This window comes from Allofournierella massiliensis (assembly GCF_964241245.1).
Lineage (GTDB): Bacteria > Bacillota > Clostridia > Oscillospirales > Ruminococcaceae > Allofournierella > Allofournierella massiliensis.
Genome location: NZ_CAXSWZ010000026.1, coordinates 1 through 45,001, shown reverse-complemented (window position 1 = coordinate 45,001; position 45,001 = coordinate 1). Strand labels below are relative to the sequence as shown.

General features: G+C 59.1%; 44 protein-coding genes and 1 pseudogene. 13 read left to right on the top strand and 32 right to left on the bottom strand.

Annotated features, from left to right (window positions below; genetic code table 11):
- The coding region (locus ACESYO_RS12810; RefSeq protein WP_373210267.1) for a hypothetical protein at positions 1 to 257 on the top strand (257 nt) is incomplete at its 5' end.
- A gap of 229 nt (positions 258 to 486) precedes the next feature.
- Here the strand turns inward: ACESYO_RS12810 and ACESYO_RS12805 are convergent.
- On the bottom strand, positions 487 to 792 hold the full coding sequence (locus tag ACESYO_RS12805; RefSeq protein WP_373210269.1) for a molecular chaperone: 306 nt from the start codon (positions 790 to 792) through the stop codon (positions 487 to 489).
- Positions 776 to 1,069: a hypothetical protein gene (locus ACESYO_RS12800; RefSeq protein ID WP_373210270.1), complete on the bottom strand. Its 294-nt coding sequence runs from the start codon at positions 1,067 to 1,069 to the stop codon at positions 776 to 778. Before ACESYO_RS12800 ends, ACESYO_RS12805 begins: the two co-directional genes overlap by 17 nt.
- Positions 1,070 to 1,415: 346 nt before the next feature.
- Here ACESYO_RS12800 and ACESYO_RS12795 point away from each other — a divergent pair, with 346 nt between their 5' ends.
- From ACESYO_RS12795 to ACESYO_RS12775, 5 genes are all read left to right on the top strand, one after another.
- On the top strand, positions 1,416 to 2,264 hold the full coding sequence (locus tag ACESYO_RS12795; RefSeq protein ID WP_373210272.1) for a helix-turn-helix domain-containing protein: 849 nt from the start codon (positions 1,416 to 1,418) through the stop codon (positions 2,262 to 2,264).
- A gap of 255 nt (positions 2,265 to 2,519) precedes the next feature.
- Positions 2,520 to 2,729, top strand: a complete 210-nt coding sequence (locus tag ACESYO_RS12790) for a helix-turn-helix domain-containing protein (protein ID WP_082382894.1) — start codon at positions 2,520 to 2,522, stop codon at positions 2,727 to 2,729.
- A 14-nt stretch (positions 2,730 to 2,743) separates the two neighbouring features.
- Entirely contained in the window at positions 2,744 to 3,940 is a 1,197-nt protein-coding gene (locus ACESYO_RS12785) for a DNA cytosine methyltransferase (RefSeq protein ID WP_373210273.1), read from the top strand.
- Positions 3,927 to 4,661 (top strand): PmeII family type II restriction endonuclease, encoded by a 735-nt coding sequence (locus ACESYO_RS12780; RefSeq protein WP_373210275.1) that lies wholly within the window; start codon positions 3,927 to 3,929, stop codon positions 4,659 to 4,661. Before ACESYO_RS12785 ends, ACESYO_RS12780 begins: the two co-directional genes overlap by 14 nt.
- A gap of 15 nt (positions 4,662 to 4,676) precedes the next feature.
- Complete coding sequence (locus ACESYO_RS12775) at positions 4,677 to 7,475, top strand: TrlF family AAA-like ATPase (protein WP_373210277.1); 2,799 nt, start codon at positions 4,677 to 4,679, stop codon at positions 7,473 to 7,475.
- 168 nt (positions 7,476 to 7,643) lie between these two features.
- Here the strand turns inward: ACESYO_RS12775 and ACESYO_RS12770 are convergent, their stop codons facing one another.
- The 14 genes and pseudogenes from ACESYO_RS12770 to ACESYO_RS12705 form a co-directional block, all read right to left on the bottom strand.
- Complete coding sequence (locus ACESYO_RS12770; RefSeq protein WP_373210279.1) at positions 7,644 to 7,928, bottom strand: DUF6809 family protein; 285 nt, start codon at positions 7,926 to 7,928, stop codon at positions 7,644 to 7,646.
- A 1-nt stretch (position 7,929) separates the two neighbouring features.
- Positions 7,930 to 8,322 carry a TnpV protein gene (locus ACESYO_RS12765; RefSeq protein ID WP_373210280.1) on the bottom strand — a complete coding sequence of 131 codons (393 nt, stop codon included), beginning with the start codon at positions 8,320 to 8,322 and terminating at the stop codon, positions 7,930 to 7,932.
- Between the two features lie 98 nt (positions 8,323 to 8,420).
- Positions 8,421 to 9,950, bottom strand: a pseudogene (locus tag ACESYO_RS12760) (VirD4-like conjugal transfer protein, CD1115 family); the annotation flags it as partial.
- Complete coding sequence (locus ACESYO_RS12755) at positions 9,947 to 10,429, bottom strand: PcfB family protein (protein ID WP_279201680.1); 483 nt, start codon at positions 10,427 to 10,429, stop codon at positions 9,947 to 9,949. The gene ACESYO_RS12755 and the pseudogene ACESYO_RS12760, both read right to left, overlap by 4 nt.
- 5 nt (positions 10,430 to 10,434) lie before the next feature.
- A complete protein-coding gene (locus ACESYO_RS12750) occupies positions 10,435 to 11,334 on the bottom strand; it encodes a DUF6017 domain-containing protein (protein ID WP_201309590.1) in 900 nt (299 codons plus the stop codon).
- 407 nt (positions 11,335 to 11,741) lie between these two features.
- Complete coding sequence (locus ACESYO_RS12745) at positions 11,742 to 14,972, bottom strand: M56 family metallopeptidase (RefSeq protein ID WP_373210282.1); 3,231 nt, start codon at positions 14,970 to 14,972, stop codon at positions 11,742 to 11,744.
- A 17-nt stretch (positions 14,973 to 14,989) separates the two neighbouring features.
- Positions 14,990 to 17,146, bottom strand: a complete 2,157-nt coding sequence (locus ACESYO_RS12740) for a M56 family metallopeptidase (protein WP_132587403.1) — start codon at positions 17,144 to 17,146, stop codon at positions 14,990 to 14,992.
- 4 nt (positions 17,147 to 17,150) lie between these two features.
- Positions 17,151 to 17,531 carry a BlaI/MecI/CopY family transcriptional regulator gene (locus ACESYO_RS12735; protein WP_373210284.1) on the bottom strand — a complete coding sequence of 127 codons (381 nt, stop codon included), beginning with the start codon at positions 17,529 to 17,531 and terminating at the stop codon, positions 17,151 to 17,153.
- Between the two features lie 195 nt (positions 17,532 to 17,726).
- The gene (locus ACESYO_RS12730; protein WP_132587404.1) at positions 17,727 to 18,611 is read right to left on the bottom strand and encodes a TPM domain-containing protein; all 885 of its coding nucleotides are present in this window, start codon (positions 18,609 to 18,611) and stop codon (positions 17,727 to 17,729) included.
- Positions 18,608 to 19,174: a LemA family protein gene (locus ACESYO_RS12725; RefSeq protein ID WP_058962700.1), complete on the bottom strand. Its 567-nt coding sequence runs from the start codon at positions 19,172 to 19,174 to the stop codon at positions 18,608 to 18,610. The genes ACESYO_RS12730 and ACESYO_RS12725 overlap by 4 nt, the downstream gene beginning before the upstream one ends.
- A gap of 3 nt (positions 19,175 to 19,177) precedes the next feature.
- The gene (locus ACESYO_RS12720; protein WP_373210285.1) at positions 19,178 to 20,347 is read right to left on the bottom strand and encodes a toxic anion resistance protein; all 1,170 of its coding nucleotides are present in this window, start codon (positions 20,345 to 20,347) and stop codon (positions 19,178 to 19,180) included.
- A gap of 197 nt (positions 20,348 to 20,544) precedes the next feature.
- Positions 20,545 to 21,174, bottom strand: a complete 630-nt coding sequence (locus ACESYO_RS12715) for a 5-bromo-4-chloroindolyl phosphate hydrolysis family protein (protein WP_058962702.1) — start codon at positions 21,172 to 21,174, stop codon at positions 20,545 to 20,547.
- A 313-nt stretch (positions 21,175 to 21,487) separates the two neighbouring features.
- Positions 21,488 to 21,967: a DNA-deoxyinosine glycosylase gene (locus ACESYO_RS12710; protein ID WP_058962703.1), complete on the bottom strand. Its 480-nt coding sequence runs from the start codon at positions 21,965 to 21,967 to the stop codon at positions 21,488 to 21,490.
- A 12-nt stretch (positions 21,968 to 21,979) separates the two neighbouring features.
- On the bottom strand, positions 21,980 to 22,777 hold the full coding sequence (locus tag ACESYO_RS12705; protein WP_346671924.1) for an HAD family hydrolase: 798 nt from the start codon (positions 22,775 to 22,777) through the stop codon (positions 21,980 to 21,982).
- 251 nt (positions 22,778 to 23,028) lie between these two features.
- Between ACESYO_RS12705 and ACESYO_RS12700 the strand changes: the two genes are divergently transcribed.
- The 4 genes from ACESYO_RS12700 to ACESYO_RS12685 all read left to right on the top strand — a co-directional run bounded on the left by ACESYO_RS12700 (position 23,029) and on the right by ACESYO_RS12685 (position 25,166).
- The gene (locus ACESYO_RS12700; protein WP_058962705.1) at positions 23,029 to 23,760 is read left to right on the top strand and encodes an AzlC family ABC transporter permease; all 732 of its coding nucleotides are present in this window, start codon (positions 23,029 to 23,031) and stop codon (positions 23,758 to 23,760) included.
- The gene (locus ACESYO_RS12695; RefSeq protein ID WP_058962706.1) at positions 23,757 to 24,065 is read left to right on the top strand and encodes an AzlD domain-containing protein; all 309 of its coding nucleotides are present in this window, start codon (positions 23,757 to 23,759) and stop codon (positions 24,063 to 24,065) included. The genes ACESYO_RS12700 and ACESYO_RS12695 overlap by 4 nt, the downstream gene beginning before the upstream one ends.
- A gap of 175 nt (positions 24,066 to 24,240) precedes the next feature.
- Positions 24,241 to 24,678, top strand: coding sequence for a LytTR family DNA-binding domain-containing protein (locus ACESYO_RS12690; RefSeq protein ID WP_373210288.1), 438 nt, complete (start codon positions 24,241 to 24,243; stop codon positions 24,676 to 24,678).
- Positions 24,679 to 24,701: 23 nt separating this feature from the next.
- The gene (locus ACESYO_RS12685; protein ID WP_373210289.1) at positions 24,702 to 25,166 is read left to right on the top strand and encodes a hypothetical protein; all 465 of its coding nucleotides are present in this window, start codon (positions 24,702 to 24,704) and stop codon (positions 25,164 to 25,166) included.
- A 62-nt stretch (positions 25,167 to 25,228) separates the two neighbouring features.
- Here the strand turns inward: ACESYO_RS12685 and ACESYO_RS12680 are convergent, their stop codons facing one another.
- Genes ACESYO_RS12680 through ACESYO_RS12670 form a run of 3 tightly spaced genes read right to left on the bottom strand, consistent with a single transcriptional unit; the run spans position 25,229 to position 26,694 of the window.
- Positions 25,229 to 25,579, bottom strand: a complete 351-nt coding sequence (locus ACESYO_RS12680; RefSeq protein WP_058962707.1) for an arsenate reductase family protein — start codon at positions 25,577 to 25,579, stop codon at positions 25,229 to 25,231.
- Between the two features lie 18 nt (positions 25,580 to 25,597).
- Entirely contained in the window at positions 25,598 to 26,452 is an 855-nt protein-coding gene (locus tag ACESYO_RS12675) for a Cof-type HAD-IIB family hydrolase (protein WP_373210291.1), read from the bottom strand.
- Complete coding sequence (locus ACESYO_RS12670) at positions 26,449 to 26,694, bottom strand: hypothetical protein (RefSeq protein WP_373211291.1); 246 nt, start codon at positions 26,692 to 26,694, stop codon at positions 26,449 to 26,451. The genes ACESYO_RS12675 and ACESYO_RS12670 overlap by 4 nt, the downstream gene beginning before the upstream one ends.
- A gap of 51 nt (positions 26,695 to 26,745) precedes the next feature.
- Here ACESYO_RS12670 and dsdA point away from each other — a divergent pair, with 51 nt between their 5' ends.
- Positions 26,746 to 28,086, top strand: coding sequence for a D-serine ammonia-lyase (gene dsdA / locus ACESYO_RS12665; protein WP_373210292.1), 1,341 nt, complete (start codon positions 26,746 to 26,748; stop codon positions 28,084 to 28,086).
- Positions 28,087 to 28,156: 70 nt separating this feature from the next.
- Positions 28,157 to 28,714, top strand: a complete 558-nt coding sequence (locus ACESYO_RS12660) for a cupin domain-containing protein (RefSeq protein WP_373210294.1) — start codon at positions 28,157 to 28,159, stop codon at positions 28,712 to 28,714.
- 131 nt (positions 28,715 to 28,845) lie between these two features.
- Here the strand turns inward: ACESYO_RS12660 and nagA are convergent, their stop codons facing one another.
- The 8 genes from nagA to ACESYO_RS12620 form a co-directional block, all read right to left on the bottom strand.
- Complete coding sequence (gene nagA, locus ACESYO_RS12655; RefSeq protein WP_373210296.1) at positions 28,846 to 29,976, bottom strand: N-acetylglucosamine-6-phosphate deacetylase; 1,131 nt, start codon at positions 29,974 to 29,976, stop codon at positions 28,846 to 28,848.
- Between the two features lie 287 nt (positions 29,977 to 30,263).
- A complete protein-coding gene (locus tag ACESYO_RS12650) occupies positions 30,264 to 31,133 on the bottom strand; it encodes a putative manganese transporter (RefSeq protein ID WP_373210297.1) in 870 nt (289 codons plus the stop codon).
- Positions 31,134 to 31,334: 201 nt separating this feature from the next.
- Positions 31,335 to 31,595, bottom strand: a complete 261-nt coding sequence (locus ACESYO_RS12645; RefSeq protein WP_373210299.1) for a hypothetical protein — start codon at positions 31,593 to 31,595, stop codon at positions 31,335 to 31,337.
- 54 nt (positions 31,596 to 31,649) lie between these two features.
- Positions 31,650 to 33,365, bottom strand: coding sequence for a CCA tRNA nucleotidyltransferase (locus tag ACESYO_RS12640; protein WP_373210301.1), 1,716 nt, complete (start codon positions 33,363 to 33,365; stop codon positions 31,650 to 31,652).
- On the bottom strand, positions 33,362 to 34,246 hold the full coding sequence (locus ACESYO_RS12635; RefSeq protein ID WP_276872066.1) for an SDR family oxidoreductase: 885 nt from the start codon (positions 34,244 to 34,246) through the stop codon (positions 33,362 to 33,364). The genes ACESYO_RS12640 and ACESYO_RS12635 overlap by 4 nt, the downstream gene beginning before the upstream one ends.
- A 12-nt stretch (positions 34,247 to 34,258) precedes the next feature.
- A complete protein-coding gene (locus ACESYO_RS12630) occupies positions 34,259 to 34,903 on the bottom strand; it encodes an NAD(P)H-hydrate epimerase (RefSeq protein WP_373210303.1) in 645 nt (214 codons plus the stop codon).
- A 167-nt stretch (positions 34,904 to 35,070) separates the two neighbouring features.
- Positions 35,071 to 36,042, bottom strand: coding sequence for a 2-keto-3-deoxygluconate permease (locus ACESYO_RS12625; RefSeq protein WP_370828237.1), 972 nt, complete (start codon positions 36,040 to 36,042; stop codon positions 35,071 to 35,073).
- Between the two features lie 28 nt (positions 36,043 to 36,070).
- Entirely contained in the window at positions 36,071 to 36,817 is a 747-nt protein-coding gene (locus ACESYO_RS12620; protein WP_058962717.1) for an SDR family NAD(P)-dependent oxidoreductase, read from the bottom strand.
- A 221-nt stretch (positions 36,818 to 37,038) separates the two neighbouring features.
- On the opposite strand from ACESYO_RS12620, the gene ACESYO_RS12615 reads away from it, so the two are divergent.
- Positions 37,039 to 38,256 (top strand): PucR family transcriptional regulator, encoded by a 1,218-nt coding sequence (locus ACESYO_RS12615; RefSeq protein WP_373210305.1) that lies wholly within the window; start codon positions 37,039 to 37,041, stop codon positions 38,254 to 38,256.
- Between the two features lie 83 nt (positions 38,257 to 38,339).
- Here the strand turns inward: ACESYO_RS12615 and ACESYO_RS12610 are convergent, their stop codons facing one another.
- From ACESYO_RS12610 to ACESYO_RS12590, 5 genes are all read right to left on the bottom strand, one after another.
- Positions 38,340 to 39,296 carry an ABC transporter permease gene (locus ACESYO_RS12610; protein ID WP_058962719.1) on the bottom strand — a complete coding sequence of 319 codons (957 nt, stop codon included), beginning with the start codon at positions 39,294 to 39,296 and terminating at the stop codon, positions 38,340 to 38,342.
- Positions 39,296 to 40,393 (bottom strand): ABC transporter permease, encoded by a 1,098-nt coding sequence (locus ACESYO_RS12605; protein ID WP_058962720.1) that lies wholly within the window; start codon positions 40,391 to 40,393, stop codon positions 39,296 to 39,298. The genes ACESYO_RS12610 and ACESYO_RS12605 overlap by 1 nt, the downstream gene beginning before the upstream one ends.
- Positions 40,390 to 41,928, bottom strand: a complete 1,539-nt coding sequence (locus tag ACESYO_RS12600; RefSeq protein ID WP_346671917.1) for an ABC transporter ATP-binding protein — start codon at positions 41,926 to 41,928, stop codon at positions 40,390 to 40,392. The genes ACESYO_RS12605 and ACESYO_RS12600 overlap by 4 nt, the downstream gene beginning before the upstream one ends.
- A 427-nt stretch (positions 41,929 to 42,355) precedes the next feature.
- The gene (locus ACESYO_RS12595) at positions 42,356 to 43,531 is read right to left on the bottom strand and encodes a BMP family ABC transporter substrate-binding protein (RefSeq protein ID WP_373210306.1); all 1,176 of its coding nucleotides are present in this window, start codon (positions 43,529 to 43,531) and stop codon (positions 42,356 to 42,358) included.
- Positions 43,532 to 43,824: 293 nt separating this feature from the next.
- A complete protein-coding gene (locus tag ACESYO_RS12590; protein WP_373210309.1) occupies positions 43,825 to 44,649 on the bottom strand; it encodes a YhfC family intramembrane metalloprotease in 825 nt (274 codons plus the stop codon).
- Positions 44,650 to 45,001 lie beyond the last annotated feature (352 nt).

The following is a 45,001-nucleotide window of genomic DNA, read 5'->3' as shown; positions in this document are numbered from 1 at the left end:
TTTTGTGCTGCTGTTTTTCTCCCTCCCTACATCTACAAATTTCGCTCAATTTTTGCTTGACTTTTTGTTTGCAGGCATTCTCCGTTGATTTTTCCAGAAGGGGAGTAGCGGCGAAGCCGCCAAACCTGCGGATTTCTGCGTCAGGTAATACCCAGTACGAATTGACGCAAGGCATCAACTCTCCCTGGGCAAGGCGTTTCACCCTTGACCCGATGGGGCTGGCTGCCCTCAACCCGCCAATGGGCCTTGCCCCTTGACCCCAACAGGGCGCTGCGCCCCTGTACCCAGCACAAAGGGCTTGCCGCCCTCTGTACTCCTGCCCGGAGAAGCTGACTTCCAACACTTGTGCGGTTTCTGTCAGCTCCTCCGGCTCTGAATGCTCCTTTTGTCGCATTTCCCGGCAGGGGGATGCAGGGGTATCCCATTACCAATTCACCGCAAAATACCGGGTGCAGACCCGCCATTTTCCTGTGAATTGACCCGGTTTCAGGCGCTCTTCTTGTCCGTTTGCAAGACCTGAAATCCGTGCTGTTTGGCGTATTCTCTGGCAGCCGCCAACCGCTCCTCACTGTACGGCGGCACCAGACGGATGGACAGTCGGGACTTGTCCATCACATAGGTCACGCTGCCCTCAGTGGTGCTATGCTCCAACCGGCACAGCTGGGGATACTTGCGGCTGAACTCGGCCAGCCTGCGCTTCAAATCGGCGTTGAAGGTATAGATGCTGGCGGTGTCCTCCGCTTCGTTCCAGTTGATGATGGTTTCTTTCTCATACTTAGACAGCTTCGTCATACAGATCCTCCTCATACTCGGTGTTTTCCTTTACCAAACGCAGGCGGCGCTTGGCACAGTAATACTCGTCCATCTCAGCACGGAGCTGATGATAAAAGCCGGTGTACCAGCTTTCTGCCATCTCCGTTTCCATCTTCCGGGCCAACTCCAGCATCCGGTGCTTGGCCTGCGGGTCAACAGTCAGGGCGGTCAGCCATTTCAGCCGTGTCACCGTGTTGTGGTGATTGGGACAGGCAAAGTCGTACAGCACTTTCTTTTCTCGGATACTCAATTTCATAAAATCAACCTCCTAAAATTCATTTGTGTTAGTTGCCGGGCTATTCTGGTGTCGTTCCTCTGCTGAATCTCACAGCAGCGTATTGTTCCCGTTGGTACGCTCGTTCCGGCCAGATGCCGGAAGTCTTGGCGCTACATCCCCAGGGAGCATATCCCACGCAGACCGGTCATTCAATTTTCAAGGTTCTGTGTCTCCTGACAAAACTCATTTTACCGAAAAAACAGACCCCCTCCCGTATGTCCAAAACGATGGAAAACGGCTTGAAACCGGCATATTTCCACGCTTATGGAATCATGGTATAATGGTCATAAACGGAAGGATTTTCCTGATGAGAGGGGGACTTTGGATGCACACAAAGCTGTCTATCCCGGAACGATTAAAAGACTTGCGGGTGGTGGATAAGCACCTAACCCTGGAGCAGCTGGCCGAGCAGACAGGGCTTTCCAAATCTGCTCTCAGCAAATATGAGAGCGACGATTATAAGGACATCAGCCCCTTTGCCATCGCTACGCTGGCGGAATTTTATGGGGTATCTACCGATTACCTGATGGGGTTGTCGGAAAATAAAAATCACCCAAACACAGAGCTTCAGGCCCTGCATTTGAGTGATGATATGGTTACATTATTGAGCAGTGGAAAAATCAACAACCGGCTGCTGTGTGAGATTGCCACACATGAGAATTTCCAGCGGCTGATGACGGATATTGAGATTTTCGTTGACCGGATTGCCGATATGCGGATTGCCCAGATGAATCTGGTGCTGGAGGCCACCCGGCAGGAAGTGATCCGCAGCCATGCGCCGGGGGAGAACGACCTTTATGTCCGCACGCTGGAGCTGGGCCAGGTGCAGGAGAGCGATTTTTTCAGCCACACAATTCATGATGATCTGGACAGCATCGTTCAGGATATTCGTCAGGCCCATGTTACCGACCGCACTACCGCCGATCCACAGCCGACTTTCACGGAGGTCAAAGAAAAATTTGACCATGCCATGCAGCTTGGCAGCAATGAGGAACGGGTAATTCATGAGTTCTGCGACCAGATGCAGATTCCCTTTGACAAGATTGCGTCCGAGGATTTCTCGGCGTTTATGCGGATACTGAGTCTATCTAAGCTGCTGAAGAATCCCAACAACATGAGGGGGAAAGCCCGGCCACAGACACGCCGTGGGACGAAAAAGAAAAAGCGTAAATAGAAAGGGGTAATACGAGAAAGTTTTAATGAGCGATGTAATGACTCCTAAACAATGCATCCAAATAGACACCTTATTTGGGGGAATAGATACAAAAGCACACAAATGAATGTGTAGAAGCTGTCGAAAATTTGATTTTCGAGTTGCAGATGATGCAGTTTGATGGTATGATAGAGGATGCGAGGGACCGTGTTGAATATATAAAATAATATTTTTATATCTTCAATTTATAAGTTTATAATCACAAGGAGTACCCTTATGACGATATCAGAACAGATTAAAGTGCTATGTGTGCGCTCCAATATCAGCGTTGCGGAACTTGCAAGGCGAATGGGGACTACACCACAAAATTTCAATTCAAAAATGAAACGGGAAAGTTTCACAGTCTCTGACTTAGAATATCTGGCGGAAACGGTGGGGTGTTCTTTTGAGCGCCATTTTGTCCTTCCAGATGGCGAAAAGATTTAATTAGGAGGACATACATGGATTTTCTGCATTACAAAAATAACGCCTCAAACCGGGATGTGATTTCCCTTTTTTCCGGAGCGATGGGATTGGATATCGGCCTTGCAAAGGCGGGGCTGAACATCGTGATTGGACAAGACTTTGACCCTGCCTGCGTAGCTACAATGCGGGCAAATGGCCACAAGGTATTGGGCGGAGATATCAGAGAAATTGATGCCGCAGATTTGCTCGAACAAGTTGGGCTTGCACAAGGAGAACCTTTCCTCATTTGTGGCGGACCACCCTGCCAGCCGTTTTCCACTGCCGGAAAGAGGCTAGGAATCAATGATCCTCGGGGAAGCTTGTTCATGGATTTTATCCGAATGATTGATTATATCCGTCCCCGGTTTTTCATCATGGAAAATGTAAAAGGGATTATATCTGCCCCGTTAAAGCACACTCCTCTTGCAGAGCGTGACAAAAATGATCCTGAACAACACTTGGGCACGGTTCTGGATGTTATCCTCTCTGAATTCAACAAGCTCGGCTATAAAACTGTGTATGGGGTTCTGGATGCTGTAAATTATGGCGTTCCTCAATTCCGTGAACGGCTTGTTTTGATTGGAAGCAGAGATAGCGAAGATATTTTTCTGCCATTCCCCACCCATTTTCAAATGCACCAAGATCCTGCTTATCGCTGGCGTACGCTCCAGGATACCATTAAAGATTTAGAGCATGACTGCGGAGAATGTGCTGCGTTCAGCAAAGACCGTCTTGCATATCTCCGCCTTGTCCCGGAGGGCGGGAATTGGCGTGACCTTCCGGAAGCTGTAAGAATGGAGGCAATGGGCGGTGCTTATGGATCAGGAGGTGGAAAAGTAGGCTTTTATCGGCGGCTGTCCTATAGCCAGCCATCGCCTACATTAGTAACATCTCCTGTTCAGAAGGCAACAATGATGTGCCATCCAACCCAAGATCGCCCTCTTAGCATACAAGAGTATGCCCGTATCCAGCAGTTCCCTGATGATTGGAAATTCATGGGGACAAGTGTTGCGAAATACCGACAAATTGGTAATGCCGTTCCGGTAGGACTGGCAACAGCGTTAGGAAAAGCTGTGCTTTCTGTTGCAGATCAGTCTGCTGAAATCCGGACAAAGCGGTTTAGAGGAACTGACATCCATCAAAAGTTGAAACAAGCTATCGAATTAGGAGGAAGCTGCTATGCCAATAAATAATAGTTACGACGAAGCTGCCATCGTGGAAGCGATTGCTACTGCGTTGGATAACTTCTATACGAACTTGATTAAAAAAGTAGACAGCCTAAATGTAAAAACTGTCATGAAACGTAAAAATCCGTATCTGTTCCGAGCCAAGGCTATGAATGGGGCGGCTCAGATTATTGATGCAATTCTTGCTGCTTTTGTGTCCTCGTCGGAAGAAACGATCTTCGGCAATGTATTCTTTGAGCCGATAGCCACCGCTGCCGCCCAGGGTCAGAAAGCATTGGCCGAAGGCGTGGACATTATGGTGGAACGGGATAACACTATCTATGCTATCGCAGTAAAATCTGGTACAAGCGTTTTCAATGCTGATAGCCGTAAGAAGCAGGAACAGAACTTTATGGCAGCCAGCAAGTTGGCACAGCAGGCGAAGAAACGCTTTGTCCCGATTGTTGGTTATGGTTATGGGAAGAAAAAAGTGTCCAATCGTGGACTGCCAAAATTCTATATGGAACTGGCGGGCAAAGATTTCTGGACAGAACTGACCGGCGATGAAGAGTTCTACATAAAGCTGATCCGCTTCATGGACAAGCTGCCTGAGAAGTATGTGGAAGAATTCGACGCATCTTACCAGAAGGCCGCAAACCGGCTCGTCCGAGAGTTTACCCAGGAGTTCTGCTTCGAGGATGGTAGCATTAACTGGGAGAAACTTGTTGAGTTCAATTCAGGTAATTAACATTCGGAGGGCAACATGAATAGAGGTTCTGAATGGCGAAGATGGGAATTGCATTTACATACCCCATTTACCCAAAAAGAAGATCGGTATTCAGGGAAAACACCTGATGAAAAGTGGGATAATTTCTATTCTTCTATCAGCAATTATATTGGTGATGGTAGTGATCCGCTGCATTCGATCTGTGCCATTGCAGTTACAGACTATCTTTCAATAGATAATTATCTGAAAGTCTGCAAGGATCAAAGACTCCCTGATAGTGTGAAACTTGTTTTTCCTAATGTTGAGTTAAGAATGAAACCTATTGCGGCGGATTCACCTATAAATATCCATTGCCTATTTGATCCAAGTATAGCTGGAGAGTTAGAGAGTCGTTTCTTTTCGAATTTGAGGTTTGAGTATAACCAGAATCAGTACAGCGCAACAAGATCTGAATTAATCCGCTTAGGTCGTGATTTTCAAGGTTCTCCTTCTCTTTCGGAAGAAGAAGCATTTTCTGTAGGGTTATCACAATATGTCATTTCCTTTGAAACATTATCCAATATATTTAAGAATAATCCTCAACTACGAAAGAAAACAATCATTGTTGTCTCAAATAGTAGTAATGATGGTGCGTCTGGCCTTCGCGCACATAGTGATTACTTTTATGGAAAAACTTCTCAATTAGAGGCTACACGTAGAGCAATCTACCAGCTTTCAGATATGATATTTTCGGCTAATCCTAAAGACATTGCGTATTTTCTTGGAGAAGGTCCAGATGCCCCAGACATGGTAAAAGAGAAATGCGGCTCTTTAATGCCGTGTATTCATGGATGCGATGCCCATGGCAATGAGAAAGTTTTTTCTCCTGATGCAGATCGTTTTTGTTGGGTGAAGGCTGATCCGACCTTTGAGGGATTAAAGCAAGTCCTTTATGAGCCGAAAGAACGTGTGCGAATCAGTAGTACAATTCCTGACGAAAAGCCAGATTATTATGTAATCGATCGAGTGGAGATAACTGGAAATGAGAACTTTTCTCCAGAGCCAGTATATTTTAGTGATAAGCTTACCTGTATTATAGGTGGGAAATCTACCGGAAAATCATTGCTTTTGCACAATATAGCAACGGCAATAGATGCAGGGCAAGTGAGAGCAAAAGAGGAAACAGCTGCCACAAATGTTAGGCTCGTTCCGGAGCTAAAAGTCTATTGGCGTGATGGTGTTTGTAGCGATGATAAAGACAAGCAAAGAAAAATTGTTTACATCCCGCAGACATACCTGAATAGGCTTAGTGATGAAGAACAAGAAACAACAGAGATTGATGCTATAATTCAAGAGATTGTCTTGCAAGATGAAAAATGTTCTGAAGCATATAAGCTGATGGCAAGAAAAATTGCTGAAAAGAAACAAGAAGTGGCAAAAACAATCGTAGACTTCTTGAAAATTGTAGCAGACAGAACCGAACTTAATGAACAATGCAAAGCAATCGGTGATAAAGATTCTGTTGATTCGGAGATTCAAAAGCTAAATGTCCAATTGGAGCAGCTAAGCCAAACATACGATGTTACTGAGGAAGAGATTAAACAATATCAAGACTCAGTAGAAAGCATAGAATCCCTAAAGGCAAGACTTGCTGCTATATCTAAAGAAATTACACACATCAAAGAAATATCAACGCTTGTTGAAGTTAAAACTTTTACCAGCCACCAATTTTCAATCTATAGCGAGAGCCTTTTGAAAGTTGCTGACGATGTTAAAAAACTTGCTGATGAAGCATGGCTTTCTAAGAGGGCCGAGATTTTGAAACAAGCTGATGATGATCAAAAGCGAGTCGAAGAAGCTATAAAAGCACATGAGGAAATCGTTGCAAAATTACAACCCAAAATGGAGGGCAATGAGAGAATCGGCAAAATCTCTGCTTCCATTGTAAGTGCGAAAGAAAGATTGGCTAAGATTTCTGCATATACAGCCCAACTCCAGGTTGTACAAGAACAATACATCTCATATTTAAGAGCATTGGGGAAAATATTTTTGGAGTTCAGTCAAATATATCTTGACTATGCTTGCAGCGTTAATGATGGTTTTGTTTCGTCTACAGATGAACTGGAGTTTTCTGTAAGAAAGGTTTTCCGCATAGATCAATTTTCACGAAAAATTACAGAAATAGTAGATAATAGGTCGATAAATAGATTTACCCAATTTAATCTTCGTGCCATAACAGAGGATTTATTATCTCCGGAGCATATTATGGCCTTTGTCGAGGCAATCCTAGAGAATTCCAAAGAATCTCTACAGCTTAAAAGTGGATACACTGCAGAATCAGCTCTCCGGGAAATTTTAACTGATTGGTATAACATAGACTATGTTGTCAGAATGGATAATGACAATATACAAGATATGTCACCAGGTAAAAAGGCGCTAGTTCTGCTCAGACTTCTTATCAGCCTTGCCGAAAGTACGTGTCCTATTCTTATAGACCAACCAGAGGATGATCTAGATAACAGATCGATTTTTGATGAGTTGATACATTTTATCAAAGAGAAAAAAGTGGATCGACAAATAATTACTGTTACACATAATGCCAATATCGTTCTTGGTGGTGATGCCGAGTTAGTCATAGTTGCGAATCAATGTGGAAAAAATGCCCCCAATAAAAAATTTCGCTTTGAATATCGTGGCGGCGCAATCGAAGATAATTCGCCTGTTATGGATGATGGAAAAATTGCAGCTGGAATTCTTAACAGCAAGGGAATACAGGAACATATCTGCGAGATTCTTGAAGGTGGGGAGCAAGCTTTTGCACTAAGACAACATAAATATCATTTCATCAAGCATTAACTACACTGTAGCAAAATCAGTTAATAGAGGGCTATAAATTAGAGACGATAAAGTTCATCTATTTTCCCTACAAAAATAAAAAAGCGGCACAGGTTGCTTTATTCAAAGAGTAAAACTGTGCCGCTTTTAAATTTTAGGTTTACTCTATATGATAAGCAAAGAATAAGCCTAACTGTTCTCTTTGTTATTTTCAAGAAGCTCATAGACCTCTTTCATCAGCATCAATCCCAAAGAAAATCCGTACTGAAAGTGTGCTTCTAACTCCATACAATGAACATCAATCACATGAGTGTGAAACAGGTTGACCAGCTCCATCTGCTCTTTAGAGAGCTTTTCCTCTAACTCGGTAAGCAGCTCTCCAGTGTGCCTATGTAGCTTGCGGTATTCTTTTTCATGAGGAACTACCTGTTCTGCGGGGTAGATATTACCACAATATAAGTCATCTAACACCATCTCACAGCACCTCTTTTGCATCATAGATTAGTTCGTGGCGGACAATTTCCTCCGCTCGGTTGCGGATGCTGTTCATTGCCCTGACCCATGCCATCTGATCTTGAGCTTTCAATTCCTCAGTGATTTTTTCCGTTTCTTTCATCTGGGCAATGATACAATCCAGCCGGTTCTGTGCCTGCTCGTTCAAATCGCTCAGATATGTCCAGAGTTTTCCAGACAAAATCAGATCATTATAGTGGGCTGGATGGTACTGCTCCAAATAGTCTTTGTGCATCCGCCCCCAAATCCCAATGGGGCGGCTTTCCTCCGGCAGCTGTAAGTCTGGGATGTAATAGTCACCGACCAGCGTATAGCTGATGCCGTTTTGACAGGTTTTCTTCGGTAAGTGTTCCATAAGCGACCTCCTGTATTCGATTTTTCTCCGAATCCAGCTGATCGTGTCCCTGTTCATGTCAAATTCAAGGCAGCTGAACTCTTCATCAACAAGTATGGCATATCCTTTCCCAATTTCTGATAAGTGAGGCCGTGAGAAACCTGGCTGCCCCGGTTCTCGGATTGATTGAAGCTGTCGATGGTCTCCTTGCCCAGCAGCTCCGAAATTTCTTTCAGGGTCGATTTCTCCTTGCCTCCCAAAAACAAGGTGCTGTCGCAGTTACCCACGATGGTATCCGCCGCGTCCTTGTAGATGGTCTTTAACTGGCTTTGGCTCTGCAAAATAATAGAAGCCGATATTTCACGGCTTCGGATGGTAGCAATCAATTTCTCGAAGTTTGGAATTTGCCCAATATTCGCAAACTCGTCCAGCAGGCACCGCACATGGACCGGCAGGCGGCCGCCGTAGAAGTCGTCCGCCTTGTCGCACAGGAGGTTGAAAAGCTGGGAGTACATGAGCGCCGCCACGAAATTAAAAGTGCTGTCCGTATCCGAGAGGATGACAAACAGCGCCGATTTCCGGTCGCCCAGGGTATCCAGCTCCAGCTCGTCCTCCGCCATGAGGTCCCGCAGCTCCGCGATGTCAAAGGGCGCCAAGCGGGCGCCGCAGGAAATCAGGATTGACTTCAAAGTTTTGCCCGCCGCCATTTTGAATTTGCGGTATTGCTTCACGGCGAAGTGGTCCGGGTGCTCCTTCTCCAGCTTAGCGAACAGCAGATCCACGGGGGACTGAAACTCCTCGTCATCCTCCCGCGCCTCGCTGGCGTTGATGAGGTCCAGCAGGGTGATGAAGTTGCGCTCCTCCGGCTCCGCCTCGTACCAGATGTACCCGATGAGGGCGGAGTAGTACAGGCGCTCGGCCTTCACCCAAAAATCCTCGGAACTCTTTTCACCCTCGCCCTTGGTATTGAGGATCAGGGCATTCACCAGCTTCAAAATATCCTTCTCGCTGCGGATGTACGCCAGAGGGTTGTACCGCATGGACTTTTTGAAGTTGATGAGGTTCAGGCTTTTAATGCGGTATCCCTTGCGGTCCAGCAGGGCGCCCACCTCGTTCAGGATGGTGCCCTTGGGGTCCGTAACCACATAGGAGGAATGGCACTGGAGCAGGTTGGGCTTGACAAAGAACCTTGTTTTGCCTGAGCCGGAACCGCCGCAGACCAGGATATTTTTATTTCTTGCGTACTTGGGCTCCTTGGGGCGGCTCGACATGGTGATCCGCTCCGTCTGGGTGAGCAGGACGTTTTGGGAAAAGTCCTTGTCCATGTAAGGAGCAATGTCGGCCGGGGTGCCCCAGCGGGCGCTCCCGTACTCGATACCCCGGCGATATTTCTTCGCGTTCTTGCCCTTGGAGTAGACCACCAGCCGGATCAGCACCGCGCCGGCGGCGCCCACACACAGGTCTACCAGATGGAAGCTGGGCGCCAGACTGTCAAAGGCCGCCGAAAAGCCCTGCCCGATGTGGAGCAGCTTCTCCGAGGCGTCCGCCCCAGGCGCCAGCCGCACCCCCTGACAGAGCTTGTCAAAGAGATACACGAAGATAAGATACGGGAGGTTGAGCAGCACCAGCTTTTTCACCTTGTCGGTCATCGCGCCACCTCCCGGTCCTTGGCCTTGACCTTCTCCCGTTCCCGGTGCTTGGTCTTGGTCTGTTCCTGGGCCTGGGCCAGCCGCTCCCGGATGGTGGGGCGCTTCTCCCGGTCCAGGGTCATGGCGGTGAACTCCTTGAAAGCCGGTTGGAGCTGGTCCTTGTCCTTCGCCTTGAAAAACACATAGTAGTGCGGGGGCTCGGTGTGGGGGTCCTTCTTCAGGGCATAGTCGATGTCGTACTTCTTCGCCACCGCCGAAAACGCCTTGATGTTCTGCTCCGTGATCTCAATGTTGGTCAGGGAAGCCCCATGCTGTTTGAGCTGGTGAAGGGTCTGTTTTCCCTGGCGGAGGGTGCGCTGGGAGGGCTTTTTCTGCATCTCCTCCAGCACCTTCTTCAGGGCCTTTTGGAGCAGGTCCGCCGTCATCTTGCCGGCCTCCACCGAGAGGGATACCGTCCGCTGCGTGATTTCTTCCTGCACTCACATCACCTCCGTTCTCCGCTGCCGTACATATCGTGGCTCACCAGGGAAGTGTAGTAGCTGTCAATAGTGGCCGGAGCGTTATACAGGGCAGCCAGCAGATATTTCTTGATGTTACGGACATAGGTGGTGTTCTCCCGCATACGGTCCAGCACATACTCGATATGGGAACTGTTCAGCTTCAGGAACCGGGATTTGACCACCTCCGCCGGATAGTCGTCTCCGGCAATGCGGATCATCTCTCGGTGGGAGCAGACCGTGTCCACCATGAGCTCCACCAGTTCATCCAGACGGTCACGGTCCAGGCGCTCATTCTGTACGAGGATGTCATACTCGATGTTCTCCAAAATCAATTCCCGATAGCTCTCTCGCTCCCGCATCCAATCCCGTCCGGCCCTATCCGAGCCCCTGGGGGTTTGGGGGCTTGATAGGATAGGATTTGATCCTTCCGTACTTGATAAATCTTTTTTTGATTTATCTTTACTTGATTCTTTAGTATTTAATTGTGCGGGGTTTTCCTGTTCAGGTTCTGCCAAGACAGGTAAAGCCTGTTCAGGATTATCCAAGACTGGATTATCCCGTTCAGGTTTTCCCGGTTTAGGTTCCGGCGGTCTGGGCTGCTCCAGAATCGTGTACTCGATGGCGCCGAGCTGACCGTTTGCGTTGCGGACCCGCTGGCGGATCACATAGCCGTGTTCCTCCAGCTCCCGCACCCCGGCGCAGATGCTGTCAACGCCATCTTTGCAGATCCGAGCCAGCCCCTTGGTGGTATAGTCCCATTCCTCCGGCAAGGAGAGCATGAGGGAGAGAAGGCCCTTCGCTTTCAGCGAGAGCGACTTGTCCCGCAGGTGGTGGTTGGACATCACCGTGTAGTCGCGGGTTTTCTCAATGCGGAATACCGCCATGTTGGATACCTCCTTCCTTCGGTTTTGAAAAGTGTTCGTTTCGGTGGTTTTGCGCCCCTGTATCACCGTCCGGCCTCCCATGAGGGAAAGAATATGGGCGGCTTCGTTTGCGCCGCCCACAGGCGAAAAAACAGGGGATTTCCCACCCGTTTTCATACAGTTTTGGGTGCCCCCAGCAGGGCATAAAAAAACGCCACAGGTTTGTGTTACCTATGGCGTTTGGGACAGGAAAAGGGTGCTGACATTTCATATCAGCACCCTTTGTCCTGCCAGTATTAAATTTTTGACTTCACATCGTGTTCCTTGCCTCTGAAAACATTGATTTTACTGGACTTGCTCATGTTTTCTTATTAGGAGGCGGGGAACACGCTTCGCTTTTGTTTCGCTCAAGGCCGGTGGATTTCCCCTCAGCTGACGGTGATGCCCGCTTCGTCCTCGGCCAGGGTCACGCCCTCGGGGGGCTGAATCTGCAACGCCACCAGCTCCTGGGTGCGGCCGTCCAGCTCCAGCGTGCCCCGGGAGCGCACCCGGCCCTCCGGGTAACCCTCGCCGCCCAGAGAGTCGATCGGCATGGGGGTGGGCGTGGGGCGGTACGTTGACTGACTGGCCACCCAGTCCTCATACTGGCGTTCGGCCGCATCCGCCGCATCGGCCTGTGCGGGCATCGGGGTGGTGGTGGGGGCGGGCTGACCGGTGCTGCCGTTTTGCTGCATGTCGCTCAGCTGCTGGCGCAGCTGCTCCAGCACCTGTTCCCGGTTCTGCCGCTCCTGCTGTATGCTGCTCAGCTGCTGGCGCAGCTGCTCCAGCGCCTGTTCCCGGGCCTGCCGCTCCTGCTCGGTTGCGGCCTGTTCCACCTGGCTGATGCCGGTCTGAATCTCCTGTTCCAGCCGGGTCTCGCTTGCCAGCAGGCTTTCGACCAGTTTTTCCGTCGCGGCCACCAGCGCCTGCTGGTCGGCCTCTGCGTCGGTGGCGGAGGCTGAGGCGGGCGGCAGCAGAATCTGGGCCGAGGCGTTCAGCAGGGTGTTGCGCACCTCCAGCCGGTAGCTGCCCTGCTGGCTCATCACGGTGCGGTCCACCGTCTCCTGCTGGCCGGGCTGCCAGCCCTGACTCACAAAGGCGTCCGGCAAACCGGCGGAAAGGCTGCTCCAGCTGCCCCGGCTCTCGTTGTAGCGCACAAGGCGCAGCTCCCACTCGCCGGGTTCGGCGGTTTCGGGGATGGTCACGGTGAGGGGCGCGTCGCCGCCCTCGTACTGAATGCCATCGGCCAGCTCGTCCAGCCGCTTGGTGAACTCCACAGACGCCTGCGGCTCCACCACCATCTCTTCATAGCTGTATTTTCGGGAATCGACCGGTTCGCCATCGGTTTTGGCGGGCTGCCGGTCGGCGGGCGGGTCCGGCAGGCGAAGATAGCTTTCCTGCCCGGTGGCCTTTTCCCGCACATGCAGCACCAGCCGGGTGTAGGATGCCGTGGCGTTGGCGCTCAGGGTCAGGGTGTCGCCGGGCTGCCAGCTCTGGTTCACCAGCGCGTCGGACACGCCCTCCCCTGTGATGGTGGTTCCGCTGCCATCCAGCAGATACACCCGCGCCCAGGTTCCGGTGGGGTCGGTCACGGTGGATATGGCCGCTGTCGCGCCTGTCTGCTTCTGGCCGTAGACGTGCAGCTCCACCTGTTCGCTGGTCAGGCCCTCGGGAATGGTGAAGGCAAAGCCCTCCTGCTGCCAGCGGCCGCTGCGCCACAGCTGCTCCAGCTGCTGCCAGCGTTCGGTTTCGGTGCGCGTTGCCTCCTGTGTGCCCACCCTGCCGCCCAGCGAAAAGCCGATGCCGCCGCTTTCGTACAGGCCGGTGTACAGCGCAAACAGATCCTGCACCCGGTAGGTAACGCCCTGCGCCGGGTCGGCCCCGGCGGTGGCGGCCAGCTGCACCTCCAGATCCATGGGCGCGCCGGTGAGCAGCTCCAGCGGGATGGTATAGCTTTCCCCCGCCTGCCAGCTCTGGGTGGTGAACACCTCGGGCAGGCCCGTTTCCACCGGGGCGTCGCCGCCGTTTTCCCACAGATAGATGCGCCAGTCCGCGCCGGAAAGCCCCTCTGCCGGGGGCACAAGGAAGGTCAGGCCGTTTTCATCCAGCCGCATGTTGTACACCAGCTGCTCCACGGCCTGCCGCTGAACATCGTATTCCCCGGTCTGGGCGGTGTCCGCATACAGATCCACCAGCTCGCCCGCTTCCAGCCCGGATTCGGTCCAGGTATACCGCTGCATCCGGCCGTCCGGGAACAGCAGGTTCAGCTCCACCTGTCTGGTGGCCTCGTCCAGCACGCCGTTTTCATACCGGCTGCTGCCGGTTTCGGTCACGGCCGTGGCGCTCAGCGGATCCCGCCGCAGCAGCCGCCCCTCGTAATACAGGGTGCTCTCGGCGGTGTTGTCCCGGGTGCTGTCCCAGTAATAGAGCCGGAACCAGCCCTCCGTTTCGGTCAGAACCTGACCGTCGGGGGCGCTGTCCGCCTGGGCGAGAATCAGTTCCCGATTCGCGTCCCCGGTCTGCCAGATCAGGCGCTGGCGCACGGTTTCGCCCTCGCCGATCAGATCATCCGCGCTGGCGATGGTTTTTCCCATGGCCCCGGTGAAGGTGCAGGCGGTGAGCAGCACCGCACCCGCCAGTGTGAGGGCGATGGCGGCCCGGCGGGGCTTTTTGGCGGTGACGATGGCCTTTAACCGCCGCTGCATGGCCCCGGCGCTGCCGCTCATGGAGGTGGCGGCAAGCAGAGCCGTACCCGGCACCCGCCGGGGAATCAGCTCCACAAGGCAGCGGCCATAATCCCGCCGCCGGGCTTCTTCCATGGCGGCGGTGACCGCTTCGTCGCAGGCAAGCTCGCAGTCCCGCCTGGAGGCTGCCGCCGCCCACCAGACCAGTGGGTCGAACCAGTACACCGCCAGAAGCACGCAGCGCAATGCGCCCCAGATGTGGTCCCTGTGGCGGTAATGGGTTTTCTCGTGGGCCAGCACAAAGTCCAGCCGCTCACGGTTTTCCAGCGCCGCCGGGTTCAGATAGATGGCGGGATGAATCAGCCCGTGCAGGCAGGGGCTGGCCAGCTCGTGGCAGAGGTACACCGGCAGACCGCCGGTTTGTTCCGGGGCAAGATCCAGCTGGCACCGGGATCGAGATTTCCGCAGCCGCAGCGAAAAGCGGAGATTTGCCCACAGCAGGGCCCCGCCGGTGAGCACAGCGCCCGCCGCCCAGATTACGGGCAGCAGCGCCGCCGGGTTCAAAGACCATTCCGGGTGCGGTTCACTGCCGGAAGTATCTGCAATGCCGCCGGAAAGCCCCGCCTGCGTGCCGCCGGTGGCGGTCTGGGCAAGGTCGGTTTCCGGGGCGGTGCCCGTTTGAGCCTCGGTATCCACCGGGACGGGCAGCGTTTCGCCGGAAAATTCTTCCGGTCGGGCAAGGCTGACCTGCACGGTGTCCGGCAGGGCGTTCAGCACGCTGGCCCGGCTCTGGGGCAGGCTGACCGGCAGCAGCAGCCGCAGCAGCACAAGGCCCCACAGGGCGTACTGCATCCGGCGGCTGATCCGCCCGGCCAGCAGCGCCCGCGCCGCCAGCACGGCCAGAATCAGCAGACTGGAGGTGATGAGAAGTTCCATCCTGTTCCCCTCTTTCTTTACTCAAATTCCACCGACAGGGTGGTGTTCCACAGGGTATTGGTTGCGTTCAGCCGGTAGTGACCGCCCTCCGGCAGGTTCTCGCCCTTCAGGGTGACCGTCTCGCCCGGCTGGGGTTCAGCGTCCGGCAGCAGGGCGGAACAGGTGACCCAGCTGCCCCGCTCCGGATTCCGCTGGCTCAGCTCCAGCTTCCATTCGCCGGGGGCGGCGGTTTCGGGTATGGTGAAGGTGAAGTCCCGGGTATCCGGGTTCCACTGAACGGTCTCGGAAAAGGCGGTCATCGCCGCCTGATACTCCACCAGCGCGTCGCCGGTGGGGTTTTCCTCCTCACTCTGGGCGGAGAAAAGCGGCGCGGTCAGGCGCTGGTAATCGTTCAGGAGGATGATTGGCAGCGGCGCCACATCCTTCTCCTCGATCAGCAGCTGCAGCATGGCGGTTCCCTCGTTGCCGGTGGGCAGGGCGTCCAGCGGGATGGCGTATTCCTGCCCCGGCTCCCATTCGCCGCTGGCAAACGGTTCCGGTACGCCCTCGGTGATCTCGGTTCTTTCGATTTCGCCGGTGGGCGTCCAGACCAGAGCCAGCCGCCAGTGCTCCGGCCGATCCTTCAGCCCTGCCGGAATCGTAAAGCGGATGGCGTCGCCCTCCGGATGGATGCTGTTCGCCAGCTCGGTGTTCAGGTCCATCAGCTCCCACACCAGTTCCGGCCACTCGGACAGGGGCGGATAATCCATCTGAAGCATCGCCCACTGCTGAAACAGAGTGAACTCCAGCTGGGTGCCATCCGGCTGCAGCAGCGTAACAATGAGCTCCTGCACCTGGGCCGGATCCTCGTTGCCCCGGTACTCCTCCAGCGGCACAACATCGTCCGAACCGGGCTCCTCCGCCGACCACTTCACCTCCAGCGAGCCGTTTTGCACCTTACCGGCAAATCGCAGGGCATCCGCTTCGGGTTCGGCGGCGCTGTCCCAGTAATAAACCTTCACATACTCCTCGCCCTCGGCAAGGGGTTCGCCCTCCGGGGCGGGGGCCCGCGCCACCAGAAGCTCCTGCATCCGGCTCTCGTCGCCCAGGGCGCAGAGCTTCCACTCGGTTTCGCCCTCGGCCAGATAGTCCCGGGCGCTGGTAATGCCCTTCGCTCCGGTGAAGGTGCAGGCGGTGAGCAGCACCGCCCCCGCCAGCGTGAGGGCGATGGCGGCCCGGCGGGGCTTTTTGGCGGTGACAATGGCCTTTAACCGCCGCTGCATGGCCCCGGCGCTGCCGCTCATGGAGGTGGCGGCAAGCAGGGCCGTACCCCGCGCCCGGTTCGGGATCAGCTCCACAAGGCAGCGGCCGTAATCCCGCCCCCGGGCTTCTTCCATGGCGGCGGTGACCGCCTCGTCACAGGCAAGCTCGCAGTCCCGCCTGGAGGCTGCCGCCGCCCACCAGACCAGCGGGTCGAACCAGTACACCGCCAGCAGCACGCAGCGCAAAGCGCCCCAGATGTGGTCCCTGTGGCGGTAATGGGTTTTCTCGTGGGCCAGCACGAACTCCAGCCGCTCGGGGCTTTCCAGCGCCGCCGGGTTCAGATAGATGGCGGGATGAAGCAGCCCGTGCAGGCAGGGGCTGGCCAGCTCGTGGCAGAGGTACACCGGCAGACCGCCGGTGATTTCGGGTTCCAGATCCAGCTGGCATCTCTCCCGCCGCAGCCGCAGCGAAAAGCGAAGATTCGCCCACAGCAGCGCCCCGCCGGTGAGCACAGCGCCCGCCGCCCAGACGAGCGGCAGCAGCGCCGCCGGATTCAAAGACCATTCCGGGTGCGGTTCGCTGCCGGAAATATCTGCAACGCCGCCGGAAATTCCCGCCTGCATCCCGCCGGTTGCGGTCTGGGCAAGGTCGGTTTCCGGGGCGGTGCCGGTTTGAACTTCGGTATCCGCCGGGGCGGGCAGGGTTTCGCCGGAAAATTCTCCCGGGCGGGCAAGGCTGACCTGCGCCGTGTCCGGCAGGGCGTTCATCACGCTGGCCCGGCTCTGGGGCAGGCTGACCGGCAGCAGCAGCCGCAGCAGCACAAGGCCCCACAGGGCGTACTGCATCCGGCGGCTGATCCGCCCCGCCAGCAGCGCCCGCGCCGCCAGCACCGCCAGAATCAGCAGACTGGATGTGATGAGCAGTTCGATCATGCGATCACTCTCCTTTTTCGCCGGGGGCCTTTTCCAGAATCTTCAGCAGCTGGGCGCGCTCGGTTTCGCTGATGCCCTTCTGCTCCACAAAGGCGTTGACCAGCAGGCCCAGGCTGCCGCCGTAGATGCGATCCAGCAGGCTCTCGGTCTCCCGCAGGGCAACCCCGGCCTTTTCCACCGCCGGATAGTACTCCTTGGCCCGGCCGCCCTCCTCGTGGCGTACCGCGCCCTTGGCCTCCAGCCGGTTGAGCATGGTGATCACGGTGTGCTTGGACCAGCCGGTCTCGTCGGCCAGATCGGCCACCAGCTGGGTGATGGTGCGGGGGGCGTTTTGCCACAGCTGATTCATCAGCTTCCACTCCCCGGCAGACAGTTCCACGTTCATGTTTCTTCCTCCCCTCAAAAAGGTAGTCTCTTGTCTACCTTTAGCATAGCAGACAGGTAGACAGCTGTCAACCAGAAATCCAAAACTTCCCTTTCCCCTGCCCGCCGGGCGCAAAAAAAGCGCCCGTGCCCCGGCGTTTTCGCCAAAGCACGAGCGTTTTTTCTGTTGATTTGTTTTAGGGAATGGCTCCGGCCATCAGCCGCGGCCCGCGCCGCCGCCGCGGGAGCCGCCGCCATCGAAGCCGCCAAAGCCGCCGCCACCGAAGCCGCCGAAACCACCGCCGCCAAAACCTCCGCCAAACCCGCCGGGGCCGAACCCACCGGGCCCAAAGCCGCCCGGCGGGGGCCGGTGATAATGCCGTGGCCTGCCCCAGCCGCCCAAAAACAGGGGCCAGAACACCACGTCACGGCCGCGGCCTCCACCGCCGCCCGGGCCTCCACCGCCGCCGCGGCTGCCCATGCTGATCACCACAATGATCAGCACCGCCGCCGCCAGCAGGATCAGCAGCGTTCCATCCGAGCTGCTGCTCTGCTCCACCGGCCTTGGCTGGGGCTGGCCCTCGCCCGGGGTGATGCCGTACAGGCTGCACAGCTCGCTGTAAACAGCGCCGGTGAACTCGGTCACGCAGGCGTCGTAATCGCCCTTTGCAAAGGCGGGCTCGGCGTAGTCGTTCAAAAGGCTTTTCAGCCGGCTGTAGGTGATCTCGCCTTCAAGACCGGTGCCCAGCGTGCAGTAATAGTTCTGATCGCCGGTCACCAGCAGAAACAGCACGCCGTTTTCCTTTTTTTTATCGCCGATGCCCCATTCGTTGAACACCTGCAGGGCGTAATCGTCGATGCTCAAATTTCCGGTGAAATCCACCGTGAGCACGCCGATCTGGGCTCCGGTGGAGGAAAGGGCGTTGTTGTAGCCGTCCACCGTGTTGATGGTCTCCTCGCTGAGCACCCCCGCCTGATCCAGCACCGCGTGGCCGCTGGGTGCGGCGGGAATGTCGGCTGCGAAGGCCGGAAGGGCCAGCGCAGCCAGCACAATGGCCGACAGCACAAGGCCGGTCAGCCGCCGTTTGATTGCCTGTTTCATGCAAAATACTCCGCTTCGTCTACCCCCCACAGCGCGCCGATCAGGCTGGCGGGGAATGCGTTTCGATCTTTGTTGAACTGCTCGGCCTGCTCGTTATAAGAGCTGTTGCGAAGAATGGTGCCCCGGCTCATGAACTCGGAATGCTGCTCGCTGAGCAGATCCTTCTGGGTGTCGTCCGCCAGCGGCAGGGCCGCGTCGTACAGCGCCTCCACCGCCGCGTCCAGCGTTTCGTTGGCCGCGCAGGTATCCGCCGGGCCAAGGGGCTCGCCCAGCGCGTTCACCGCATCCTCGGCGGCGGTGAGCAGGGCCTGGTCCACCCCGGCGATCTTCTTCGCCACCGTCACCACGTTGGCGGCGGCGCTCACCCGCTGATCCAGATCGGCGGTGATGCTGTATTTGCCGCTGTTAAAGCCCGCCATGGTGCTCGAATAGTACCCGGCCAGCTTCGCCCCGCCGATGCCAAACACGCTCACCGCCAGCAGCACCAGCGCGGCGATCTGCGGCACGCCGGCCTTTTTCAGGGCGGCGGGCAGCTTTTGTTCCAGCTTTGCCAATTGTTTCATCGGTTAATGCAACTCCATCAGCTTTTGTTTCAGCTCGCCCTCAATGCGGCCCAGCTCCTGCTCGGCGGCGGCGCGCTTCTGTTTGCCTTCGGTCTGGATCTTGGCCAGCTCGTCCAGCGTTTCGATCAGGCTCTTGTTGGTCTGCTGCAGGGTCTCGATGTCCACAATGCCCCGCTCGGACTCCTTGGCCGTGTCGATGGTGCCCTGCTTCAGGGCGGCGGCGTTCTTTTTCAGCAGCTCGTTGGTCATGTCGCTCACGGCGCGCTGGGCGTCGATGGCCTGCCGGGAATGGGCAAGGCCCAGCGCCAGCACCATCTGGCTCTTCCACAGGGGGATGGTGTTCACGATGCTGGTCTGGATCTTCTCCGCCATCATGGTGTCGTTGTTCTGGAGCAGACGGATCTGGGGGCCCATCTGGATGGAGATGGTGCGGGTGAGCTGCAGGTCATACAGCTTTTTTTCGAACCGGTCGCACATGTCGGCCAGATCCCGGGCGGCCTGTGCGTCCTCGGGCAGGCCGCTGGCCTTTGCCTTGTCCATGGCCTGTTTCAGGTCGGTCTCGCGCACCTGGGCCAGCTTTTTCTTGCCGGCCAGAATGTACATGGTCAGCTCCTTGAAATAGAGCATGTTCATCTGGTACATCTTGTCCATCAGGGCGATGTCCTTGAGCAGCTGCACCTGATGGGCCTCCAGCATGGCTTCGATGCGCTCCACGTTGGTTTCGGCCCTGGCGTACCTGGTTTTCATCTGGTCGATGTTGTTGCCCGCCTTCTTGAAGAAACCGAAGATGCCCTTGGACTCCTCTTCCTCGGCGTCGAAGTTTTTCAGCTCACCCACAAGGCTGGCCAGGGCTTCGCCCACCTCGCCCAGATCCTTGGTGCGCACCTTATCCAGCGCGGCTTCGCTGAAATCGCCCACCTTTTTCTGGGTGGCCGCGCCGTACTGCAGCACCATCTGGCTGTTGGTCACGTCGATCCTGGCGGCGAAGTCCTCCACCATCTTCTGCTCCTCGGGGCTGAGCTTTGCAGCTTCCTCGGCCAGCGGATCCAGCGCGGGGGCCGGTTCGGGCCTCGCTTCCTCCTTGGGCTGCTCCACCTCCAGCGTGAGGCTGGGCATGGCAGTGGCGTCGAAGCTGTCGAAATTCAGTTCGGGGGTCATTTTGTTGTCGTCCATCTCTATGCTTCCTTTCTTTTATGGCAATGCCGCACCATTCCAGGTGGTGGAGCGCACCAGAAAATTTTTTGCGGGATGAACCAAAAAGCGCAAGCAAGCCTTGGTGGCTTGACGAGCATTTTTGGAAAATCCCACGGAAAATTTTGGGGCGATACGCCGCCTGAGCCCTCTGGGCGTGAATGGTGTGGAATTGCCGTTCAGTCCACAAGGCCCTGGCCCTTCAGCATGCCGTTCAGCACTTCCAGATCGGTGCTGATGTCCAGCGCATCCCTTGCGAACAGGCTGTCCAGCTGATTTTCAAAGGCGGTGGCGATGGTCTGGGCGTTCTGGGCAACCTCTGCCCGCACCCCGGCCGCGTTCTCGCCCTGCACGCCCTTTTCTTCCAGCTCGGCGTAAAGGGTGAGGATCTTCACCGCGTCCTGCAGATAGTAATTGGCAAAGCGCCGCACCTGCGCGGCCTTTTCCGGGTGCTGCTCCACCTCGTTCAGAATGCCGAGGCAGGCTTTTTCCATCCGGTCCATGGCGGCGCTCAAGGGCGCATCCTCGATGCGCACGTTCAGTTCGTGCAGCTCCCGGCGCTTCTGGTCAATGAGGGCCAGCATCTGGTCGGCGTCCTCCTTGCCGGTCATGAAGGGAACCTCCTTGCGGGTGACCACATCCGGGCAAACCCGCCGGGCGGCGACAAAGCCCACCACGGACAGCACCGCGACCACCACCAGCGCCCACAGCTGATAGATGGGCAGCGCCAGCGCACCCACCAGCCAGACAAGCCCGGCGAAATACCAGGGCAGCACCGACTTGCGGCGCACCTCGATCCATTTGCTCATACTATTTACCTCCACCTTTTAGCGGACTCGGCCGTCGGCTCAGTCCAATCGGCATCCCCCGCGCACCGGGTTTTCCTCAGCAAACACCGCCAGCTGCCTTTTGGGCGGACTCGACCGTCGGCTCAGTCCAATCGGCATCCCCCGCGCACCGGGGTTTCCTCGGCAAACACCGCTAACTTCCCTGGGGCCGGGCAAATTTCATAAAATTACCCGGTTTACATTATTTCTTTTATCATACCAACCGGCCCCTGAAAAATCAATGAACAGGGTGTTAAACCTCTTTAGTAAAAGAAAGTATTTTTCGCCGGAATCTTCACCCCAGAAACGGCCCCAGCGCCTTTCCCCAGGCTTCGGCCAGCTTATCCGGGTTCCAGGCCGCGTTGGCCGGGCTGGTGCTGGGCAGCTTCACCGCCTCAATGCCGCTCACCGGCTGCAAAAACCGGCCGTACAGCTCATACGCCGCCGCCCCGTTGCAGAACACCGCCTCGATGGGCGAAGCATTTAGTACCCGTTTCAGATCCACCGGCACCGGATCCCGGATGGTGGCGTCCTGCGCGCCCTCGATGGTGCAGCTTTCCAGCACGTCCCAGAGGGCGAGGCCGTGGGTTAAAATCAGCGCGGATTTTTCCTCCACCGTGCCGGGCGTTTCGCAGCCGCACAGCCTTGCCAGCAGCGGCCAGAACCGGTTGCGGGGATGGCCGTAGTAAAAGCCCTGCTCCCAGCTTTTGGGGCTGGGCCAGCTGCCCAGAATCAGCGCCCGGCTGCCGGGGCCATACACCGGTTCAAAGCTCATGAAAGTTCCCCCTTACTGCAAAAACAGCTGCTCCACCACCTGCCGCACGCCCTCTTCCTGCACGCTGGGGGCGATGTGCTTCGCGGCGGCCCTGGCCTTTTCCGAGCCGTTCGCCATACAATACGAGCAGCCCGCCAGCTGCATCATGGCAATGTCGTTTTCGTTGTCGCCCATGAACACCAGCTCCTCGGCCGTCCAGCCGGTGAGCTCCATCAGGCGCTCCATGCCCCGGGCCTTGTCCACATCCGCCTGCATCACATCGTAGTAGCCGGGGCGGTAGGGCACGAATTTCAGGCCCAGATAGCCGTATTTCTCCTGGAATTTTTCCACCTGCTCCGGCGGCAGGATGGCGAAGGCACCGAAGGGCATGCTTTCCAGATGCCGATCCTGATCCTCGCCGTCCAGCACATACTCGCCGTGGCCGGTGGCCTTTTTGTAAAACTCCCACATTGCCTTGTATTCCACATAGACGTAGTAGTTATCCGCGAAATTGAAGGCCAGCGGATAGTCGAAATCCTCGAAGAAGTCCACCAGCGCATACATCTCCTCGGCGGTCAGATCCTGACTGTACAGAAGCCTTCCCTGCCCGTCCAGAATCTGGGCGCCGTTGGCGCAGATCATGTAGTCCGGCTTGATGCCGCCCAGAATCTGCGGCTCGATGGCAAAGCTGGTGCGCCCGCTGGCAATGACCACCTTCACGCCCTTTTTCTGGGCCGCCTTCACCGCCGCCGCCACCGCGGGCCGGGCGCTGGGCTCGCCGTGGGCCACCAGAGTGCCGTCCACATCCAGAACGATCGCTTTATACTGCATACTTCAAAATTCCCCTCTTTTTTCTTTTTGGCAACACCGCGCATTTTACGGCAAACACCTCAGGCGGCGTGCCTGCCCCTGAAATGATGCGAGATCGCCCCCATGAACGGGTTCGTCTTTTCTGATTGTATTATAGGGCATTTGCCCGCCGGGGGCAAGGCTGGGGCACCGGTTGGAAAAATCGCTTTACTTCCCTTCGCTTTATTTGTATAATGTGATACAGCACTTTATTTTCAAAGGGGGAGCGCCCCATGAAAGGGGAATACAAAGCGGGCCTTGCGGACGGGCTCGCCATTGGCATCGGGTATTTTTCGGTGAGCTTTACCTTCGGCATTCTGGCGGTGAAGGGCGGGCTTTCGGCGCTGACCGCCGGGCTGATCAGCCTGACCAATCTGACCAGCGCCGGGCAGTTTGCCGGGCTCACGGTGATTCTGGCCCACGGCTCGCTGGTGGAGCTGGCCCTCACCCAGCTGGTGATCAACCTGCGCTATGCGCTGATGAGCCTTTCGCTCAGCCAGCGGCTGGGGCCACAGTTCACCACCCGGCGGCGGATGACCATCGCCTTTGCCAACACCGACGAGATCTTTGCCGTGGCCATGGGGCGCACCTCGCCGCTGACCCCGGCCTACATGTACGGCCTTGCCACCCTGCCCATTCTGGGCTGGACGTTCGGCACGTTGAGCGGCGCGGTGGCCAGCGGCTTACTCAACGCGGCGGTGCGCAGTGCGCTGGGCGTGGCGCTGTACAGCATGTTTGTGGCCATTGTGGTGCCGCCCATGCGCCAGCTGAAGAGCGTGCGCATCGTGGTGGCGGCGGCGGTGATCGTGAGCTGTGTGATCGCATGGGTGCCACTGCTCAAATTCATTTCCAGCGGCTTTGCCATTATCTTGAGCACGCTGGCGGCGGCCGCGCTGGGGGCATGGCTGTTCCCGGTGGATCTGGCCGATGAGGAACCCGCTGAAAAACAGGAGGAAACCGCATGAGCTTATTCTGGTATCTTTTGGTGATGGCGGGGGTCACCTACCTGATCCGCATGCTGCCGCTGACGCTGCTGCAGAAGAAGATTCAAAACCGGCGGCTGCGGTCGTTTCTGTTCTATGTGCCTTACGCCTGCCTGGCCGCCATGACCTTCCCGGCCATCCTCTCGGCCACCGAAAGCCCGATCAGCGCCTTCGCCGCGCTGGTGGTTGCGGTGGCGGTGGGCTTCGCCGGGCGGGGCCTGGTCACAGTGGCGGCCTGCGCCTGCGTCACCGTATTTGTGGTGGAGCGTCTGCTGGCGCTGCTGTGAATATTTGAACCCCATCTGAAAAAGCGGGCTGCACCCTTGCCGGTGCGGCCCGCTTTTTTGCAGGTCGGGAAGCAAATTCTTCCGGTGGGGAAAAACCGCTGGCCAACCGCTGTTTTCCCGGTTATACTGAAACCGGAGACCAACCGGTCAACACGCCGAAAAAGGGGGAATCTTCATGCGGATCGAGCTGCGCACCAACCCTTCCCTGCAGGAGACGGTGGTCACGGTGGAATGCCCAGCGCTGGACGATTCCACCGCCCGGCTGCTGGCCAGCCTGCGGGCCTTTGACCACAAGCTCACCGGCCTGCGGGACGGCCAGACCTGGCTGCTGGAGCCTGCCGACGTTTTTTACATCGAGACGGTGGACAAGCTGGCCTTTCTTTACGGGGAAACAACCGTCTGGGAAAGCCCGCTGCGGCTGTATGAGCTGGAGGACCGGCTGAGCGGCGGCAGCTTTTTGCGGGCGGGCAAATCCTGCCTTGTGAACCTGGACCGGGTGCGAGCGCTGCGGCCGGAGATGGGCGGGCGGCTGGAGCTGACCATGCAGAACGGCGAGCGGCTGTTTGTTTCCCGCCAGTATACCCCCGCCTTTAAACAGCGGCTCGGCCTTTGAGCGGCGGAACAGGAGGTTTTTCCATGGGCAATTGGAGCAGACGAATCTCGCTGACCTACCTGCGGGCGCTGCTGCGCTGGCAGGTTTTCGCACCGGTGTATCTGGTGCTGCTGTTTGGCTATTACGGGCTGACCGGCCTGTTTTCCCTTCCCCGCCGCACCGGGCTGGGGCTGCAATGTTATCTGTTGTTTTGCGCGGTGTTTCTCTGTGCGCTGCATCGGCTGATTTTTGCCGGGCGCAGCCTGGCCCGCTGGCGGTGCGCCGCAAGGCTTGTGCTGTTCACCGGCTGCCTGTTTCCTTTCTGGATGGGGCTGATGCCCTTTCTGGGCCTTTCGCTGCGGGCAGGTCTTGTAAGCTTTGCCGCCCTGCTGCTGGCGGTGGGCGCGGTCACGGCGATCTACGAGGGCTTCAGCCGCATCCGGGGCAGGCGCTACGACCGGCAGCTGCGGGACTATCATGCCCGCCGGGCGGCGGAGCACAGGCAATAAAAAAAACCGTGGAATCCGGCGTTTCGGGTTCCACGGTTTTTGTTTTGTTTCTTTATCAAATATCACAGCAGCTTTGCCCACTCCTCGGCCTTGAAGCCGGGGAATACGCCCTTGTCGGTGACGAGAATGGGCCGCTTGACCAGCATGCCGTCGGTGGCCAGCAGGTCAAAGACCTCCCCGTCGGTCATGGCGGGCAGCTTGTCCTTCAGGCCCATGGACTTATATAAAAGGCCGCTGGTGTTCACGAACTTTTTCACCGCAAGGCCGCTTTTCGCCTGCCAGTCGGCCAGCTCGGCGGCGGTGGGGTTTTCTTCCTTGATGGGGCGGGCGGTGTAGGAAACGCCCTGCTCGTCCAGCCACTTTTTCGCCTTCTGGCAGGTGGTGCATTTGTCGTAGCATACAAAGGTAATCATGTTTTTTCTCCTTTTTGCTCAGAACAGGAACTCGTCCTCCGGGGGCATCTCCACTTCCTCTTCAAAGATGAACTTCTCCACCGCAAGGCCCACGCCGTCGTGGTTGTTGTCCGCCGTGACCCAGGTGGCCGCCTGCTTCACCTGCGGCACCGCGTTGCCCATGGCAATGCCCACGCCTGCCAGCCGGATCATGGAAATATCGTTCCAGCCGTCGCCGCAGGCCATCAGGTTTTCCTCGGTCAGGCCCAGAATGGTCAGCAGCGCCCGCAGGCTCTGGGCCTTTTCCACGCCCAGGGGCATGATCTCCAGAAAATACGGCATGCTCTTATAAATGGAGAGCCTGCCCGAAAACTTCTGCTGCATGTGTTCTTCCACCCGGGCGATTTCGTCCGGGTTTTTGCTCAGCAGAATCTTGTTCACGTCGAAGTCGATGAAGCTGCCCAGATCCTGCACCGGAATGGCCGGTACCCGGCAGGTGAAGCACTCCAGCTGCACATATTCATCCTCGGGGTGCTCGGTGATCACGCCCTCGGCGTTGTAGCTCATGGCCACCGCACCGGCGGCGCGGGCTTCGTCGCACACGGGCTTCACCAGCTCGGGCGGGAAGGCCTCCTGGGCCACCACCGCGCCGGTGGCGCAGTCCACAATGCAGCCGCCGTTATAACTTAAAATGTAGCCGCCCAGCTTGTCCAGCTCCAGCTCCTTGGCCAGATACTGCACGCCCACGGTGGGGCGGCCGCTGGCCAGCACGATGCGCACGCCTGCTTCGGCGGCACGGCGCAGCGCGGCCCGGGTGCGGGGGGTGATTTCCTTTTTTGTATTGGTGAGGGTGCCGTCCAGATCCAGAGCCAGCACCTTGATGGTATCGTTCATGGCAGTATCTCCTGTTGTTTGGGGCCGCCCGTATGGCGGGAGCCGGAAAATGTCTCACTTTTCCCATTGTAGCGAAAACGGATGCGCTTGAAAAGCCTTTTTTCCCCATTTTCCGGCCCCCGGTTCCCAAACTTTTGGCCGCCGGGGGCCGATTTTCTGTGCCATCTGCCCGGGCGGGCAATCCCAAAAATTTTTTGCTCCGGCCCATTGACATTTAACAGCTGTTTATCTATAATGAACATGCAACTGAACAGCCGTTTATTTTTACTGAACAAAGCAAGGAGGAAGTTCCCATGTACGACCCGAACCGCTTTATTGAATCCGATCCCGCCATCCGCCGGGTGGCCGCGGGAGAACCCACCGTATGGATCAACCCGGACTATCTGCCGGTGGAGGTCACCGACGGTCTGTGCCAGCTGGTGGTGCCGGATTCCGCCATCGACGATGCCGAGGCCCGGCTGGCCCGGTTTGCCCCCTTCATCCGCCGCCGCTTCCCGGAGACCGAGCCCACCAACGGCCTGATCGAATCTCCCCTTGCGGACATTCCCCGGATGCAGCAGGCGCTGGAACAGGAATACGGCTGCACCATCCCCGGCCGGCTGATGCTGAAGATGGACAGCCACCTGGCCATTGCCGGTTCGGTGAAGGCCCGGGGCGGCATCTACGAGGTGCTCAAGCACGCCGAGGATCTGGCCATTGCCGCCGGAAAGCTGACCATGGAGGACGACTACGCCAGGCTGGATAGCGAGGAAATGCGAAACTTTTTCCGCCAGTACACCGTGCAGGTGGGCTCCACCGGCAATCTGGGCATGTCGATCGGCATCATGAGCGCAGCGCTGGGCTTCCGGGTAAAGGTGCACATGTCCGCAGACGCCAAGCAGTGGAAGAAGGACCTGCTGCGCAGCCACGGGGTGGAGGTGCTGGAATACAGCGGCGACTACTCCAAGGCGGTGGCCGAGGGCCGCGCCCTTTCGGACGCCGACCCCATGAGCTATTTTGTGGACGATGAAAAATCCGTGGATCTGTTCCTGGGCTACGCGGTGGCCGCCCGCCGGCTGAAAAAGCAGCTGGACGAGCAGGGCATCGCCGTGGACGAGGCCCATCCGCTGATCGTCTACCTGCCCACCGGTGTGGGCGGCGCGCCCGGCGGCGTGACCTACGGCCTGAAGCGGCTGTTTAAAAATAATGTACACTGCTTTCTTGTAGAGCCCACCCTCTGCCCCTCGGTGCTGCTGGGCATGGCCACCAAGCAGTACGAAAAAGCCAACGTGCGCGACTTCGGCCTTTCCGGCCGCACCCACGCCGACGGTCTGGCCTGCGCCTCCCCCTCCAGCTTTGTGACCCGTGTGCTGGGCAATCTGGCCAGCGGCGATTTCACCGTGACCGATGCAAAGCTGTATGACTATCTGCGCCTGCTGGATTCCAGCGAGGGCAAGCGGATCGAGCCTTCCAGCTGCGCGGCCTTCGTGGGCCCCTGCCAGCTGCTCACGCTGGAGGACTCCCGCCGCTACTGCGCCGAACAGGGCCTGACCGAAGAGGCGCTGGCAAACAGCGTGCAGATCGCCTGGGCCACCGGCGGCCGTCTGGTGCCCGCCGAAGTATGGGAGCAGTATCTGGCCACCCATCTGGACTGATCCGGCTTTTCCCCCGGGCGGGTTTGTGGTATAATCGGTTCTGTTACCAGCAGAACGGAGGGACTACCAGATGGACGAAGAGCTGAACATTGGGCGGAAGGTGCAGCAGTTCCGCAAGCAGAGCGGGCTGAGCCTGCGGGAGCTGGCCGCCCGGGTGGAGCTGAGCCCCTCGATGCTCAGCCAGATCGAGAACGACGCGGTGAACCCCTCCATCAATACCTTAAAGAACATCGCGCAGGCCCTTCATGTGCCGCTGTTCCGCTTTTTCAAGGAGGACGAGCCCCAGCCGGAACGGCTGATCGTGCGCCGGGGCGAGAACCGGATCATCGGCCACCCGGGCGAAGAGGTGCTTTACAAGCTGCTCACCCCCACGGCGGACTGCTCCATTGAATTCTGCCTGATGGAGATCCCGCCCCACACCGCCTCCTCGGACATTGACCGGGAGCACACCGGCGAAGAGGTGGCCTATGTGATCAGCGGTCAGGTGAACCTGCATCTGCGGGGCAGCGTGTACCGGCTTTGCGCCGGCGACTCGGTGCAGATTCCCCCGGCCACCCCCCACCGCTGGGTGAACGATTCCGACGAGGAATTCCGCGCGGTGTTCGCCATCACTCCGCCCAGCTTTTAAACACAGAACAAAGCCGCCCTCTGCGCCTGCCGGGTTCCGGCGTTTGCGCAAAGGGCGGTTTCTGTTTGCCACAAAAGGCAGAAAAAGGCCCCGTTCTCAGTTTGGGAACGGGGCCTTTGTGTTCGCAGGAATTACTGCTTTACGCCGCCGATGAAGATGGTCTCGGGCTGCAGGGTCTCCTTGTTCAGGATCAGCACGTCGGCGCGCTTGCCGGTGGTGATGCTGCCGATCTCGTCGAACAGGCCAACCGCCTTGGAGGGGTTGATGGTGGCAGCCTTCAGAGCGGCCTCCAGAGGTACGCCGAACTTCACAGCGCGGCGGAAGCACTCGGCCAGGCAGGTGGCGCTGCCCGCGATGGTGCCGTCCTCCAGGGTGGCCTTGCCGTCGGTCATGAATACCTTCTGGCCGCCCAGGCTGTACTCGCCGTTGGGCATGCCGGCAGCACGCATGCTGTCGCTGATCAGGCAGACGCGGTCGTTGCCGAACATGGCAAAGACGGCGCGCACCACAGCGGGATGCAGATGGATGCCGTCGCTGATGATCTCCACATGGGCAGCGTCATCGGCAGCAGCGCCCACAACGCCGGGAGCGCGATGGGTGAAGGCGGGCATGGCGTTGAACAGGTGGGTGGTATGGGTAGCGCCGTTGGCGAAGCCGGCCTTGGCCTCGTCGTAGGTGGCGCAGGTGTGGGCGATGGAAACGGTGCACAGCTTGCTGGCCTTGCGGATGAAGTACAGCGCGCCGGGCAGCTCGGGGGCCACGTCGATCAGGCGGATGTTCTTGCCGGACTTCTCATACAGGCGCTGGAACATGTCGAAATCGGGGTCGACGATGTACTTCTCGGCCTGGGCGCCCTTCTTGGCCTTGTTGAAGAAGGGGCCTTCCATGTTCACGCCGCGCAGCACGGCGCCTTCGCCGTCCTGATGGAAGCGGGGCTTGGCAGCCTCGAATACACCCGTCAGGATCTCCTCGTCAAAGGCCATGGTGGTGCCCATGAAGGTGGTAACGCCTTGGCTGCCCTCGTAGCGGCTGATCTTCACCACGTCCTCGGTGGTGGCGTCGCAGAAGTCGCTGCCGGCAGCGCCGTGGATGTGGATGTCCACGAAGCCGGGGGTAACGTACTTGCCGGTGGCGTCGATAACCTCGTCGCCCTCCAGAGTGCCGGCGGGAGCAATCTCAACGATGCGGTCGCCCTCCAGCTTGATGTCGGCCTGCATGAAGCGGCCCTGATCGGTGAAAATATGACCATTCTTGATAATCATAGGAAAACCTCTCCTTCCTGATGGAAAAAATCCGTTCGGCAGCGGGGCAGCGCGCCCCGGCCCGGTGGCACGGCAATGCCTTTTTTAGCAGACCGCACCTGCTTTCTAGCCCCATTATAACGCACCCGCCGCGCCGGAACAATCGGCAGCGCACAAAATACGCGATTGTGCAAATTTAACAATAAAAACACCCAAGGCCGGGGCCAAACTGGCTTGTTTCCATGGGAGGGGCAAAACAAAAAATCCCCCGAAGCGGAACGCCCGCTTTGGGGGATTTCTGATTCTTGTTACAGGCCAAAGAGCTGCAGCGCCATGCCGGTGACGGCGCCCGCGGCCCAGAGCAGGCCGGTGATGAACAGGTTCTGCTTCCAGCTGCGGTTTGCCTTCCACAGCACCACAAGGCCCACGCCCGCGCCGCTGCACAGGCCGGCCACCGCCGCGCCGAAGCTGATGGAGCCGCCCAGATACAGTTGGGTGAGCAGCACGCTGGCCGCGCAGTTGGGCACAAGGCCGATGAGGGCCGCGAAGATGGGCTGGAACACGCCCAGATTGGCCAGAAAAGCGGTGAACACCTGCTCGCCCACCAGCTCCATGGCAAGGCCGATCGCGAAGCTGAAGCCCACGATGTACAAAAAAATGGTAAAGGTGTGCCACAGAGCCGACACAAAAATGCTCTGGCGCGCGGCGTGGTGCTCGTGGCAGTCCACCTCGTCGGCGTGGCCGGTGTAGCCGCCCCGCAGCGAGGCGGGCACAAGGCGCACCAGCACCACATCCAGCACAAGGCCGGCCAGCAGGGCCACGGCGATTTTCACGCCGATGAGCAGCGCCAGCCGGGGCCACTGGTTCGGCACCGCCAGCAGCATGGGAATGGCCTCGTCGCTGGTGGCAAGGAACACCGCCAGCAGGGTGCCCAGGCTGATGACCCGGCTGCCGTAGAAGTTGGCGGCCATGGCGGAAAAGCCGCACTGGGGCACGCAGCCCAGCACCGCGCCGGGCACAAAGCCCCAGTGGCCGCCGCCCTCCAGCGCCTTTTCGATGCGGCTGCCGTGGAACCGCTCGATGTATTCGATCAAAAGATATGCAAGATACAAAAAGGGCAGCATGGGAATGCTGTCGTGGACGGCATGTTCTGCAACATGCAGCAGTTCGTGCATCATAAAAAACTCTCTCCTTCCCCATCCGCCGCCCCGAAAGCGCCTTTGCGCCGGGCGGCAGCATGGACTAGTATAGCCGCATTTTGCCCCCGGCACAATGCCCCCCCGCCCCATTCCGGGGGCGGTTTTTTCGCTTTTTGAAAAATTTTTGCAACAAAACGAAGACCCGGCCCCCACATTTGCCGTGGGGGCCGGGCCGGTCGATTATTCTTTCGCAGCCGGGGGTGCATCCGCCGGGGCGGGCTCTTCCCCCGTCATCCGGCGGCAGCGCAGCTCTTCACGGATCTGATGCAGCAGCTCAATGGCTTCTCCCAATCCGTAAAGAAGCACACCGGCGGCAATGGACGCCAGCACACACTCCACAATGAGAAAAATATCCAGCGTGATCAGCGCAGGGAGCATCCCGCATATCGCTCCCACAACCGCAAAGGCCTTTAAAAAGGCCGCCACCTTGTTTTCCGTCATGGTGCATCCTCCCTTTTCGTCCGCGGGCCGGCCGCCCGTTTTCTCCGTCGCCGCTTACTCCTGCCACTCCCGGGCTTTGGCCAGCAGGGCCTCGCGGGTGTTTTCCACCCGGCCCTCCACCACCTCGTGGAGCAGCCAGTCCAGCATGTTGCTCATGCTGGGGCCGGGCTTGGCCAGCCCTGCGGTGAGCAGGTTGCCGCCGGTGATGGCCAGCTGGTCGGTGGCGTAGCAGCCCGCGTTTTTGATGGTATCGCTCAGGGTCTTTTCAAAGGCCTTCAGATTTTCGCCCTTGGCATGGTGGGAGGAAACGTCCGCCCACCAGATGTGCACCAGGCTGTTCACCTGCCGGGGGCCCAGCAACTGCAGCCAGCGGCGCACGCTCACCTCGCCGGTGGCCGGGCGGATGCCGTGGAAGCGGATCAGCTGGCACACGGTCTCCCGGCTGTTCCGGTCCACCTTCAGCCGGCGCAGGATGCAGTCCGCCAGCTGGGCGCTCACCTCGGCGTGGCCCTCAAAGGTGCTGTCGCCCTCCTTCAGGGTCTCCCGGCACCAGGGCTTGCCGATGTCCCGCAGAAGCATGGCCCAGCGCACCTCGGGGATGTCCGGCGCGTAGGCCAGCGTATCCGCCGCGTGCTGCCACAGGTTCTGCTCCTCGCCGCCCCGCTTCTGGGTGAAGGTGAGGGCGGGCTCGATCTCCGGCATCACATAGGCCAGAATATCGCCGTTTTCCGCCGCCACCCGGTGGGCCGCCTTGCCGCAGAGAAGCCGGGTCATCTCCCGGGCCATCCGCTCGCCGCTTACCCAGCGCAGCATCTGCTTTTTGCTGTTGGCCGCGGCCATGGTCTCGGGTTCAACGGCAAAATCCAGCACCGAGGCAAACCGCAGCAGCCGCAGAATGCGCAGCGCGTCCTCGCCAAAGCGCTGGGCCGGGTCGCCCACGCAGCGCAGCACGCCGCTCTTCAGATCCCCCTGCCCGCCGAAGGGGTCGATCACGGTGCCGTCCGGCCCCATGGCCATGGCGTTGATGGTGAAATCCCGCCGGGCCAGATCCTCCTCCAGACTGCTCACAAAGGTGACCTCCTCCGGGCGGCGGTGATCCTCATAATCCCCTTCCGCCCGGTAGGTGGTGATTTCGTAGGTCTCGTTGCCCGCCAGCACGGTCACGGTGCCGTGCCTGATGCCGGTCTCCAGTACCTTATATGTACCGGCAAAGCACTCCTTCACCTGATCCGGCCGGGCGCTGGTGCACAGATCCCAGTCCTTGGGATCCTTGCCCAGCAGGCTGTCGCGCACGCAGCCGCCCACGGCCCATGCCTCGAAGCCCTGCTCGTTCAGCGTGCCGATCAGCTTTGCCGCCATGGGGGGCATCACCGGCAGCTCGATCTGCCGCTCCCAGGCAAGGCGCTCCACCAGCGCCACGTCCGCCGGGCAGAAGTTGTAGTCCTTCATTTCGGCGGGGGCCACCCAGCGGGCCTCCTCGTGCACCCGCACCTCCATCTCGCCGCCGGTCACCCGGCCGTTGAAGAAGGTGAAGTGGATGTCCTTATCCGGGTAGGAGTAATCCAGCGAAGCATAAGCGGGCCCGAGGGTGATGTCCAGCCCCAGCTCCTCCCTGCATTCCCGCACCGCAGCCTGCTCCGGGCTTTCGCCCTCCTCCAGCTTGCCGCCGGGGAACTCCCACAAAAAGGCGCAGCTTCCGCCCTCGCCCCGTTTACAGATCAGGATCTTGCCCGCCTCGTCGGTCAGGATCACCGCAGCCACATGGATCATACCTCATTGCCTCCTTCTTGTTTCTCAAAGGCGTGCAGACAGGCCGCAAAGCTGGCCGTCGTATCGCCAAAGTCCACCCCGCAGCCCGCTTTCAGGCGGCTGGTGTCCATACTCAGATTCCGTTCAAATTCCGGCCAGCGCTCTGTGTCCGGCCGCACAAGGGCCAGCGCGGCGTCGCCCGCGCCCAGCAGGCCCAGGCATTCCAGCGCGGTGGCGTAGGTGTTCAGCGGGTTCTCCGCCCCCATGTTGTACACCCCGCCGGGCAAACCGGCCATCTTGTCCATGGCCGCCACCACCGGCTGCACCCAGGTGATGCCCCGGTACTCCCGCACCGCCATGGAAAGGGGCACCTTGCCCGCAAGGCTGTGGCGCAGCATGCCCCAGAAGCCGGTGCTGCTTTTCAGCCCCGGCCGCTCAAAATCGTACATCCAGCTGGCCCGCAGGCAGACCGCATCCGGGCAGGCCTCCAGCACCCGCTGCTCGGCCTCCCACTTGTGGCGGCCGTACACGTTCACCGGGTCAAGGGGTGCGTCCTCGGGCAGGGGGCCCAACCGCCGGGTGCCGTTGTACACCTGATCCGAGCTGAACAGCACCAGCTTTGCCCCCAGCGCCGCGCATTCCTCCGCCAGCGCCGCCGGGGCCTGCAGGTTCACTTCAAAGCTCTCCAGCGGGTGATTTTCGCAGTAGCCGGTGTCCGCCAGCGCGGCGGTGTGGATGACCAGCTGGGGCGCAGCCCCCGCCAGCGCGGCGTGCACCGCCTCACGGTCGGTCAGCTCCAGCCGGCTGTGATCCAGCGGGGTGATGTCCCATATATCCCGGTAATGCTGCACGAGCCGGCTTCCCACAAAGCCGCCCGCGCCGGTGATGACCACTCGTTTCATGGCTCGCCCTCCTTATGGATTCAGAACGGCTGTGATGCCGATGTCCGCCACCTCCACCCGGCCGCACTGCGCCGCCGCCAGCCGGTGGCAGGGCTTTGCCGCGTGGAAGGTCACGGTCAGCTCTGCCTGCACCGCGCCCTCGGCGGCGTTTCCGCTGTCCGCCTCAAGGCCGCTGGGCAGATCCAGCGCCAGCACCTTGCCGGGCGCTTCGTTCATCCATCGTGCCGTGGCAAGGCCCGCCGGGCGCAAAGCCCCGTGGAAGCCGGTGCCGTACACGCCGTCCAGCACGAGATCCGAGCCCTTTAAAAATTCCGCCTGCTCCGGCTGGTTCAGCGCGTCCAGCGCCAGCACCGGCAGGCCCATATCCCGGGCAAGGCCGCAGTTGTAGACCGCGTCGGTGGTCACCGGCTCGCCCTCCACAAGGAAGATACGCACCGCGAGGCCCGCGTTTGCCAGATGCCGGGCCGCCACAAAGCCGTCGCCCCCGTTGTTGCCCTTGCCGCAGAAGATCGCGGCGCTTTTTGCCTCCGGAACCGCACGCAGCGCAAGCCGGGCCGCTGCCGCGCCCGCGTTTTCCATCATCTGCCGGTAGGAAAGGCCCGCCGCGTCCGCCCGCTGCTCCAGCTGCTTCATTTCGGCCGCCGTTACCTCGTTCATTCTCGTTTCCCCCTTACGGCCGGCGCGGGCTACGTTTGCCCCGCGCCCGGTGCTGAATCATTTCACTGATAGAACGTTTAATGTTACCATTATAACACAAAGCCCCCGGATGTTTTACCGATCCGGGGGCTTGATTTTGTTAATTTTTCACGAATTTTTCGTCGAAATCAGGCATTCGCGCCCTGTGCGGCGCCGTCCTGCCCGGCCTTTGCACCCGCGCGGCGGGCGTTGTATTTCACCACAAGGCTGGTGAGCACGGGGGTCAGGAAGGAGGTGATGATCACCGAGGCGGCCACCTGAGCGGTGGCGATGGGGGCAATGGCCGCGTAGCTGGGGTCCACAGCCGCCAGCGCGCCCGGGTTGGACACGCCGCTGGCCGCGGTGCTGGAGATGGAAGCGCCCGCGATGCCGCTGCCGCCGGTGAGCTTGTCGGCGCAGATGGTGATGAAACCAACCACGAACACGGTGACCAGACCCAGCAGAATGCCGGACAGGCCGCCCTGGAACAGCTGCTGAATGGACATGCCGCAGCCCAGAGCAAAACCAACGGTGATGATGCTGGGGGTAACGCCGGCAGACAGGGTCTGCTTGAACCAGGGCGAGCAGTTGCCCAGCACGATGCCGATGATCAGCGGCAGGATGGAACCCACGATGGCCCAGACCGAGATGCTGGCCAGACCCGCGCTGCTCAGGGCGATCATGGTCACGGTGGGGCCAACGCTCAGGGAGGTGATGGCCACCGCGCCCTTTTCGGAGTCGTCGCCGTACTGGGCGGTGATGCCGGAGTACAGGGCGTTGTTGGCCACCGAGATGGCGCTGATGATGGCCAGGGACGACAGGCCCAGGAAGTTATCCCCGAACAGGAAGGCCACCGCCAGACCCAGGATTACCGACAGGGCAACCTTGGTCACGATGATCACCGCGCCGATCTTGATGGCGCGGGGGGTGCTCTTCACGTCGATGGTGGCGCCCAGAAACAGCAGGAACACACCCACCAGCGCGCTGGTGCCGTTCACCATGCCGGTGAAGAAACCGCCGATCTGCAGTGCTTGCGGCACAAAGGAGTTCAGTACCACGCCGATCAGCATGGGCACCACGATGGTATCGCCGGGAAAGCGCTTATATTTGAACTTTTTCATGCGTTTTCTCTCCTCTTTTCGGGGCGGATCAGTCCAGCACGATGCCGCCGTCGCAGTCACCGATTTCGCCGTTTACAAAGCTGGCGGCATCGGAGGCGAAGAACAGAATCATCTGGGCGATCTCCACCGGCTGGGCAGCGCGGCCCAGAGGAATCATGCCGATGACCTTGGCGCTCTTCTCGGCGTCCTCGGCCAGGGTCCTGGTCATGCTGGTCATGGTGAAGGAGGGGCAGACCGCGTTGCAGGAGATGCCGTACTTGCCGCCTTCCTTGGCGATGGCCTTGGTCAGGCCGTTCACGCCCGCCTTGGAGGAGGCGTAGGCCGCGGTGCCCAGCAGGCCGCCGCCGATCTTGCCGGCCACGGAGGAAACGTTCACGATGCGGCCGCCCTTCTTCTCCTTGAAGTAGGGGTAGATGGCGGAGCAGGTGGTGAAGGTGCCGGTCAGGTTGATGCGCAGGGTGCGCTCCCACTCGGCATCGCTGATCTCCTCGAAGGGAGCCTTGGAGATCACGCCGCCCACGTTGATCAGCACGTCCACCCGGTCAAAGTCGGCCAGAACCTGCGCCATGACCGCACGGATGTTCTCGCTGCTGCCCAGATCGATCTTGTAGAAGGAGCAGTTGCCCACTTCCGCAGCGGTGGCCTTGCCCACTTCCTCGTTGATGTCCAGAATCACGGCGTGGCCGCCGCCGGCCACAACACCCTTTACCGTCTCCTTGCCAATGCCCTGTGCACCGCCGGTAACCAGAACCGTCTTGCCGCTGAAATCAAACATGATACTACTTCCTCTCTCTATCCGCACCTGTGTGCGTGTTGAATTGTTGATGGAGGGCGGGCGGCGTTCTTCGGCTGTTCGGCCCGGCCGGGCGCCGATCGTCAAAGAATTAACCATCCCGCTTCGTGTATGATTATAGCATTGTTCCCGCGGCGAAAAAATGGTATCATAGCATAGAAATGCACAGGTTATTTGTGCTGCTGGCACAAAGGAGGAAGGCCATGGAAACCCCAACCCGCTGGCAGCTGGTTCAGCTTTCGCTGGACGGCTGCAGCTTCGACCAGCTGGTGGAGCAGTGCGCGCTGTTTCTGCACAACCCGCTGGTGATCATCGACAACACCTACCGGATCATCGCCCATTCCCACTGCATCACCGCGCCGGACGAGGTGTGGGCCAACGCGGTGCAGCGGGGCTATGTGACGCTGGAATTCGCCGCCACCCTGAACAACTGGGCCGCCTTGAAGGACAAAAACAGCCGCTACGAGCGGATGACCGTGAGCCAGATCACCCCCCTTCGCCGCCGGTTTTACCACATCTCCTTCCGGGGCGAGCTGCTGGGGTATCTGAACATCACCGAGGGCAGCACCCCCTTTGAAGAGGTGGAGGAGGAGTGCTGCCATCTGGTAACCCAGCTGCTGGCCCGGGAGATGTATGCCCAGTACCATTTTGGCGATGCGCGCCGCAAAAGCAACAACGAAGAGGTGCTTTTGCAGCTGGTGGCGGGCAATTTTGTGAACCGGGCGCACTTTCTGGGGCAGGTGCAGCGCAGCACCCTGAACACCAGCTGCACCTGGCGGGTGCTGTGCTGCGATCTGGAAAACTTCCTCAGCTACAACGCCGGGGAGGACGATTTCAAGCACGAGCTGCTGGAGCTGTTCCCCTACGGCACCATCGTGATTGTGAAGCGGATTCTGGTGATTCTGTGCGAGGGGCGGTACTGCGACCCGTCGGACACAAGGCTGTTCGCCCGGCTGAACCGGTACCTGAAAACAAAGGGGCTGCAGTTCGGCATCAGCGACCCCTTCGACGATCTGTTCCGCCTGCGCCGCTACCGGGATCAGGCCATGCAGGCCTGCAGGCTGCGCCGGTATCTGCTGCAGCCGGAGCATCTGTACACCTTCTTCGAGGAGGTCAAGACCTATGCCCTGCTCAGCCGCATTCCCCGGGGCGAGCGGCAGCTGTTTTGCAGCGGGCCGGTGCTGGCCCTCTGGCAGCAGGACAGGCTGGAGCACACCGAATACCTGCTCACCCTGCGCATCTATCTGCAAACCAACCGGAGCATCAAGGCCACCGCCGCCTTCCTGCATGTGCACCGGAACACCATCAACTATCGCATCGGCAAGATCCGGGAGCTGTTCGGGCCGGAATTCGACGCGCTGAACACCGCGAACCAGATTCTGCTTTCCTGCCAGCTGCTCCAGCTGGCGGACTCGGACTGACCCCCCACAACGAAAAACGGCTCCGGCCTTCTGTTCTTTGCAGAAGGCCGGAGCCGTATTTTTTTACGCCGGAAGGCAATCGCTTACCGCTCCTCGCGGAAGTAGTTGTTGCCCAGGAAGGCAGGGATGTGCGCACCCTTGCTGCCCCGCATGCTGGTGATGATCAGCACCAGCGCGGTGATCAGGAAGGGCAGCATGTCGAAGAAGGCGTCGGGCATATTCACCATGAAGCCCACCTTGTAGTATTTCAGCACGCGCAGCGCACCGAATACGAAGCTGCCCAGAATGGCCATGTGGGGCTTCCAGGCGGCGAAGATGACCAGCGCCACCGCGATCCAGCCCAGGCCGTTCACGCTGTTGGAGATCCACACGCCGCCGTTGATGATCATGCCGCAGTAGGCGCCGCCGATGCCGCAGATGCCGCCGCCCAAGAGGATGTTGAAGTACTTCCACCTGGTAACCTGAATGGAGGCCGCGTCCGCCGCGCCGGGGTTCTCGCCGATGGCCTGCACGTTCAGGCCGGTCTTGGTGCGGTAGAGGTACCAGCCGCACACCGCCGCCACCACAATGCCCAGATAGACAAAGGGATTGTAGCTGAACAGCAGCTCGCCCACCACCGGCAGGTCGCTCAGCACCGGAATATGGATGCTGCGCATCTGGGCGGTCACGTTCTCGGGCAGCTTCAGGGTGCCGCCCTCAGAGGTGCCGATCATGTACACGCCGATGAAGTTGGAGATACCCACGCCGAAGATGGTCATGGTCAGGCCCGCCACGTTCTGGTTAGCCATGAAGGTGACGGTGAGCACCGCGTAAATCAGCGCGGCCAGCATGCCCGCCACAAAGGCGCAGAGCAGCGCCACCAGAAAATTATCGCTCAGGTAGCCGCCCATGAAGCCCGCGCAGGCGCCGATGGCCATCATGCCTTCCACGCCCAGGTTCAGGTGACCCACCTTCTCGTTCAGAATCTCGCCCACGGTGCCGAACAGCAGCGGGGTGCCCGCGCCGATGGCGGCCACCAGAAATTTAATGAACAGATCCATTATTTGGCGCCCCCTTTCTTGCCGCGGCCCACAAAGGCGTACCGCACAAAGAATTCACTGCCCAGAATGAAGAAGAGAATGATGCCCTGCAAAACGTCCGCGCAGTCGGAGGAAAGGCCGTAGGTGGACTGCACCACGCTGGAGCCCTTTTCCAGAATGCTGAACAGCAGCGAAACCACCAGGATCATGCCCGGGTTCAGCTGGCACAGCCAGGCCACGATGATGGCGGTGAAGCCCACGCCGCCGGCTACGCCCATGGACAGGGTCATGTCGCTGCCGGAAACCTGGCACACGCCCGCGATGCCCGCGATGGCGCCGGACAGGAACATGGTGCGCAGCACCACCTTTTTCACATGGATGCCCGCATAGCGCGCGGTGTCCTGGCTTTCGCCCACCACGCTGATCTCGTAGCCCTGCTTGCTGCGCTTTAAGTAGATCCACACCAGCGCCACCAGCACCAGCATGATGATCCAGCCGAAGTGCACGCCCAGCACCTTGTCCATGCCGGCGTTCTTGTCGAACCGGGCGATCTTGGAAAAGCCGTTGGCCTCCGGGTCGCGCCAGGGGCCCGCCTGCAGGTAAGACACCAGATGCAGCGCAATGTAGTTGAGCATCAGGGTGAGCAGGGTCTCGTTGGTACCCCACTTCACCTTGAAGGCCGCGGCCAGCAGGCCCCACAGGCCGCCGCCCAGCGCGCCCGCCACCAGCATCACCAGCAGCAGCACCCAGTGGTTCCAGTGGGGGAAGTTCAAGGCGAAATAGCTGGCGAACACCGCGCCCATGATCAGCTGGCCCTCACCGCCGATGTTCCAGAACTTCATTTTAAAGGCCAGCGTCACGCCCAGCGCACAGATGCACAGGGGGATGGCGAACTTCACGGTGGACTGAATGGCGATCTTGCTGCGGAACGCGCCCTCCAGAATGGTGCCGTATACGGCGATGGGGTTATGGCCGATGGCCAGAATGAACAAACCGCCCGCCACGATGCTCAGCGCCACCGCCAGCAGCCGGAAGCCGATCATCTGGCGGCCGCTGCGCTCGGCATGCTTTACCACATGGAACAGCGGTTCTTTTGTTGTTTTCACGGTACCGGTCATGCCTGCTGTGCCTCCTTCTGCTTCTCTTCCTCGGTCATCTCGCCGGTCATCATCAGGCCGATCTGCTCCTTGGTCACGGTCTTGGCGTCCACCAGACCGGTGATGCGGCCGTGGCAGAGCACCAGAATCCGGTCGCACAGCTCCAGCAGCACGTCCAGATCCTCGCCGATGAACATCACGGCCACGCCCTTTTCCTTCTGCTGGTTCAAAAGATCATAGATCACATAGCTGGAGTTGATGTCCAGACCGCGCACCGGGTAGGCGGTGATCAGCAGGTTCGGGTTGGATTCGATCTCGCGGCCCAGCAGCACCTTCTGCACGTTGCCGCCGCTCATCAGGCGCACCGGGGTCTCGATGCCGGGGGTCACGATGGAGAGCTTCTCCACCAGCTTTTTGGCCAGCGCACGGGCCGGGGCACGATCCACAAAGGGGCCCTTGCCATTCCGGTAGCTCTTCAGCAGCATGTTGTCGGTCATGCCCATACTGGCCACCAGACCCATGCCCAGACGATCCTCGGGCACAAAGCTCATGGAGATGCCCAGGTCGATGATGGCCTCCGGGCTCTTGCCCAGAATGTTTTCCTTTTTATACAGCACTGCGCCCTTTTTCGCGGGAATCAGGCCCGCGATGGCCTCGCACAGCTCCTTCTGGCCGCTGCCGGCCACACCGGCCACGCCCAGAATCTCGCCGGAGTGGATGTGGAAGCTCACGTCGTCCAGACCCTTGCTTCCGTCGGGCTTGTCCACGGTCAGATCCACCACCTTCAGGATGGTGTGCACGTCCCTGGGCTCCGGGCGGCGGATGGACAGGCTCACCGCGTGGCCCACCATCAGCTCGGTGAGCCTGGCGGCGTCCACACCGGCGGTGGCCACGCTGCCCACGCTCCTGCCCTTGCGCAGAATGGTCACCCGGTCGCTGATGGCCAGCACCTCGTTCAGCTTGTGGGTGATGATGATGATGGCGCAGCCCTTGGCCTTCATCTGGCGCAGAATGGCGAACAGCTTGTCGGTCTCCTGCGGGGTGAGTACAGCGGTGGGCTCGTCCAGAATCAGGATCTTCGCGCCCCGGTACAGCACCTTCAGAATCTCCACGGTCTGCTTTTCCGAAACGCTCATCTCGTACACCGGCTTCTCCGGGTCGATTTCCAGGCCGTAATTGGCGCACAGCTCCTTGACCTGGGCCTTCAGGGCCTTTTTGCCCGGCAGCTTGCCGGGGGTGCCCAGCACGATGTTCTCCATGGCAGTGAACACCTCCACCAGCTTGAAGTGCTGGTGGATCATGCCGATGCCCAGATTCTGCGCGTCCACCGGGGAGCTGATGCTCACCGGCTGCCCGGCCACGAAGATCTGGCCGTCGTCCGGATGATAGATGCCGGAGATCATATTCATCAGGGTAGTTTTGCCGCTGCCGTTTTCGCCCAGCAGGGCCAGGATCTCGCCGTACTGTACGTCCAGCTCAATGCCGTCGTTGGCCACCACGCTGCCGAACCGCTTGGTGATGCCGCTGCAGCGAATGGCACATTTCTGTTCGCCCATGAGGTTCCTCCTCCTTGCGTTGGTTGTGTGTGTGCGGGGCCGCGGCCCCATATACCGGAAAAAAGGGCGGTCTCAGGACCGCCCTTTCGCCTGCCATTAAATTTTGTTGCCGGCGCAGCGATTTAAAATCGCGTCAGGATTCCCGGGCATGTACCGGAAATCCTGACTCCTTGACAGAAAAAAGGCTCGATTTTGTGTGCGCAGTGCGCAAAATCGTGTCTTTTTTCGCCGGAAAAGGGATGCTGGTCGCTTTGCGATGTACAGTCCAGTGGACTGTACAAGGCATCGAGCCGGTTTGCAAGGCAAATCGCACGAATCGTTTTGCGTGCGAAGGCTCTTGGGGGAAACCAGCAAGCATCACCCGCGCACGGCGCGGGTCGTGCGGCTGGTGTCCCTCAGGATTCTGTCGAGACTTCGACAGAATCAATTAGGCCTGCTCGTGCACGTTCTCCACGTACCAGTTGCAGCTGCCGTAGTCGGCGCCCTCCAGAGTGTGGGTGTTGCCCTCGTTGTCCACGATCTCGGTCTTGCCGTCGAACACGTCCCACTCACCGGAAACGATCTGGGCCTTCACCTCGTCGATCTTCTCGGCGGTGCCCTCAGCGATCAGGTCAGTGTTCAGGTCGGCCAGAGTTACCAGACCGTCGGCCATGTCGCCGAAGTAGTTGTCCACCTTCTCGCCGGCAACCCAGGTGCCGTCGATCACGTTCTGCACGGCCTGGGTGTAGTAAACGCTCCAGTCCCACATAACGCTGGTCAGGGTGGCGGCGGGGGCATCCTTGCTCATGTCGCTGTTGTAGCCCACGCCCCAGACACCGTGCTCCTCAGCGGCCAGCTGGGGGCCGGCGGTGTCGCAGTGCTGGCCGATCACGTCGCAGCCGGAAGCGATCAGGGCCTCGGCGGCCTGCTTCTCGCCTTCGGGATCGAACCAGCTGTTGGTCACCTTCACGTAAACCTGAGCGTCCGGGTTCACGCTGGCAACGCCCATGGCAAAGGCGTTGATGCCGCTGGTAACCTCGCCGTTGTCCTTGCCCATGGCGGCCACGTAGCCGATCTTGTCGGACTCGGTCTTCAGGCCGGCGGCGATGCCGCTCAGGTAACGGGCCTGATAGATGCGGCCGAAGTAGTTGTTGAAGTTGGTGCCGTTGGACTTGTAGCCGGTGCCGTGGCTGAAGATGATGTCGGGATATTCCTCGGCCATGGCCTCACAGGTATCCATGTAGCCCCAGGAGGTGGCGAAGATGATGTTGCAGCCTTCCTCCACCAGCTCGGTCAGAGCGTTCTGCACGGCGGCAGCGTCGGTGTCGGACACGTTGATCTTCTCCACCAGCTGATCTTCGCTCAGGCCGATGTTCTTCATCATGCCCTGGATGCCCTGCTCGTGGGTGTAGCTGTAACCGGTGCCCTCAGCGGGGTCGGACAGGTGCACAACGCCAACCTTGATGTCTTCCTTGGCAATGCCGGCGCCGGTGGCCTCGGCGGAAGCGGCGGTGCTGCCGGAGGCGGCGGTGGAAGCAGTGCTGCCGGAAGCGGTGCTGCCGCCGCAGGCGGCCAGGCTTACGGCCATCACAGCGGCCAGCGCAAGGCTCAGAATCTTCTTCATGTGAAAAATCCCCCTTACATGGTTGTTGAATCGTTCCATTCCCGGAAACGGCGCGAGCAGGCGGCCGGGCCGCCTGCTCCCGCAAGCTCGTTTCTTCGAGTACGTTACCCATTGTAGCCTTTCTTTTTCACGATTTCAACACTTTTCCCCCCGCCTTCTGCATCTTCGGCAAGATACACGACGGCCCTTTGCATTTGCACGATCATTTTGTCTGTTAAGCCAATGTAAAAACCCCGCAAACCGGCCTGCCAAGCGGGTTTGCGGGGTTTTTCGCAGCTCAAAAAGTATTACTTTTAACTTTCGTTCACGGACGTTTGTGTAAACGTCTCCGGGGCGTCAAACCGGCTTTGCTGCCCGAGGGTGAAGGCGGTGCAGGCAAGGCCCGCGGCCAGCAGCACCAGCTCGGTGAGCACCGACGCCACGGTGCTGTTCACTATATAAGAAAGGCCCATCAGCACAAGAGAAACCCCGGCGTTGAACACGGTGTGGGCCAGAATGGCCGCCAGATACAGCGCCGGGCGGCGGCGCTTCACCGCCAGGAACACAAGGCAGGTGGCGAACACATGGTACATCACCGCGCTCACCCGCTCCAGAATGCCCAGATAGACCATGGCCGGGCTGGCGGCGGCCAGCTGCTGGTTCACAGCCTGCAAAAGATCGTTGCCGAAGCCCAGCGACGCGGCCAGCTGGGGATCCTGCAAAATCATGCAGAACAGCAGGTTGTTCACCTGCCCCAGACCCACCAGCAGAATCACCTCGCACAGCCCGTGGCCCAGGCCGAAGCTGATCATGTCCTTATAGGTGCGGTGCTGTTTCAGCAGCTTTGCCCCCACAAGGCGGGCGGTCTCCTCAAACAGACCGGCGGAAAGCCCGCCCACTACGATCACATATACCACGGTATGGGTGGCAAAGGCCGCAAACCAGCTCTGGGTGCCCAGCACCTGCAGCAGCGGAATGCGCAAAAGGATCTGGCTGATGAAAAAGCTGGCAAAGCCCGCCAGCAGCGGCAGCGGGTTCAGCTTCCGGGTGATGAGCAGCACCGCCAGCAGCACCACCGGCAGAATCAGGGTGCACACCAGCGACACCCCGAAGGAAAGAATCAACGCGTTTGAAATCATGGTTTTCCCCCTTTTCCGTCCGCACGGCACCGGGCGGCATTTTGGGCCTTCCCTTCCCCCACACCCGGCATCCGATCATTTTTGCCGGGCAGCAGTCAGGCACCGCGAGAAGCCGCCATTTCCCCTCCGGCCACCGGAGCACGCCGGAGCGGTGCTCCCGCCGCAGCAGGTGCAGCACGGTCTTTGCTATAACATATACCCCCTGCCGGGTGGAAGGTCAAGTGTTTTTTGCGCAATTTTCTTTTTCCCCCGCCGGAAAACCGCGAAAAACGGCGCAAAAAGGGGCTGTTGCAAAATAGCCTAAAATGAAAAAAATGAGATAGACTTCCCCGAAAGGGTTGCCTATCTCATT

Excerpts from the sequence above, each read along its gene's own strand:
- ACESYO_RS12720 (WP_373210285.1), bottom strand. The coding sequence starts at position 20,347 with ATGGACGACAACAAAATGACCCCCGAACTGAATTTCGACAGCTTCGAC.
- ACESYO_RS12785 (WP_373210273.1), top strand. The coding sequence starts at position 2,744 with ATGGATTTTCTGCATTACAAAAATAACGCCTCAAACCGGGATGTGATT.
- ACESYO_RS12685 (WP_373210289.1), top strand. The coding sequence starts at position 24,702 with ATGGGCAATTGGAGCAGACGAATCTCGCTGACCTACCTGCGGGCGCTG.
- ACESYO_RS12675 (WP_373210291.1), bottom strand. The coding sequence starts at position 26,452 with ATGAACGATACCATCAAGGTGCTGGCTCTGGATCTGGACGGCACCCTC.
- dsdA (WP_373210292.1), top strand. The coding sequence starts at position 26,746 with ATGTACGACCCGAACCGCTTTATTGAATCCGATCCCGCCATCCGCCGG.
- ACESYO_RS12740 (WP_132587403.1), bottom strand. The coding sequence starts at position 17,146 with ATGATCGAACTGCTCATCACATCCAGTCTGCTGATTCTGGCGGTGCTG.
- ACESYO_RS12660 (WP_373210294.1), top strand. The coding sequence starts at position 28,157 with ATGGACGAAGAGCTGAACATTGGGCGGAAGGTGCAGCAGTTCCGCAAG.
- ACESYO_RS12805 (WP_373210269.1), bottom strand. The coding sequence starts at position 792 with ATGACGAAGCTGTCTAAGTATGAGAAAGAAACCATCATCAACTGGAAC.
- ACESYO_RS12680 (WP_058962707.1), bottom strand. The coding sequence starts at position 25,579 with ATGATTACCTTTGTATGCTACGACAAATGCACCACCTGCCAGAAGGCG.
- ACESYO_RS12635 (WP_276872066.1), bottom strand. The coding sequence starts at position 34,246 with ATGAAACGAGTGGTCATCACCGGCGCGGGCGGCTTTGTGGGAAGCCGG.
- ACESYO_RS12780 (WP_373210275.1), top strand. The coding sequence starts at position 3,927 with ATGCCAATAAATAATAGTTACGACGAAGCTGCCATCGTGGAAGCGATT.
- ACESYO_RS12710 (WP_058962703.1), bottom strand. The coding sequence starts at position 21,967 with ATGAGCTTTGAACCGGTGTATGGCCCCGGCAGCCGGGCGCTGATTCTG.
- ACESYO_RS12745 (WP_373210282.1), bottom strand. The coding sequence starts at position 14,972 with ATGGAACTTCTCATCACCTCCAGTCTGCTGATTCTGGCCGTGCTGGCG.
- nagA (WP_373210296.1), bottom strand. The coding sequence starts at position 29,976 with ATGATTATCAAGAATGGTCATATTTTCACCGATCAGGGCCGCTTCATG.
- ACESYO_RS12640 (WP_373210301.1), bottom strand. The coding sequence starts at position 33,365 with ATGATCCATGTGGCTGCGGTGATCCTGACCGACGAGGCGGGCAAGATC.
- ACESYO_RS12595 (WP_373210306.1), bottom strand. The coding sequence starts at position 43,531 with ATGAAGAAGATTCTGAGCCTTGCGCTGGCCGCTGTGATGGCCGTAAGC.
- ACESYO_RS12705 (WP_346671924.1), bottom strand. The coding sequence starts at position 22,777 with ATGCAGTATAAAGCGATCGTTCTGGATGTGGACGGCACTCTGGTGGCC.
- ACESYO_RS12765 (WP_373210280.1), bottom strand. The coding sequence starts at position 8,322 with ATGGAACACTTACCGAAGAAAACCTGTCAAAACGGCATCAGCTATACG.
- ACESYO_RS12730 (WP_132587404.1), bottom strand. The coding sequence starts at position 18,611 with ATGAAACAGGCAATCAAACGGCGGCTGACCGGCCTTGTGCTGTCGGCC.
- ACESYO_RS12795 (WP_373210272.1), top strand. The coding sequence starts at position 1,416 with ATGCACACAAAGCTGTCTATCCCGGAACGATTAAAAGACTTGCGGGTG.
- ACESYO_RS12695 (WP_058962706.1), top strand. The coding sequence starts at position 23,757 with ATGAGCTTATTCTGGTATCTTTTGGTGATGGCGGGGGTCACCTACCTG.
- ACESYO_RS12610 (WP_058962719.1), bottom strand. The coding sequence starts at position 39,296 with ATGGATCTGTTCATTAAATTTCTGGTGGCCGCCATCGGCGCGGGCACC.
- ACESYO_RS12700 (WP_058962705.1), top strand. The coding sequence starts at position 23,029 with ATGAAAGGGGAATACAAAGCGGGCCTTGCGGACGGGCTCGCCATTGGC.
- ACESYO_RS12750 (WP_201309590.1), bottom strand. The coding sequence starts at position 11,334 with ATGGCGGTATTCCGCATTGAGAAAACCCGCGACTACACGGTGATGTCC.
- ACESYO_RS12690 (WP_373210288.1), top strand. The coding sequence starts at position 24,241 with ATGCGGATCGAGCTGCGCACCAACCCTTCCCTGCAGGAGACGGTGGTC.
- ACESYO_RS12600 (WP_346671917.1), bottom strand. The coding sequence starts at position 41,928 with ATGGGCGAACAGAAATGTGCCATTCGCTGCAGCGGCATCACCAAGCGG.
- ACESYO_RS12800 (WP_373210270.1), bottom strand. The coding sequence starts at position 1,069 with ATGAAATTGAGTATCCGAGAAAAGAAAGTGCTGTACGACTTTGCCTGT.
- ACESYO_RS12650 (WP_373210297.1), bottom strand. The coding sequence starts at position 31,133 with ATGATGCACGAACTGCTGCATGTTGCAGAACATGCCGTCCACGACAGC.
- ACESYO_RS12605 (WP_058962720.1), bottom strand. The coding sequence starts at position 40,393 with ATGACCGGTACCGTGAAAACAACAAAAGAACCGCTGTTCCATGTGGTA.
- ACESYO_RS12645 (WP_373210299.1), bottom strand. The coding sequence starts at position 31,595 with ATGACGGAAAACAAGGTGGCGGCCTTTTTAAAGGCCTTTGCGGTTGTG.
- ACESYO_RS12770 (WP_373210279.1), bottom strand. The coding sequence starts at position 7,928 with ATGGTGTTAGATGACTTATATTGTGGTAATATCTACCCCGCAGAACAG.
- ACESYO_RS12620 (WP_058962717.1), bottom strand. The coding sequence starts at position 36,817 with ATGTTTGATTTCAGCGGCAAGACGGTTCTGGTTACCGGCGGTGCACAG.
- ACESYO_RS12775 (WP_373210277.1), top strand. The coding sequence starts at position 4,677 with ATGAATAGAGGTTCTGAATGGCGAAGATGGGAATTGCATTTACATACC.
- ACESYO_RS12625 (WP_370828237.1), bottom strand. The coding sequence starts at position 36,042 with ATGAAAAAGTTCAAATATAAGCGCTTTCCCGGCGATACCATCGTGGTG.
- ACESYO_RS12715 (WP_058962702.1), bottom strand. The coding sequence starts at position 21,174 with ATGAGCAAATGGATCGAGGTGCGCCGCAAGTCGGTGCTGCCCTGGTAT.
- ACESYO_RS12670 (WP_373211291.1), bottom strand. The coding sequence starts at position 26,694 with ATGTTCATTATAGATAAACAGCTGTTAAATGTCAATGGGCCGGAGCAA.
- ACESYO_RS12790 (WP_082382894.1), top strand. The coding sequence starts at position 2,520 with ATGACGATATCAGAACAGATTAAAGTGCTATGTGTGCGCTCCAATATC.
- ACESYO_RS12725 (WP_058962700.1), bottom strand. The coding sequence starts at position 19,174 with ATGAAACAATTGGCAAAGCTGGAACAAAAGCTGCCCGCCGCCCTGAAA.
- ACESYO_RS12615 (WP_373210305.1), top strand. The coding sequence starts at position 37,039 with ATGGAAACCCCAACCCGCTGGCAGCTGGTTCAGCTTTCGCTGGACGGC.
- ACESYO_RS12630 (WP_373210303.1), bottom strand. The coding sequence starts at position 34,903 with ATGAACGAGGTAACGGCGGCCGAAATGAAGCAGCTGGAGCAGCGGGCG.
- ACESYO_RS12735 (WP_373210284.1), bottom strand. The coding sequence starts at position 17,531 with ATGAACGTGGAACTGTCTGCCGGGGAGTGGAAGCTGATGAATCAGCTG.
- ACESYO_RS12590 (WP_373210309.1), bottom strand. The coding sequence starts at position 44,649 with ATGATTTCAAACGCGTTGATTCTTTCCTTCGGGGTGTCGCTGGTGTGC.